This window comes from Bacteroides sp. LFL-34, from assembly GCF_027257075.1.
Lineage (GTDB): Bacteria > Bacteroidota > Bacteroidia > Bacteroidales > Bacteroidaceae > Bacteroides > Bacteroides ovatus.
This window is the reverse complement of sequence record NZ_JAPQKZ010000014.1, coordinates 1-53,081: the sequence shown is the minus strand read 5'-3', so window position 1 is coordinate 53,081 and position 53,081 is coordinate 1. Positions and strand designations below refer to the sequence as shown.

General features: G+C 51.2%; 83 protein-coding genes (1 of these 83 running past the window's edge). 70 read left to right on the top strand and 13 right to left on the bottom strand.

Features of this window, described 5'->3' with window-relative positions; genetic code table 11:
- The 8 genes from N5O98_RS10615 to N5O98_RS10580 all read right to left on the bottom strand — a co-directional run.
- Positions 1–273, bottom strand: partial view of a DUF2586 family protein gene (locus N5O98_RS10615; protein ID WP_117719654.1) — the 5' portion only. 1,080 nt of this gene lie to the left of the window's left edge; only the first 273 of its 1,353 coding nucleotides appear in the window; it begins with the start codon at positions 271–273; the stop codon falls past the left edge of the window.
- Positions 273–620, bottom strand: coding sequence for a hypothetical protein (locus N5O98_RS10610; RefSeq protein WP_004293605.1), 348 nt, complete (start codon positions 618–620; stop codon positions 273–275). The genes N5O98_RS10615 and N5O98_RS10610 overlap by 1 nt, the downstream gene beginning before the upstream one ends.
- Positions 621–695: 75 nt before the next feature.
- Positions 696–1,745: a hypothetical protein gene (locus N5O98_RS10605; protein WP_004293606.1), complete on the bottom strand. Its 1,050-nt coding sequence runs from the start codon at positions 1,743–1,745 to the stop codon at positions 696–698.
- Between the two features lie 126 nt (positions 1,746–1,871).
- The gene (locus tag N5O98_RS10600; protein ID WP_004293607.1) at positions 1,872–3,110 is read right to left on the bottom strand and encodes a Clp protease ClpP; all 1,239 of its coding nucleotides are present in this window, start codon (positions 3,108–3,110) and stop codon (positions 1,872–1,874) included.
- 283 nt (positions 3,111–3,393) lie between these two features.
- Positions 3,394–4,098 carry a hypothetical protein gene (locus tag N5O98_RS10595; RefSeq protein ID WP_004293608.1) on the bottom strand — a complete coding sequence of 235 codons (705 nt, stop codon included), beginning with the start codon at positions 4,096–4,098 and terminating at the stop codon, positions 3,394–3,396.
- Positions 4,095–4,673, bottom strand: a complete 579-nt coding sequence (locus N5O98_RS10590) for a hypothetical protein (RefSeq protein WP_008860784.1) — start codon at positions 4,671–4,673, stop codon at positions 4,095–4,097. The genes N5O98_RS10595 and N5O98_RS10590 overlap by 4 nt, the downstream gene beginning before the upstream one ends.
- The gene (locus N5O98_RS10585) at positions 4,654–5,289 is read right to left on the bottom strand and encodes a phage minor head protein (RefSeq protein WP_008142943.1); all 636 of its coding nucleotides are present in this window, start codon (positions 5,287–5,289) and stop codon (positions 4,654–4,656) included. The genes N5O98_RS10590 and N5O98_RS10585 overlap by 20 nt, the downstream gene beginning before the upstream one ends.
- A gap of 224 nt (positions 5,290–5,513) precedes the next feature.
- Entirely contained in the window at positions 5,514–6,836 is a 1,323-nt protein-coding gene (locus N5O98_RS10580) for a phage portal protein family protein (RefSeq protein ID WP_008142945.1), read from the bottom strand.
- 243 nt (positions 6,837–7,079) lie between these two features.
- Here N5O98_RS10580 and N5O98_RS10575 point away from each other — a divergent pair, with 243 nt between their 5' ends.
- From N5O98_RS10575 to N5O98_RS10550, 6 genes are all read left to right on the top strand, one after another.
- A complete protein-coding gene (locus N5O98_RS10575; protein ID WP_004303968.1) occupies positions 7,080–7,577 on the top strand; it encodes a hypothetical protein in 498 nt (165 codons plus the stop codon).
- Between the two features lie 10 nt (positions 7,578–7,587).
- Positions 7,588–7,926, top strand: coding sequence for a hypothetical protein (locus N5O98_RS10570; RefSeq protein WP_004303967.1), 339 nt, complete (start codon positions 7,588–7,590; stop codon positions 7,924–7,926).
- Positions 7,913–9,046 carry a phage antirepressor KilAC domain-containing protein gene (locus N5O98_RS10565; RefSeq protein ID WP_004303966.1) on the top strand — a complete coding sequence of 378 codons (1,134 nt, stop codon included), beginning with the start codon at positions 7,913–7,915 and terminating at the stop codon, positions 9,044–9,046. The genes N5O98_RS10570 and N5O98_RS10565 overlap by 14 nt, the downstream gene beginning before the upstream one ends.
- Before the next feature lie 2 nt (positions 9,047–9,048).
- Positions 9,049–9,486 carry a hypothetical protein gene (locus N5O98_RS27585; protein WP_004293615.1) on the top strand — a complete coding sequence of 146 codons (438 nt, stop codon included), beginning with the start codon at positions 9,049–9,051 and terminating at the stop codon, positions 9,484–9,486.
- Between the two features lie 156 nt (positions 9,487–9,642).
- Complete coding sequence (locus N5O98_RS10555; protein ID WP_004293616.1) at positions 9,643–9,882, top strand: hypothetical protein; 240 nt, start codon at positions 9,643–9,645, stop codon at positions 9,880–9,882.
- Positions 9,869–10,312: a hypothetical protein gene (locus N5O98_RS10550; RefSeq protein ID WP_004293617.1), complete on the top strand. Its 444-nt coding sequence runs from the start codon at positions 9,869–9,871 to the stop codon at positions 10,310–10,312. The genes N5O98_RS10555 and N5O98_RS10550 overlap by 14 nt, the downstream gene beginning before the upstream one ends.
- A 151-nt stretch (positions 10,313–10,463) precedes the next feature.
- Here the strand turns inward: N5O98_RS10550 and N5O98_RS10545 are convergent, their stop codons facing one another.
- The 3 genes from N5O98_RS10545 to N5O98_RS10535 form a co-directional block, all read right to left on the bottom strand.
- Positions 10,464–11,096, bottom strand: coding sequence for an RloB family protein (locus N5O98_RS10545; protein WP_004293618.1), 633 nt, complete (start codon positions 11,094–11,096; stop codon positions 10,464–10,466).
- The gene (locus N5O98_RS10540) at positions 11,071–12,318 is read right to left on the bottom strand and encodes an AAA family ATPase (protein ID WP_004293619.1); all 1,248 of its coding nucleotides are present in this window, start codon (positions 12,316–12,318) and stop codon (positions 11,071–11,073) included. Before N5O98_RS10540 ends, N5O98_RS10545 begins: the two co-directional genes overlap by 26 nt.
- A 534-nt stretch (positions 12,319–12,852) precedes the next feature.
- Complete coding sequence (locus tag N5O98_RS10535) at positions 12,853–13,644, bottom strand: hypothetical protein (RefSeq protein ID WP_004293621.1); 792 nt, start codon at positions 13,642–13,644, stop codon at positions 12,853–12,855.
- A gap of 1,923 nt (positions 13,645–15,567) precedes the next feature.
- On the opposite strand from N5O98_RS10535, the gene N5O98_RS10530 reads away from it, so the two are divergent.
- The 18 genes from N5O98_RS10530 to N5O98_RS10445 all read left to right on the top strand — a co-directional run bounded on the left by N5O98_RS10530 (position 15,568) and on the right by N5O98_RS10445 (position 25,309).
- On the top strand, positions 15,568–16,140 hold the full coding sequence (locus tag N5O98_RS10530) for a hypothetical protein (RefSeq protein ID WP_004293623.1): 573 nt from the start codon (positions 15,568–15,570) through the stop codon (positions 16,138–16,140).
- A gap of 167 nt (positions 16,141–16,307) precedes the next feature.
- A complete protein-coding gene (locus N5O98_RS10525; protein ID WP_008143004.1) occupies positions 16,308–16,577 on the top strand; it encodes a hypothetical protein in 270 nt (89 codons plus the stop codon).
- Between the two features lie 153 nt (positions 16,578–16,730).
- The gene (locus N5O98_RS10520; protein WP_230324554.1) at positions 16,731–17,240 is read left to right on the top strand and encodes a hypothetical protein; all 510 of its coding nucleotides are present in this window, start codon (positions 16,731–16,733) and stop codon (positions 17,238–17,240) included.
- A gap of 16 nt (positions 17,241–17,256) precedes the next feature.
- Complete coding sequence (locus N5O98_RS10515; protein WP_004303959.1) at positions 17,257–17,514, top strand: hypothetical protein; 258 nt, start codon at positions 17,257–17,259, stop codon at positions 17,512–17,514.
- Between the two features lie 149 nt (positions 17,515–17,663).
- Complete coding sequence (locus N5O98_RS10510; protein ID WP_004293628.1) at positions 17,664–17,876, top strand: hypothetical protein; 213 nt, start codon at positions 17,664–17,666, stop codon at positions 17,874–17,876.
- Between the two features lie 4 nt (positions 17,877–17,880).
- Complete coding sequence (locus tag N5O98_RS10505; RefSeq protein ID WP_004293629.1) at positions 17,881–18,120, top strand: hypothetical protein; 240 nt, start codon at positions 17,881–17,883, stop codon at positions 18,118–18,120.
- Positions 18,121–18,125: 5 nt separating this feature from the next.
- On the top strand, positions 18,126–18,653 hold the full coding sequence (locus tag N5O98_RS10500; RefSeq protein ID WP_004293630.1) for a hypothetical protein: 528 nt from the start codon (positions 18,126–18,128) through the stop codon (positions 18,651–18,653).
- 40 nt (positions 18,654–18,693) lie between these two features.
- Positions 18,694–19,791 carry a hypothetical protein gene (locus N5O98_RS10495; RefSeq protein WP_004293631.1) on the top strand — a complete coding sequence of 366 codons (1,098 nt, stop codon included), beginning with the start codon at positions 18,694–18,696 and terminating at the stop codon, positions 19,789–19,791.
- 10 nt (positions 19,792–19,801) lie between these two features.
- Positions 19,802–20,692: a hypothetical protein gene (locus N5O98_RS10490; RefSeq protein ID WP_008860787.1), complete on the top strand. Its 891-nt coding sequence runs from the start codon at positions 19,802–19,804 to the stop codon at positions 20,690–20,692.
- Entirely contained in the window at positions 20,689–21,147 is a 459-nt protein-coding gene (locus tag N5O98_RS10485) for a hypothetical protein (RefSeq protein ID WP_008143016.1), read from the top strand. Before N5O98_RS10490 ends, N5O98_RS10485 begins: the two co-directional genes overlap by 4 nt.
- Positions 21,148–21,162: 15 nt before the next feature.
- A complete protein-coding gene (locus tag N5O98_RS10480) occupies positions 21,163–21,438 on the top strand; it encodes a DUF3846 domain-containing protein (RefSeq protein ID WP_008143017.1) in 276 nt (91 codons plus the stop codon).
- Between the two features lie 4 nt (positions 21,439–21,442).
- A complete protein-coding gene (locus tag N5O98_RS10475) occupies positions 21,443–21,922 on the top strand; it encodes a hypothetical protein (RefSeq protein ID WP_004293635.1) in 480 nt (159 codons plus the stop codon).
- Between the two features lie 5 nt (positions 21,923–21,927).
- Complete coding sequence (locus N5O98_RS10470) at positions 21,928–22,248, top strand: hypothetical protein (RefSeq protein ID WP_004303957.1); 321 nt, start codon at positions 21,928–21,930, stop codon at positions 22,246–22,248.
- Between the two features lie 10 nt (positions 22,249–22,258).
- Positions 22,259–22,438: a hypothetical protein gene (locus tag N5O98_RS10465; protein ID WP_008143020.1), complete on the top strand. Its 180-nt coding sequence runs from the start codon at positions 22,259–22,261 to the stop codon at positions 22,436–22,438.
- 12 nt (positions 22,439–22,450) lie between these two features.
- Positions 22,451–22,696, top strand: coding sequence for a hypothetical protein (locus N5O98_RS10460; protein ID WP_004293638.1), 246 nt, complete (start codon positions 22,451–22,453; stop codon positions 22,694–22,696).
- Between the two features lie 28 nt (positions 22,697–22,724).
- On the top strand, positions 22,725–23,372 hold the full coding sequence (locus N5O98_RS10455) for a hypothetical protein (RefSeq protein ID WP_004293639.1): 648 nt from the start codon (positions 22,725–22,727) through the stop codon (positions 23,370–23,372).
- 13 nt (positions 23,373–23,385) lie between these two features.
- The gene (locus N5O98_RS10450) at positions 23,386–24,054 is read left to right on the top strand and encodes a hypothetical protein (RefSeq protein ID WP_008143024.1); all 669 of its coding nucleotides are present in this window, start codon (positions 23,386–23,388) and stop codon (positions 24,052–24,054) included.
- Positions 24,047–25,309 (top strand): RNA-directed DNA polymerase, encoded by a 1,263-nt coding sequence (locus tag N5O98_RS10445; protein WP_008143026.1) that lies wholly within the window; start codon positions 24,047–24,049, stop codon positions 25,307–25,309. Before N5O98_RS10450 ends, N5O98_RS10445 begins: the two co-directional genes overlap by 8 nt.
- A 345-nt stretch (positions 25,310–25,654) precedes the next feature.
- Here the strand turns inward: N5O98_RS10445 and N5O98_RS10440 are convergent, their stop codons facing one another.
- On the bottom strand, positions 25,655–25,933 hold the full coding sequence (locus N5O98_RS10440) for a hypothetical protein (protein ID WP_171059016.1): 279 nt from the start codon (positions 25,931–25,933) through the stop codon (positions 25,655–25,657).
- Positions 25,934–26,178: 245 nt separating this feature from the next.
- On the opposite strand from N5O98_RS10440, the gene N5O98_RS10435 reads away from it, so the two are divergent.
- The 23 genes from N5O98_RS10435 to N5O98_RS10325 all read left to right on the top strand — a co-directional run bounded on the left by N5O98_RS10435 (position 26,179) and on the right by N5O98_RS10325 (position 41,183).
- Positions 26,179–26,658: a hypothetical protein gene (locus N5O98_RS10435; RefSeq protein ID WP_004293642.1), complete on the top strand. Its 480-nt coding sequence runs from the start codon at positions 26,179–26,181 to the stop codon at positions 26,656–26,658.
- On the top strand, positions 26,655–27,743 hold the full coding sequence (locus N5O98_RS10430) for a hypothetical protein (protein ID WP_008143029.1): 1,089 nt from the start codon (positions 26,655–26,657) through the stop codon (positions 27,741–27,743). The genes N5O98_RS10435 and N5O98_RS10430 overlap by 4 nt, the downstream gene beginning before the upstream one ends.
- Positions 27,744–28,105: 362 nt before the next feature.
- Positions 28,106–28,285, top strand: coding sequence for a hypothetical protein (locus tag N5O98_RS10425; RefSeq protein ID WP_004322731.1), 180 nt, complete (start codon positions 28,106–28,108; stop codon positions 28,283–28,285).
- A 12-nt stretch (positions 28,286–28,297) separates the two neighbouring features.
- Entirely contained in the window at positions 28,298–28,585 is a 288-nt protein-coding gene (locus N5O98_RS10420) for a hypothetical protein (protein ID WP_004322729.1), read from the top strand.
- A gap of 41 nt (positions 28,586–28,626) precedes the next feature.
- Positions 28,627–28,857, top strand: coding sequence for a hypothetical protein (locus N5O98_RS10415; RefSeq protein ID WP_224241439.1), 231 nt, complete (start codon positions 28,627–28,629; stop codon positions 28,855–28,857).
- Between the two features lie 41 nt (positions 28,858–28,898).
- Positions 28,899–29,324 carry a hypothetical protein gene (locus N5O98_RS10410; protein ID WP_224241441.1) on the top strand — a complete coding sequence of 142 codons (426 nt, stop codon included), beginning with the start codon at positions 28,899–28,901 and terminating at the stop codon, positions 29,322–29,324.
- A gap of 11 nt (positions 29,325–29,335) precedes the next feature.
- Entirely contained in the window at positions 29,336–29,920 is a 585-nt protein-coding gene (locus N5O98_RS10405) for a hypothetical protein (RefSeq protein ID WP_008143037.1), read from the top strand.
- Between the two features lie 33 nt (positions 29,921–29,953).
- Positions 29,954–30,190 carry a hypothetical protein gene (locus N5O98_RS10400; RefSeq protein ID WP_004322721.1) on the top strand — a complete coding sequence of 79 codons (237 nt, stop codon included), beginning with the start codon at positions 29,954–29,956 and terminating at the stop codon, positions 30,188–30,190.
- Entirely contained in the window at positions 30,171–31,103 is a 933-nt protein-coding gene (locus N5O98_RS10395) for a hypothetical protein (protein ID WP_008143040.1), read from the top strand. Before N5O98_RS10400 ends, N5O98_RS10395 begins: the two co-directional genes overlap by 20 nt.
- The gene (locus tag N5O98_RS10390) at positions 31,103–31,450 is read left to right on the top strand and encodes a hypothetical protein (RefSeq protein WP_008143041.1); all 348 of its coding nucleotides are present in this window, start codon (positions 31,103–31,105) and stop codon (positions 31,448–31,450) included. Before N5O98_RS10395 ends, N5O98_RS10390 begins: the two co-directional genes overlap by 1 nt.
- A 51-nt stretch (positions 31,451–31,501) precedes the next feature.
- On the top strand, positions 31,502–31,720 hold the full coding sequence (locus N5O98_RS10385; RefSeq protein WP_004293651.1) for a hypothetical protein: 219 nt from the start codon (positions 31,502–31,504) through the stop codon (positions 31,718–31,720).
- Between the two features lies 1 nt (position 31,721).
- The gene (locus N5O98_RS10380) at positions 31,722–31,931 is read left to right on the top strand and encodes a hypothetical protein (protein WP_004293652.1); all 210 of its coding nucleotides are present in this window, start codon (positions 31,722–31,724) and stop codon (positions 31,929–31,931) included.
- Positions 31,932–31,990: 59 nt separating this feature from the next.
- Positions 31,991–33,013 (top strand): hypothetical protein, encoded by a 1,023-nt coding sequence (locus N5O98_RS10375; RefSeq protein WP_004293653.1) that lies wholly within the window; start codon positions 31,991–31,993, stop codon positions 33,011–33,013.
- Between the two features lie 2 nt (positions 33,014–33,015).
- The gene (locus N5O98_RS10370) at positions 33,016–33,552 is read left to right on the top strand and encodes a hypothetical protein (RefSeq protein ID WP_004293654.1); all 537 of its coding nucleotides are present in this window, start codon (positions 33,016–33,018) and stop codon (positions 33,550–33,552) included.
- 15 nt (positions 33,553–33,567) lie between these two features.
- A complete protein-coding gene (locus tag N5O98_RS10365) occupies positions 33,568–33,783 on the top strand; it encodes a hypothetical protein (RefSeq protein WP_004303944.1) in 216 nt (71 codons plus the stop codon).
- Between the two features lie 21 nt (positions 33,784–33,804).
- A complete protein-coding gene (locus N5O98_RS10360; RefSeq protein ID WP_004293656.1) occupies positions 33,805–34,617 on the top strand; it encodes a hypothetical protein in 813 nt (270 codons plus the stop codon).
- Positions 34,596–35,381: a hypothetical protein gene (locus N5O98_RS10355; protein ID WP_004293657.1), complete on the top strand. Its 786-nt coding sequence runs from the start codon at positions 34,596–34,598 to the stop codon at positions 35,379–35,381. Before N5O98_RS10360 ends, N5O98_RS10355 begins: the two co-directional genes overlap by 22 nt.
- Before the next feature lie 69 nt (positions 35,382–35,450).
- Positions 35,451–36,350 carry a DUF932 domain-containing protein gene (locus N5O98_RS10350; RefSeq protein WP_004293658.1) on the top strand — a complete coding sequence of 300 codons (900 nt, stop codon included), beginning with the start codon at positions 35,451–35,453 and terminating at the stop codon, positions 36,348–36,350.
- 11 nt (positions 36,351–36,361) lie between these two features.
- On the top strand, positions 36,362–36,952 hold the full coding sequence (locus N5O98_RS10345) for a tyrosine-type recombinase/integrase (RefSeq protein WP_004293659.1): 591 nt from the start codon (positions 36,362–36,364) through the stop codon (positions 36,950–36,952).
- 81 nt (positions 36,953–37,033) lie between these two features.
- Positions 37,034–37,702: a hypothetical protein gene (locus N5O98_RS10340; RefSeq protein WP_004293660.1), complete on the top strand. Its 669-nt coding sequence runs from the start codon at positions 37,034–37,036 to the stop codon at positions 37,700–37,702.
- Positions 37,703–37,832: 130 nt separating this feature from the next.
- Entirely contained in the window at positions 37,833–38,423 is a 591-nt protein-coding gene (locus N5O98_RS10335) for a hypothetical protein (protein ID WP_004293661.1), read from the top strand.
- A complete protein-coding gene (locus N5O98_RS10330; protein ID WP_008143046.1) occupies positions 38,410–40,314 on the top strand; it encodes a hypothetical protein in 1,905 nt (634 codons plus the stop codon). Before N5O98_RS10335 ends, N5O98_RS10330 begins: the two co-directional genes overlap by 14 nt.
- Positions 40,311–41,183 carry a DpnD/PcfM family protein gene (locus tag N5O98_RS10325; RefSeq protein WP_004293663.1) on the top strand — a complete coding sequence of 291 codons (873 nt, stop codon included), beginning with the start codon at positions 40,311–40,313 and terminating at the stop codon, positions 41,181–41,183. Before N5O98_RS10330 ends, N5O98_RS10325 begins: the two co-directional genes overlap by 4 nt.
- Positions 41,184–41,284: 101 nt before the next feature.
- On the opposite strand, the gene N5O98_RS10320 is transcribed toward N5O98_RS10325, so the two are convergent.
- Positions 41,285–41,605: a hypothetical protein gene (locus tag N5O98_RS10320; protein WP_229092425.1), complete on the bottom strand. Its 321-nt coding sequence runs from the start codon at positions 41,603–41,605 to the stop codon at positions 41,285–41,287.
- A 45-nt stretch (positions 41,606–41,650) separates the two neighbouring features.
- Here N5O98_RS10320 and N5O98_RS10315 point away from each other — a divergent pair, with 45 nt between their 5' ends.
- The 23 genes from N5O98_RS10315 (at position 41,651) to N5O98_RS10205 (ending at position 52,603) form a co-directional block, all read left to right on the top strand.
- Complete coding sequence (locus tag N5O98_RS10315; protein ID WP_229092426.1) at positions 41,651–41,995, top strand: hypothetical protein; 345 nt, start codon at positions 41,651–41,653, stop codon at positions 41,993–41,995.
- Positions 41,992–42,342 carry a hypothetical protein gene (locus tag N5O98_RS10310; protein WP_004293665.1) on the top strand — a complete coding sequence of 117 codons (351 nt, stop codon included), beginning with the start codon at positions 41,992–41,994 and terminating at the stop codon, positions 42,340–42,342. Before N5O98_RS10315 ends, N5O98_RS10310 begins: the two co-directional genes overlap by 4 nt.
- On the top strand, positions 42,343–42,663 hold the full coding sequence (locus tag N5O98_RS10305; RefSeq protein WP_004293666.1) for a hypothetical protein: 321 nt from the start codon (positions 42,343–42,345) through the stop codon (positions 42,661–42,663).
- A gap of 19 nt (positions 42,664–42,682) precedes the next feature.
- Positions 42,683–43,102 carry a hypothetical protein gene (locus N5O98_RS10300; protein ID WP_004303935.1) on the top strand — a complete coding sequence of 140 codons (420 nt, stop codon included), beginning with the start codon at positions 42,683–42,685 and terminating at the stop codon, positions 43,100–43,102.
- A gap of 32 nt (positions 43,103–43,134) precedes the next feature.
- On the top strand, positions 43,135–43,653 hold the full coding sequence (locus N5O98_RS10295) for a hypothetical protein (RefSeq protein WP_004293668.1): 519 nt from the start codon (positions 43,135–43,137) through the stop codon (positions 43,651–43,653).
- Positions 43,654–43,687: 34 nt separating this feature from the next.
- Positions 43,688–43,867 carry a hypothetical protein gene (locus tag N5O98_RS10290; protein WP_004293669.1) on the top strand — a complete coding sequence of 60 codons (180 nt, stop codon included), beginning with the start codon at positions 43,688–43,690 and terminating at the stop codon, positions 43,865–43,867.
- Positions 43,848–44,111 carry a hypothetical protein gene (locus N5O98_RS10285; RefSeq protein WP_004293670.1) on the top strand — a complete coding sequence of 88 codons (264 nt, stop codon included), beginning with the start codon at positions 43,848–43,850 and terminating at the stop codon, positions 44,109–44,111. The genes N5O98_RS10290 and N5O98_RS10285 overlap by 20 nt, the downstream gene beginning before the upstream one ends.
- Positions 44,112–44,122: 11 nt before the next feature.
- Complete coding sequence (locus N5O98_RS10280; RefSeq protein WP_004293671.1) at positions 44,123–44,626, top strand: hypothetical protein; 504 nt, start codon at positions 44,123–44,125, stop codon at positions 44,624–44,626.
- Between the two features lie 17 nt (positions 44,627–44,643).
- Positions 44,644–45,348 carry a radical SAM protein gene (locus tag N5O98_RS10275; protein WP_008672671.1) on the top strand — a complete coding sequence of 235 codons (705 nt, stop codon included), beginning with the start codon at positions 44,644–44,646 and terminating at the stop codon, positions 45,346–45,348.
- A 20-nt stretch (positions 45,349–45,368) separates the two neighbouring features.
- Positions 45,369–46,271 (top strand): hypothetical protein, encoded by a 903-nt coding sequence (locus N5O98_RS10270; protein WP_004293673.1) that lies wholly within the window; start codon positions 45,369–45,371, stop codon positions 46,269–46,271.
- Positions 46,272–46,372: 101 nt separating this feature from the next.
- On the top strand, positions 46,373–46,849 hold the full coding sequence (locus N5O98_RS10265; RefSeq protein ID WP_008143055.1) for a hypothetical protein: 477 nt from the start codon (positions 46,373–46,375) through the stop codon (positions 46,847–46,849).
- 38 nt (positions 46,850–46,887) lie between these two features.
- Positions 46,888–47,334, top strand: a complete 447-nt coding sequence (locus N5O98_RS10260; protein WP_004293675.1) for a hypothetical protein — start codon at positions 46,888–46,890, stop codon at positions 47,332–47,334.
- Positions 47,335–47,458: 124 nt separating this feature from the next.
- Positions 47,459–47,863, top strand: coding sequence for a hypothetical protein (locus tag N5O98_RS10255; RefSeq protein ID WP_229120435.1), 405 nt, complete (start codon positions 47,459–47,461; stop codon positions 47,861–47,863).
- 12 nt (positions 47,864–47,875) lie between these two features.
- On the top strand, positions 47,876–48,469 hold the full coding sequence (locus N5O98_RS10250) for a hypothetical protein (protein ID WP_008143060.1): 594 nt from the start codon (positions 47,876–47,878) through the stop codon (positions 48,467–48,469).
- On the top strand, positions 48,445–48,780 hold the full coding sequence (locus N5O98_RS10245; protein ID WP_004293678.1) for a hypothetical protein: 336 nt from the start codon (positions 48,445–48,447) through the stop codon (positions 48,778–48,780). The genes N5O98_RS10250 and N5O98_RS10245 overlap by 25 nt, the downstream gene beginning before the upstream one ends.
- Positions 48,781–48,783: 3 nt before the next feature.
- Entirely contained in the window at positions 48,784–49,440 is a 657-nt protein-coding gene (locus N5O98_RS10240; RefSeq protein WP_117677922.1) for a hypothetical protein, read from the top strand.
- A gap of 22 nt (positions 49,441–49,462) precedes the next feature.
- Positions 49,463–49,771 (top strand): LPD28 domain-containing protein, encoded by a 309-nt coding sequence (locus tag N5O98_RS10235; protein WP_008143065.1) that lies wholly within the window; start codon positions 49,463–49,465, stop codon positions 49,769–49,771.
- The gene (locus N5O98_RS10230) at positions 49,755–50,195 is read left to right on the top strand and encodes a hypothetical protein (RefSeq protein WP_229118740.1); all 441 of its coding nucleotides are present in this window, start codon (positions 49,755–49,757) and stop codon (positions 50,193–50,195) included. The genes N5O98_RS10235 and N5O98_RS10230 overlap by 17 nt, the downstream gene beginning before the upstream one ends.
- A gap of 154 nt (positions 50,196–50,349) precedes the next feature.
- Positions 50,350–50,673 (top strand): hypothetical protein, encoded by a 324-nt coding sequence (locus N5O98_RS10225; protein WP_004293682.1) that lies wholly within the window; start codon positions 50,350–50,352, stop codon positions 50,671–50,673.
- Positions 50,645–51,301 (top strand): hypothetical protein, encoded by a 657-nt coding sequence (locus tag N5O98_RS10220; RefSeq protein ID WP_008143069.1) that lies wholly within the window; start codon positions 50,645–50,647, stop codon positions 51,299–51,301. The genes N5O98_RS10225 and N5O98_RS10220 overlap by 29 nt, the downstream gene beginning before the upstream one ends.
- A 162-nt stretch (positions 51,302–51,463) precedes the next feature.
- A complete protein-coding gene (locus N5O98_RS10215) occupies positions 51,464–51,994 on the top strand; it encodes a hypothetical protein (protein ID WP_004293684.1) in 531 nt (176 codons plus the stop codon).
- Complete coding sequence (locus N5O98_RS10210) at positions 51,991–52,389, top strand: hypothetical protein (protein WP_008143073.1); 399 nt, start codon at positions 51,991–51,993, stop codon at positions 52,387–52,389. The genes N5O98_RS10215 and N5O98_RS10210 overlap by 4 nt, the downstream gene beginning before the upstream one ends.
- A 10-nt stretch (positions 52,390–52,399) precedes the next feature.
- A complete protein-coding gene (locus tag N5O98_RS10205; RefSeq protein WP_004303920.1) occupies positions 52,400–52,603 on the top strand; it encodes a hypothetical protein in 204 nt (67 codons plus the stop codon).
- Positions 52,604–53,081: the final 478 nt, after the last annotated feature.

Sequence of the window (53,081 nt, the reverse complement as noted above, 5' to 3'; positions counted from 1 at the left end):
GCCGTGCAGGAAATTGACATTCATCTCCTCCTCGTCGGTTGCCTCCACACGTTCGATGATACCGAAGTCGTTCACGGCGGACTTGAACGAGGTGATGTAGCAGACATCGCCAGGCTTGAGCCTGGTCTCATTGGTTTTACCATACCCCTCCGTGAAAAGCGTCGGCTGGAGGGACACGTCGAACAGCAGTCCCGTCACCTTCTCGCCCGACGAGCCGGTATCGTAAGGAATATTGCCGTCCACATCCTTGATAAATACATTACCGAGTGCCATTATGATTTCTTTTTAAGTTCGTTGTAGAAAGGATTCCTGTAGAGTACGGCCTTGCCCCTGATGGCGGCCGCCGTGTCCGGCGCATAGGTTCCTCCGTGCGTGTCGATGTACAGCGACGGATATGCCGGGAACTTTTTCAACAGGGACAGGATGTGAGGCTCTGTCGTCTCCTCCGACCCTGCATTCCCTTTCCCCGCGGTCTTGGCCGGCAGCCTGTCTTCAGTCTCGCCGCCTGTCCCGAGGTTTTCCGATGCCGTTTCCGGAACGGGCACCGCCTGAGCCTCCGGTGCAGGAATATTATTGTTGTCTGTCTGCGGAGTTTCCTCCGTGTTGATTTTCTTTGCCATAACAGTAGAATGAAAATGGGGAACGGGGCCTTGCCTCCGCTCCCCGGGTGGATATTGAGAATGAAGAAAGGTGTGTTATTCGCTCTTCTTGTAGGCGGTATGGACCACGATCTCCGCCGGGCGGACGATGTTCACGTCCATTTTCATGCGCATCTGGAAAAAGAACAGCTCGGAGTTGGCCTGCAGACGGTCGATTTTCAGGATGTCCGTGTCGTTCGCGTAATCCACCCCCATCCACAGGTTGGAGTCCATGCCGGTGGAGAACTCGCCGAGCACCATCGTGTGTTCGGGGATTCCCACGACCGGGACGATGCGCTTGCCCTTGAAGCGATAGCGGTTGACCTCGGTATTCTCGGAATACTTGACCTGCTTGTCCGAGATATATTGGTCATACGCGTCCCAGGCGTCCCATCCGACCACAAAGGTCAGAGATGTCTTCTTTCGGATCTGCTTCGGACATTTCCTCCACATCGCATAGAGCGCCGCCTCCACCGCGGCCCCGTCCGTCAGCTCGGTCGTTCCCGAAATGATGCACTGCCCTCCGGCAACCACCTCGGCATCGGAGGAGTTCACATTGTCGAGGATCCGTTTGATGACCCCGTCAAAATATTTCTCCTTGTTGGCTCCGATTTTCGTGCAGCCTTCCGGTGCGGTAATCTTGGCCACCGTCTCTCCTCCGCGGGCGGAAGTCCAGATGGCGTTTCCGATATACTCGTTTTTCTTGTCCATAAGGAGACGGAGCATCGTCGCCTGGATTTTCGGGTCGAGCTCGCGGAACACGAGATTGCCTTCCGGCTGCGCGAAACGCCAGTACTTCTCGTAGTCCCTCGGGTTAAACTCGAGATAGACCATAAAATCGGACGGCTCAAGATGGCGTTCGGTGAACTGGTACTCGTTCGTGCCGTCATCGCCCTTGGCTCCGTGGATGGGTTGTGGGGTCGGCACGTTGTCCTGGATAATGTTGCCCAGCTTGATGGCAGGAAGCGTATAGCGGTGCTGGATGCCCGTCTTGATATGAATCAGTCCCTCGCGGACTGTATCATTGCCCTGCACGGTATAGGTCAGCAAGTCCTCAAGTACTTCGCCGCTATACCCGTTTTGAAGAAAGTTTACTGTATCAGCCATTGTCGTTTTAAGTTTTCCGTTGAAGAATGAAACTCGGCCGACTGGCGGATACCTGCTGTTTCCGCGCGAGACACTGCGGTCTCCGGCATGTCAGTTAAAATCGGGCGGACGCCCGCGGATAGTCTGTCAGAGCTTTCGGAACTTGAAATCCGCACCGACCACTTCCGCCACCTTCTCGGCCATCAGCTGTTCGGCGGTCTTTGTCGCTTCCGCCGTGGCCTGGATGTTGGCAGGGTCATCGGCGATTTCCTTCGAGATTTTCTCCCGCGCGGGAATGGAAGCCAGCGTGCTTTCCGCCAACTCGAAGTTGGAACCGGCCATCTCCACCCACTGCGTTTTCGCCTCACGGTCAATCTTGCCTTCTGCAATGGCATTCTCCACCAATGTCTCGATACGGGAAGCCTGCTCGTCCTTCTCTTTCTGCTCGTAGGCGGAAAGGCGTGCCGTCGCTGCGGCCAGGTCTGTCTGCAAGTTCCGGATGGAGGCGTCTTTTCCGGCGATGACGGTCTGCGCGTCGCTCAGTGATTTCTGTATTTCTCTGTATTTGGGTTCCATCGCGGCCAGTTCAGAGATACGTGCCATCACGTCCTTGACCTCACCGTCCTTCATGCCCAGCGAGGCTGCAATCGCCCCGTACTCAAAGCCTTGTGTCTTGTTTTCGTTTGCCATATCGTTTTCCGTTTCTGTAAGAGTAGGTTCAATGCCTTTGAAAGGTTTATTTCCCGCGCTGACACGGCTCATCAGTTCCTGGATGGCGGCCGTATCGGTCAATCCTTCTATCTCGTCATGCACTTTACGGCAAAGCTGCTTCGAGGTATGGATGACATGCTCCGCAGGTATGATGCCGGCCTTGACGGCAGCCTGTGCGTCGAAATAGGTCCCGTCCTTTCCTGCCTGTCCGTCCATGATGGCCCGCACATGCTCCGCTTTCAGGCCGAACCGTTTCCGGTAAATCGTCTCGATCTGTTTGGTAAAAGCCGTTACCATGTCCGACGGTTCCCCTCCGTCATCGTCCGGCAACATCGGGTTATGAATCATCAGTATGGCATAATCACGCATGAGAGAACGCTTGCCCGCCGCCCAGATGATGGAGGCCATCGATGCCGCGACCCCTTCGATGATACATTCCGTATCCACCGTGGCATTGGCGATGGTGGAATAGGTGGACATGCCGTAAAGGACACTGCCGCCCTCCGAGTTGATCAACACGCGGATACAGGAGGGACGGATGATATTTTCCAAAAAGTCGAACTCGTCATTGAAACGTGAGGTCGTCTCTTCCGTCACGCGACCGAAGAAACGGATAACAGCCGGCTGGCCTGCCTTCGCCTCTCCGACGACATATTGAAGTGTGTTCATATCCATATGCAAGGGTTATTTGAACAAGAGTAGGCGGTGGAAAAAGAAAAGGTTTTGCACTGCTATTTATGGAAGTGGAAATATGAGAATCCATCCATTTATGGAAATGCGATTATCTTTACAGTATAATAGATTGTTCAAATTACAGACCGGTTGCAACTATTTGTATCAAGACCGGCATGCTGAACATTCTAAATTCAGCAAGTACAGAAAATGTATCATGAGTCTTGTATTATCTGCTGATTCATGTCTGTTTATACGCAGTGCGGATAAATCTCCTGCATGGATTTCAATTTTCCGATCCAGTATCCGAAAAACCAGATACTTCGTCATGTTCCGGACGCGGATGGAAGCCGTGTCCGCCGCTGTCATGTTGCGGCGCATCGCTGTGTTGGGTGAACGGGGGCATGACCACATACCTTTTTACCCAGTCCCTGTATTTCCACGCGGAAGATTCCCTGAACCATACCTCGTAGTCTATCCAGTACGCCTGCAACATATTGGTTGAAAGCGGCATGTCGAAATAGGTCAGGTTGCACCGCTCGCTCAGCGCCGGCTCATGGTTCTTGGCATCCTGTATGGCTACATTGAGCCGCTGGAAGACCAGAAACGCCTCGCATTCCTTGTCTTCGTCCGCATTGTTGAGCGTATTCAGGATAAACCGCACGCGCATGGTGGCGCGTCCCTCACCGATACGCTGTTGCTGTACCAGGTACCTCACGTTGATAAAGTGGATGAACACGGCAGGGAACACAGTCTCATACTCCGTGTTATCGTCACGGACAATGCGGGCGAACTGGCCGTTGTCGATAGCGACGGTTTTGAACAGGGGCGGCGACAACGGGTCGTCCGGATTCTCCCGCAGGGTCAGGACAGCCCGCTTAACGGCCCGGTATATCTCCACGAAAGGGTTCGCGGAAACTTCTTCAGGCAGGCTCTCCGCCGGTGCCGACGGTTGTGCGGGCTGTGGTGCTGGGTGTTTGTCTTTTATCATAACGGCTGGTGTGGAAATCCTTTAAAAATCATATCTATGAAATGGGCGGCGATATAGTCGTCCGTCTTCGGTGAGAATCCGATGAACTGCCGGTGTACGGGACGGCGCGTGGAATACTGGTTTACCGTGTACAGCCCGAACTTCGGATCGGTATTGTGTATGGCGGCATAATGCCCGTAACGCTCCTTGCTGCGTCCCCGCTTGCCCTTGACTGGAAAGCTCTTTTCCGTAGTCCACATGCAATACCTGGCGCCTTTCCGGAAGATGCGCGTACGGTCCGAACGCCGTCCCACTATGTCTGTCCGGCCGGCTTCCGACTGTATGCTCCGGGCCAGAGTCCCCGTATCGTTCATGAGAGGATGGGTGAACCTCTTTCCCCATTTGGAGGTACGAGGCGCCCATTTGCTACCGTTGAATCCCCCCGAAGCGAATGAGGACACGAACTGCTGCCTGGTATAGTCACCGGCAGCAGTTGCGAAGTCGAATACGTTGAACTCCAGCCGGCTGGCCATGACGCGCGTACTGGTCCTGCTTACCCAGTGGCTGCAAAACTCATCAAGCGTTATCTTGGGCATAGGCGAACTTTCCTTTAATGCGTTTCACAATATCATTCATGTAACCCGGAAGCGGGACGGAGAAATAGCGGTGCGCATCGGAAAAGATACGCCCGCCGGTTGCCAGGCTCTCCCGGAAGACCGGATCCACCTTTTCCAGATAGTCTCCCTTATCCGGCAAAGCCGCCCGGACAGCGGCGAACCCCTCCGCGACCAGAAAGCAGCGGCATCCCCATTCGATCGGCGGTATCAGCTCCGGAGGAAACTCGGATTTGCGGAAGGAAATCCCTTCCAATGAAAGATGCCAGGCACGTACCCGTTCATCGCCTTGTGTCATGTAGGTAAGCACGGTATCCATATCCACCGCCATCCACCATGCGGCCATCGAGGCCGCGAAGAATACCTGGTTGTTCTCTTCCTCCGCATGGACGAGGTTATACCTGCGGCATATCTTTTCGTATGCTTCCATGTCCTGTTCATCCGCTGTCTCGGGCAGTTCCCCGAGCATGGCATACTCCTCTGCCGCGGCAAAATCCACCAGGTTGTCTATAGCTGCAATCAGGATGTCACGCTGCTGCCGTTCCCTCTCTGTTGTAAAGGAGTTGTGATTTTTCAGTATCTCCAATGCCCGGTCCATATCGATTCGCAGACCTGTCAGCGCACGGTCTATGAGGAAAGAGGCACGCAGGGTGATGATGTCCTCTATAATGTCGAGACGTTCCGCGCTGTTCTCCCAATAGAGGATCAGCCTGCGGAATGCATCGAAAATGACACGATACTCCTTTTCCGTATCGGATTCCGTGGTTGCAGATGCCCTGACAGCCCTGAACGGAGCGTTGTCCGGGAGCGGAAGACGGGCTTCTATTCCGCTCCCCGCAGAAAATTTCCGACCTTCGCCCCCCGGGGGCGTCCGTAACGCCGGAAATACTCCTCGTCCGACATGATGCCCCGGTCGTTGTGGCTGAGACCGGATGAGCCGCCTTCGGCTCCGAAACCTAATCCCGGGATAACATTGAGCTGCCGGCCCACATTGATACCGAACTCTTTCTCGATCTCATCGGCCGCCACTTCATATTTGTCCGTGATCAGCGAATAGAGCTTGATGCGGTCCTCGTTGCTCATCTCTATCCGGTTCGAATACCGGAACTCCAATCCTCCGGGGATATACCCGATAGCCACCAGGCGGGGGATTATCTCCTCGTTCATGACGTTTTCGATATACCGACGGTAGACTTCGATACGGTCGCGGAAAATGTCCTGGTGTGCTTTCGTGGAACCCACGTACGACTGCATCCCTCCGGCCATCGACTCGGAGCCGAGCACGAGGTTGGCAACTTCCTTGTTCACAAACTCGATAAGCCCGGTATATATCTTTTCCGAGTTGGACATGGTGAATGTCTTGATATCGACCTCGTCCTCAATGCCGGTAACCACCACCTTGTTCTGTGCCGCGTTGGCTATCTCGTTAGCCAGCCTCTTGCGGTCGGCGTTGCTCTCGCTGACCGTCTTTCCGTGGATAATCGGCTGTCCGTAAGTATGGGAAAAGTTCACATAGTTGGCCACCGTGAATTTCTTGGCCAGTATCAAAGGGGTCGTGGCGGAAAAAAGTCCCAAGTCGCCGGAGTTTACCAGTACATAACAACGGTAATATGCCGGGTCATGTAAATCCCAATGCGGCTCCCACAGTCCCTGCCGCTTCAGTACCGTTTTCTGGTCCGGCAACACATTACGCCGTTCGATGATGTTGACTTCCGCCAGCCTGCCCGTTCTGGGGTCAGTATGCGGCATGATTTCAAGCAGGGTGTACCCGTAGAGCTTGGATTCCACTATGCCCTTGATTATCTTGTCGAACTGCGAACCCTGTATCTTCAGGGAGTTCGCCACGTCCTTGATGTATTTTCCCTTTTCGTTTACACGGGCAAGCATATAGCGGTCGCCGAGAATCTGGCTTTCCAGTGTCTCGACAACGGAACGTATATGAGCGTCCTGTTGCAGGCAGGCTTCATACAGGTCAATGAGCCGGGCGCGGTCATCGAGAATATATCCCGAGCCGGTATCCTGACGGCATGAACGGTAGCGGTTGTTGCGCTCGATTTCGCGGACATACTCCTGAATTGTCTTTTTGGAGGTCTTAAAAATACTCTCCAAGAGTTCCCCGTTAAATGATTTGTCCGATGTAGCCATAATTTTTTTGTTTCTTGTTCAAAGAGTAGAGACAATCCTCAAGAGAGGTTTTTACGGCTAAAAGAATATATGGAGAACGGGACTCTTAATGCTTGATTTACAAACCGAAATATACAACTTAAATATATAGATATTTCGGTTTTATTTATGTTGTAAATATCTTATTATCAGTGATTAACAATTTATTAAAAGTGTAATTTATGTATATATTTATAGTGTATTTCATATTAAAAAGATATATCTTTGCACCACGTTAGATACAAATCCAAGAACAATGAAAAAGAGAACATGAAAGAAGAAAAGATTCCCTGCCGGATAATCCGGTACAGGGAGTTCCCCGATCTGCTTTTCGGAACGTTACGGGAAGACGGACCGGTCTATTTCGACGCGACACGCTTCATCCAGGCCAAAGGAGATGCACGCCGGCATAATGTCCGTGATTTCCGTGTCGCTTTCCATCACTGGGCAACGGCGTTGGCAGACGCCTACGGAATAGACAGGGAAAAGATGATCATCCGTGACGAGGCGTCGGGACACCTGTTAATTGATGAATGTCTGGCTCTATTATTTGTCGTTTACATCGATCCCGCGTTCGGTGTCTACCTTCTGGAGCGCGTGGACGAACTGCTGTCCGGTGGATTTACGGTTTCAGACACTTGGCTGGTACAGGCTGCCGGTCTTAGATTTACAAAGGAGGAATTAACGCAAATTTTAGAACAACATGAGACGCAGCACATTTAAACGACCCAAGATGGTGCTCATCTTCAACGGGGCACAGGTTCTTGTAGCGGTCACGCGCTCGCTGCACAGCGCGGCGGAATTGACAAAAGGCAACTTGCAGGCTATCTCATTCTGTTGCACGGGCAAGTATGTATGCAGCGGCGGACTCTATTTCAGGCATCTGCATCCGGATGTGGAAATCGAGCTGGCCGACCTCGGCACACTGATGCTGAAAGATTATGACGCCCTTTGCGGCGAGAAACGCACGTACTATCCGGTGCGCAAGATGGCACATAAGAGAGCCTTGCTTGAAAACAAACGTAAGTCTGATAACCAAAAGAAAGGAGGAAATACCTATGAGGGAAAATAGGAATGTTCCGTTCCGGGACTGGAACATAAGGGTTTCCCGGAACCATAACGGCCAGCTCCATATCTGCGCCGTGGATATATGCGATATACTCAAGCGGGACGAACTGCTTGAAAACGGCGCCATCGCCCGTGTTTGCCCGACGGCATTGAAAATCAGTTTCCGGAAAAACGGCAGGGAACAGTGGGGTTTCCGTCCCATCGATATGCGCCGGCTTTTACAACTGGTACGCAAGGAGACTATTATACCCCGTGACCTGCTTGATGAATTGGAAGTGTGGGGCAACAAGCTTCTGGAACTGGAAGCCGGGGAGCTGCACGCCGTCCCGCAGGACGACATCGTCATGCACTTCGAGGAAGGGTTCCCCGTCACGTTCCGGCGTGTCGGCGACAAGCTGATGGTCAACGCCACGCAGATCACGATGCACTTCGGGAAAATCCCGTCTGAATGGCTACGCATCGCTTCCACGGATATGCTCCGCAGGGAAATGGCCGGCAACGGACATACCGGGAAATACGAGTCGCAAGTCTTCACCACACGGGGGCGGGGGCACGGTGCGACCTGGTTGGAATCACCGCTTGTCATACCGTTGGCCAGATGGATCGCCCCTGACCTGTCTTTGGCGGAATGGTTGGGCGAGGCTATCGGCAAACTCTCCGTGAAACGAGGGAAGACAATCGTACGCGAACGCCCCAGGGTGGCGGCACCCGGTCTGCCCTGTATGGATTGTCCCATGCCGCAGGATATGGAATCGGCGACGAGACTGATTCTGGAACTGCGGAAGGTGGTGAGTGAATCCCTGCCGAAAATCGTATTCTACGAGGAGTTTATCGAGAACAGGGACTGGTTCAAGAGCACGCGCATCGCTGACGAACTCGGCATATCGCCGCGACAGTTGCACCAGTTCCTTGCCGAAGAGGGCATCTGCAAGTACGAGAAGCGGCAATGGGTGGTCTTTCCTTCCTGCCGGGCCTGGCAATGCGATGTGCCTTACACGTGGGAGAACAGCCGGGGCAAGGTATATACTTTCGGATCCACCAAACGATGGACACAGGCCGGACGGGAGTGTATCATAGAACTGTGGCGCAAGAGGAACCCTGAATACTGCCCACCGGGTGCATAGCGATGGAAACGGCATTACAGCGGATCATCCGCAAGACAGGAAGACGGCCGGTAGAGTGCCGTTGCCGTCTGTGCAGGCAGCAATGCCGGATACCGTGCCTCGGTACGCCGGAAGACATCCTCCGGTTGCTGAAAGCCGGATACAGGGAGCGTCTTGCACCCACTCGGTGGGCGGTAGGCCTGCTGTTAGGAAAAATCCCGTATATCGTGCCGATGGTACAGGCGAAACAGGAAGCAGGCGGGTGCACATTCTTTCAGGACGGACTGTGTGAACTGCATGCGGCAGGGCTCAAGCCCACTGAAGGCAGGTTGTCGCACCATACCATCACCATGGAGAACCTGAAGTTCGGAATGTCGCTCTCGTGGAACGTGGCCAAAGAATGGCTGGACGAGCGGAACTTCGACACGATACGGGAGATTGTCCGGATAATGGGAAAATAGATGAGGGACGGTTTCATGAATGAAGTATCAGTATAACCGGTTGATTCCTCCTTTGCCGATTTCATGGAACCGCCTCTTATTAATTCATACCATTTGCAAACAGTTCGTATTAGTCGCGGCTATCCTTTATCAGGAAAACATTTAAACGCGAATGATATGAAACTGAAAAGCAGAATGACCGTCGGGGAGATGTCGGAACACCTGACGGAACATACCGGCAAGTTCGCCAACCGCGTATCCGTGGGGCGTTACGCCAAAAAACTGGGATACGCCGTGTATAAACCGATGATAAACGGCAGGATATGCCAGTTCTATGTCAATCCGTCGATTAAGGATGACGGGGAAGCGGAAACATTACGGACGAACGAACGCGAAAACGGACATGAAAGGGAATGACGACAAAAGGCAACACGTGATACCGTTTATGAAATGCTTCACCGGGCTGGTCGGCGCGTTCACCCCGGAAGAGGTCATCTTCATGCTGTACATGGCAGACCGTACACGCCTGCGTGAAAAAGGTTACGACACCTTGCGCAGCAAGCGGTACTACATGGAGAACATGGAGATGGGTTCGCGGATTTTCGACAAGTGCGTGGAAAAGACAACGCGTATGGGATTGCTTGAACGGGTGCCGGTCAGCGGGATGTACGATTACCTGTGGCACATGGATTCCTACAACCGGCTTGTAGGGATATTGGCGGAACTTGGAAATCCTTTTTCTACCAGGGCATTCTGTCATCGGATGTTCGATGTGGAAAAAAGGACCGTGGCATCCGTCTCTGACGAAGAGGTCAGCCAATGGAAAGAGAGACACCGAAAAGTTTGAGCGTATCTGTCCACGGAACGTAAATGAATAAAAACAGACGGCATCGTTGTGATTTGCCGTCTGTTTTTGTGTTTTTGCGACATAAAATCCGATAAAACCGGAAGGAGGTGGTAGCCGGGTACAATATTATCCGGGCAAACGACAGAATATGCTAAATATACTTATTCAGTTCTTCCACAAGAAGATGCACCGTTGTCGAAGATTCCGCCTGTGCCGGCGGTATTCCCTCCATTCGGCGCAATACGGCTTTTGCGTTCGTGATGGCCTGAGCCTGTTTACCGCCCAGCTCCCTGAAAACACGACCGCCTGTACCGGCTTCCTTGTTGTAGGAGAAGCCCAACAAGCCGGATAGCTTTGTTTCATATTGATTTCTGTGCATCGGGCCTTGTACCAGGTTATAGTGCAGCAAGAACCAATACTCGAAAGCCTGGTTGCTGTATGCCACCCTCATGCCACCGGCTTCCGCCATACCGATAGCCCGGTTGAAATCCCGATCGGGAAAGTCATCCTTGTCAAATACCACCCAGCACTGGTCATACTCGCGTCCTTTCTTCCGCTCTTCTTCTTTCATCCGTAAAGCCTTTTGGACAAGACCTACCGTATTGAGTCCCTGGCCTACCGCTTTAATATTGGCGGAAGTCAGGCGAAATGCATTGAAATAATCCGGTTCCGTATTTACCCCCTCGCAGATGATCAGGAAGGATTGTTTGACCTCACGGACAAAACTGATACGCCTGAGTGTCCGTGCCGCGCGTGGATCACGCTTGTTCGTCCGTGCTGCCATATTCTTCCTCCCTCAGGTCAAATAACCGTTCAAACTGGCCGATGACAGGGATACCGCCATATTTCCCCATCAGGTACTCCTTTTCGAAAGGTGCACTGTTGCGAACCTTGTATTCCGCCAACGAATAGAGTTCCGAGGCTCCAAACGAATCTTTCTGTGTAAACCAGATCTGATCCCTGCGGAACAGGCTTGCATTAAGCAGGTTGGTGTCATGTGTCGTGAAAATCAACTGTGCATTCCTGGGATTTGTCACTCTGGAATTGAACAGCCCGATGATGCGACTTGTCAACAGAGGGTGCATTTTCGAGTCGAACTCGTCGACAACCAGCCTTTTGCCATGATCCAACGCGTCGATTATAGGATAAGCCAGCGAGAAGTATTTGATCGTACCCTCCGATTCGTTTACGCGGAACGGGAAAGTGACCGTCTTCGTGGCGTTGCCCTCCTCGTCATATTGCTGGTGTGAACTGATGACTGTATTGTCAACCTTGCGTATGTCGTCGATTCCGAAGTCTGCAAACCGGGCAAACTCCACAATACGCCTTTTCATGGACGGATCATCGATCTGGGCTATCGCCATTTCCCAAATCCGCTCGTCGCTGCTGCCAAGAACAATCGTGGTGTTGGCCAACCATCCCATGATTTCCACCGAGACGCTTTCGTTGAACTGTGCTGCCACGGAAAGAAGTAGCGCATTGTCGCGCACCATTTTTTTGGCGACAACCTCTTTGCCGACCGAAAATTTGGGATGCAGTTCATACTCATCGCCGTCACGCAGGAACAGTTCCACCTCCTTTGCCTTGCGCTTGTTGCCCTTTTGATAAAGCCACTCCCGGTGTACACGTTTTTCATCGACTTCGAACCCATAGCGGTATTGGACCGTTTCGTCGGCAAAGACCGCCTCAAAATAACTGGGCTCCTGTTCCGTCCTCCGGTTGAGACGGAAACTTTCCACCCGTATGCTTTCGCCGGACTGCACGCCTTTGGAGGAATTGATGACAAACCATTTGAAGAAATCGAGTGCTTTGACCAGATTCGATTTCCCGCTGGCATTGGCCCCGTAGATGACCGCACTCTTCAGCAAAGAGAGGTTCGTACCTTCAAGCTCAAAAACAATCTCATCGGACCGGGTCTGTTTTTCTTTCAGCGCGGAAGCAGCCAAAGACAAGGTCGCCGGCTCCTTGAACGAAAGGAAATTTTCGACTGTGAACTGAATAATCATATTATATCGCAGTTATATGTAAATTTTATGCAAATATAGGGGATATTTTTCATATATAGATGTTTTATCGGATCTCTTTTTGCGGTTATTTTCCTGCACGTGAAAATCAGACCGTTTTCGTTCTTGCAATGCTGCCCTGCAAAAGGCGACTGCAATTTTCCGAAGCGGCAACATCGGCTTGCGATTCATGCTCCCGATAGTGGAATTTGGGTGGAAAGACGCGAAATTCGCCACATCTTTCCCCTCAATGTGGTACAAATGTACCGTGTATCTGACAGGAGGGGTGTTACAAATGTAGCAACAATACTATAAGTAGTATTATACAAGAAGAAAGAAGAAAGATGTACTTTTTTCTTTGACGCAAAGAAAAAAGATACCAAAAAAGAAACAAATCATGACAGACGGCACGCCGTCTGTTTTTTTGTTTTTTTGAATCGGAAAGTGTTGAAAACGGATAAGATGAGGATTAAAGGACCACTTCCTCCCCAGATACAAGAGAGAGAAACAGAACGAATACCTTATACCGTCACCCTCTTACCGTCTGGCATCCTTGTCGCGGTTCAGCCTTACGACAGAGCGCACGCAGTCACGTACCAGTTCGGCATCCCTCCGCTCCATGAAATAGTTCCCGCATTCCAACCGTTTCCTGTCCGCCGGCCTGTTGTTGTCCCTGCATTCACGGATTTCCAGTATGTCATTCAGGTAATAGTACTTGTCACCGCGTCTGACACGTGTTGCCAGCCGTTCGAGTTCCTTCAGCCGTCCGTTCCATGCAAGCCCTTTCTGGCGTAGAGCATCGGAAAGCCTGCTACGGCCACTGGTTCCGATAGGCAGTATCTGGAGATTCACCGCGTACCCGACTGTTTCATGCAGGGAATAGCGCAGGCTCCCGTCTTCGTCCAGCAGGCAATACAGCACAACACGTCCTTTTGCGTCGATTTCCTTGAAAGCCCCCAGTATTACATGCTCATCCAGGATACTGAGTTTTACCAACTGTCCGTCTTTGGGAGCATAGAGAGATTCCGAACATACACCCCGGCGCTTGTCCCATGCAAGATGGCCTTCGTTCAGCAGGCGTTGGAGGGCAATCTTTTGCTCTGCGCTCGCTTCCCGGCAATCATTCAGAAACATGACCGCGTCATCGGTAACGAGTTCTCTGCCCGCAGTCATCCTTACCGGAACCGACACGCAATTACCCGTGACATCTCCCACAAGTCCGGTTTCCGATGTCCCACCGTTGAAGACGACCATTCCCTTGCGAATGGACGACCCACCCGTGCTGTCTTTCGGAATACTCCCGATTTTCTTCTTATGATATGATTCCATTCTTTCGATTCTTTATCCAGATATTTCCTGTAACAGCAAAATGCCATACTTCATACATAAGTGGATACAATACGGCAAATATACGTATAATTCACCAAAAAGGCAGGTGACTGAACCCCATTTCTTCTGCATTTCCACGGTTTCCTGTATAAAGTCACAAAAACCGTACAAATAAGTCGGAATCCATGTGGATAGCTTCGTTCTGTATATTCTATATGATTAAGGAACAAAACATTACAAGATTGTCCGATTGTGAAAAGCATATCCGAACATACTGAATGACAGGAATACACATCCTCCTTTTCCGTCGTCCAATCCGGTTAAGAACAGTCAATATACCGACGTGTCTCTATATATTTTTTGATGCGTTTTCAGCGTATCTAAAAAACAACTTCAAGCCGGAACCCGGAAATCGTGCAGAAAGTCTGTACACCCGTGAAAATTGAAAGGACAGGCATCCACAAATGAGAATATTTCAAAAATATGGGACATGGTGAACACCAGCACCTTAAGCAACCATGATAAATACAAGTACTTTACTGTATATTTTTTGATACCTGCTTACAGTTTCAATCCGAAAGCCGCATTTTGAGCCATTTTGGAAAACCGGACTTGAAAAAACGGCCCGAGGACAGAGACCGAATCCGCACCCGAGGGTACACCCTCCCTAATCTTTTTATTTTTATTACACCATTGAATATCAATAATTTATTAGGTTTACTTTTGTATAAAGTAAGCCTAAAAACGTCTTTTACATTATCTTTGCTTACAAATTGAAAGTAAAAAAATCTTTTCAGTCCTATTTTATCCATTTTAAGCAGCTAATAATCTGATAATCAATAGACAAAACTGATTTTGATTTTATACATACGTTGAAACGGGGCTTTTTTGATTTTTGCAAAGGAAAAATTTTTTTCAAAGAAAATCATTTTTTCTATTTTATTGATATTCAACTATTTACAAATTCACTTCGCGCGCGTGCGTTCCATATTCGCAAAAAGGCTGTTTTTGGAACGTTCCAAATTTTTTTTCTCAAAAAGTTTTGCAGTTCTGAAAAACGGTTTTATAATAGTCATGTACTCGAAAGCCAAACAAACGGCAAACAAGTACGGAGAAAAACGAATAAAAAAATAGATAGTAAAAAACAGAATTAAAAAACAGAAAAGCAAAGACCGCCGAGAGCGAGAAACAAAAACGGCGTTTACACGAAAGTGAGTTGTTGAGCCGTCAAAGGGTAACACCCGAAACAACACCGTGTGCGTTTAGGTACGCTTAAAGAGTGCGTTAAATAACCACGCTTCGCACGGGGCAATAATACCAGTATTGCCAACCTACGAAAGTAGGGAAATTTATGGAACGGGATAAATCGTATTTATTCCGAGTGCCGGAAATACGTCAAGACTTTTGCAAGTCGCTGGGAGTATTGAGAATACCGCCACTGAAAAGGACGTGCAAGAATAATGCCATAATTGCGCCCTTGTGCGCACGGAGATAAAATGCACGGTAGCGGAAAAACAGTCCGCACGGAGCTTGAGAAAAGAGCATTGCCAATGTTATGCCCATAATCACCAGCCGCCCACCGCCTTACTGTTAGCTGCCGGATTGGAAAAGATCCGGAACGTGCCAGAGAAGCGTCTTGCCGAAATTGGAGTAAAGCAGCGCAGAGCCACGACACGATGAGTAGAACTCGTGCAAAGATACGATATGCCGAAAATGCGCTCATTTGGATAGCTCTGCTATGGGGTACGTTTTAAGTGCGACAAAGTTACGAAAAATTTTGCCGTGCAGGGTGAAATGCACGGCAAATTTTTGGGCGCGTGGCAGGAAATGCCACACTTTGCGCTATGGTGCAAAGTTCGGGGTTCGACTCCCCGAGTGCCCGCAATGCGTGATTTTGCGCAGTGTTTCTAAAATTTTATCATTATGGCAACTTCTAAATTGAACAAGGAACAGTATGCAAACATCGGTTCGTTTGCAGGTATCATGTTGGTTTACAACTCTACCAACAAGGACGGTGAACTCGTGCAGACGGCACAGCACTTTTTCGGTGCGGACTTTGAGCCTGCCGACAAGTCGGACAACGAGATTTTCCGTGTGATTAAAAACATGGTCGCAACTATGTGGCACACCATTGCGGAGGAAAAGAAACTGCGTGCCGATGCCGACGGCATACGCTCGAAATTCCGTGCCACAACCCCTGCGGAAATCATCATCTGCGAGAAGTCGGGAAATCGTATCAAGAAGTACGACCTTACCGACAGCGTTTGGGCGCGTATCGGTCTTGTGCCGACCAAAGTAGACCTCGAGAAGTCAAACCGTGATTTCCAAAAGACAATCCATGCCGCTGCAAAGGCTATCCGCAACGCCATGGATTTCGCCCCGAACCTCGCCAGCCTCGAAAAGCCAACCGAGAAAACGACCAAGACCGGCAAGGCTGAAAAGGTGGCGGAACAGCCTGCCGGAACGGTTGCCGACGAAAGCAAAAAGGCGGCATAAGGGCAACGGAGTAACTGAAACCTGCCCGAAAAAGGCAAAAGGACGGCAGGCAGCCCGCTGAACGTGTGGGACTGCCTGCCCTTTTCGTATCTGCCGTCGTAAGCGCGTGTTCTTGTGACGTATGCCACGGATACGCGCTTTTCATTTCGGGCGAAAGCAACTGTAACGTGATAGGCGAAAAGAATTTCCCGGCAAAAAACGGTGCCGGGACTGTACCTCCGCCGCAGGACGGGGAGTACACCGTGGACGACCTGAAGACCGCTCTGGAAGAGTCCGAGCGGTCGCTGCATGATGCCGTCTTCATAGCCCGCCAAGTGTGGGAGAAGGACTGCGATGCCGTGAAGTTCGACATCGACGACCTTGTGCAGATAGAATCGGCATTGCAGGAGATATGCAACATCACCGCAGGAATTGACAGCGGGGACGATGGCGAGTGACATGACGCGCACACGTGCTGCGGAAACTGCGGGGCGTGCGCGCTTTTTCGGGCATTGATATACACTGTGTCAGGATTGCACCCTGAAATGCCCGCACTTTTCTAAAATTCCCTCCGATATGACTTCCTTGCGCCGTGAGGCGTTGTGCCTACCTTGTATATAACACGGTTAAGCACGGTCTGGCGTTCTGCGGAACCGCCTGCCGTGCTTCCGCTGTTATCCTGTGCGGGGAAGCGGAGAACGGATGTGCCAATAATAAAACGAATAAATATGATAGAAGTGTTTGACGCAAAGCGCACCCGCAGTTACGGGTGCTTTGCCAGTTTCAAGGCTGCCACCGATACGCTTGACAGCCTTGCCGCGACGGGACAGCTCGGAAGTGTGCCCGCTGTCAGCGTGGCGGCGTATTGCAGCGGCGTGTTACAACGGGAATATGAAGCGGTGTTTGTCGGTGGGAAATGGCGTGTGCCGAAATCTCCGAAAAGGCGGATGCCGGAAACGAGACCTGCCCGTGGGAGACGTCGGCGGAAATGGTGCAAGGAGTACGCTACGGCGGAGCTGATGTTCCGAGAAGGGTTTCCCGACCATTTGAACCGCAGTTATCCGCTCTCGGCGGACAGCCTGAGACGGTGCAACCGGAAATGCAGAATTTATATGCAATAATAAAAACGCAATGAGTATGAAAACATTAGCAGACGTGAAACGGAAAATGACGCTTGGCTCGAAGTGGCGGTGTGTCCGGCTGTTCGAGGGCGGAAAAGACCTCGGCGTGCGTGAGGTCGGGAAAGTGCAGGGTAATGCCGTGGCATTCCTCAAACCCGACGGGAAACTCTCGTGGCTATGGTGGCCAAAGGCAAAGGACGTGCAGGTGGAAGAAAACGCCTTCACCGTGCTCCAGAACGGAGTGCCCAAGCTCAAGTACATCTATGCCGGATAGGTGTTCCGGAAAAAATCATGCAAAATAATATGAATTAATAACAACTATGGGGGCGGAATGCCCCTATGCTTTTATAAACGGATAAAGAAAATGACAGAAATAACGAGAAAGCAGATATCTGGTCTGCGGGTAAAGATGTATTAACGGCTATGGGAGAGGAACATAGAATCAACGAGATAAAAGGTGTCATCATCAGCCGTGCCCTGCTCAAGGAATACGGGTATGATGGCGATATGCCCACCGACAAACAGATGCAGGTCATCGGCAACGGGTTACTTGAATACTGGGGCGTAAGCGACGGTTTCAAGGAAGCCCTCGCCAGTACAATGGAGAACATGTTCGGTGTAAAAGCAAAAGATTAGGTCTATGGAAACGAAAGAACTTACTACCCACCAGCGTGGTGTTATTCTACGCGGCATCTGCGGCGGGGCTGCATTGAAAGACAAGTCGCCGCAAATATCTGAAAACAATACCGTCATAACCTGCGCCGGAGGGTTGGAGATTTGGGACATCTGCTGCATCAGCAGTGATGCCGAAGCCTTCGGCCTGAAACCGTCCTTCGGTTATGACGGGCACACGAGAATCACTTTCACCCCCAAAGAATAAGCGGAATGAAATCATATTACTACTTGGACTACCTGCACCGTGAAATCTTCCTTGAAGAGGAGGATATTCAGACCGTTCCGGAATCAGGCAGGGCGGACGATGCCTGTTCCGCCATTGCCGAAAAGCCGTATGTCGTGGAGCAGTTCATGGCGGACTCTTTCCGGACACTCAAAGATGTGGCCAGCCGCCTGTGCGATTCCCCTGATATTAAAAGCCGCCACGATGCGCTGATGTATATCGTGTGGAGGGTGGCACTGGACATCAAGGAGTGGCGGACTCTGAGCCATAGCGAAGCCGCCGTCAAGGTAACCCGTGAGGACGGTTTCGTGTGGCTGCTTGTATCGGCGGAAAATGCCCGGAAGCTATGGGAGGCAGACGTATTCTCCCTGTACAGGCTTTATGCCGATGATTCGGAATCCCTGATCGAAAGCGAGGCGGAGCTGGAATCGACTATCAAGGGCGGATACCAGATAGGTATCGAGGTGGGGTTCGCCTCTGTAATGGACCATGCCGCCCGGATGAAGCAACAATAAAAATCGGAAACAATCAAATAACGAAATCAAGAAGAAAGGTATGGAAACAACATTATTGACAAAGGAAAATGCCCATCGTGTGACCATGGTGCGGCGTGTGGATGCCCCGGAAAGCGAACCGGTAGCGTTTCTTTTCAGGGGAAAGAGACACGGGTATTGCAGCTATTCCCATCTTGTAGGGAATCCGGGCAAGGAAGAAATCCTCGCCCCGGCGGACTTCAAGGACTGGGAAGTTGTGGAAGTGGCGCACCCGGGCTATCTGGAAGAATATTTCAAGCAGGCGTGCAGCTCCTACAACCTCACCTCCTTCTCACCCGACGAGCGGGGTGAGTCAGACATCGCCTCGCACGAAAAGGAACTGCACGAGGATTTGCAGTCGATGCCCGAGCAGCAGCGGGAACGTTACATGGAAAACTACAAACGCTATTTCTCTGCCATGATCGCCGCCAACAGCCGTTGTGCCAGCGCGATGATTACGGGACCTGCACGCTTCAACACGGGCCGCAACGAAAAGGCCTGCAACAGCCACGCCAAGAGCGTCACGGCGTTCCGGGAATGGCGAGAACGTGCACTCGAAGCGATTCGCAAGGCTACCGAAGCGGCCAAGCCCGAAGAACAGCGTCTCGAGGAGGAGTGGCAGAAGGTCAAAGCCTTTATCGACGATGCCGCCTCGACCATTCACGGTATCGATACGGGTACGGCACGAGGCTATAGCCGGGCTCTCTTCGTCAGCAACCTCGCCGGGCGACTCTCCACCTATGTCAACCATGGCAACGTGGAAATCATCGACCGTGCCGTCGCTCGTCTGCGAGAGTGGAACGACAAAGTCAAGAAACCTGTCGTCACGGCACGCCATTCAATCTTCAAGTATCCCGAACTCGTCCGCAAGGTGCGGGAAAAGCAGCAGGAACGGGCAAGCCGTGAAAATCGTGAGATTCCGTTCGATGGCGGCAAGGTGGTCTACAACTTCGAAGAAGACCGCCTGCAAATCCTCTTCGACAAAATACCCGATACCGATATGCGTACAACCTTGAAGCGTAACGCTTTCAAGTGGGCGCCACGCAACCAGGCATGGCAGCGCCAGCTCACCCGCAATGCCGAATATGCCGCCGGTCAGGTGTTGAAAATAACCATTTAATCCAGTGCCCATGAGATACATCATCGATTCACGTTATTTCGACGGGACATGCCTCACGTCGATGTCGGATGACATGCACAGCGACTACGGCGGCGAGACGCTGGAAGCACTGCGCGAAAGGGAGAAGAACCCGTACCTGGTCGCTGTATCACCGGTACGCATGACACTGCTTGTGAAGCGTTATACCCGGGCACTTTGCAAGCCCTTCCATGAAATTACGGAGGAACGTTATTACGAACTGCTGGAATGCCTGCCTCCGGCCCGCATGCAGAGCGACTGGTTCTTTGTCGGGGAACCGTATTACCGAAACCTGTACGCGCTCTGTTTCGAGTCGGACGGCAGGTATTTCCGGGCGGAACGTCCCATACGTCTTTCCAATGCGGAAATCTACCGCCAGATTCGGGAACACATGGAGAAAGTAAACCTGCATCCCGCCATCGTCAAGAAGGCTTCCTTTGTCAAATATGTCAATTGGTACAAAAAGACGGTCACCTACATACCGTACTATTTCGAGTATGGAGGTAAAATATATTTCCTGAAGAACCTCGCCACTCGGACGGGATCCGAATTTGGCGACCGCCGGGAACGGAACGAGATGGCGGCATTGCTGAGGAACCTGCGCGGAAACCGCTACGAATACTGCACTTTCTACTCCCAAAAGAAGGACATCTTCGAGTTTTTTGACTGGCTACGGAAGAACAAATACACGCTGGAAATCCAGGGCGACTTGTTCGACTTTGCGGATGACCGCTCCCACGTGGACTTTCACGGCAATGTATGCGAGTATTCGGCTGTGTTCCATTACCGCATCTATTCACGCGAGCTTTTTGGCCATATCATTAACCAGCTACGCACCGTGAAACGGTATCACGCGTGGCATAAAAGGAGGGAAATACGATGAAAATCTCAAATGAACCTACCCCATACCTCCTGCTCAAGGCAGGAACTGACAGTGCATGGGATTGCTGCGACTTTGCAATCGTGTACCTGTCAAAAGAGTGGAGACAGACACAGTCCGGCAGGCTGGAAGCCGTCAAGCCATTCAAGGATGACATCAGTTTCCAGTCTTTGAACTTTTATGACATATCGGTTGGTTTTTACCAGCCGGACGAGGACGGGATACTGGGCAGCGAGGACTTGCCGGAAGACAATAACTGGTGCTTCGTGGAACTGACCGAAACGGAACTGGAAAGGTTGGTTCCGCCGGACAATGTGCTGGTCAGTCATATCTTGGCGGTATTTGCAAACGGGGAAGCCAGATACCGGGCGTACGGCAAACATACCGACGAGCGATTCTATACTGAAAAATTCCCTTTGCAACAGATTTTGGATATACTGGCGAGTCATGAATCTTAAAATTTCAAAGCAACTATGACAGAAATCATCAAAACGGACGGAACACGCCAACCCGTGCAGCCAGCCAATGGCTCAGACTTCACGCTGGAGGAGATGCAGGCGATTGTCGGCGGCTACATCGAACTGGTGGAACTGGACGGGAGCACGACAATGGTCGTCAACGAGGAAGGCAAACTTATCCCTCTGTCCCTCAATCTTGAAGCGAGCAGGATATTCCGTGCTCATCACCCGGCGTCGAAAGACTTCATCGTTGGGGACGTACTTGTGTGCAATAACAATCAAATCAGATAAAATTATGGATAAAGAGAAAGCAAAAGCGCTCAGCAAGACCCTCGCATGCTACAAAGAATTACAAGAGAATAACAGTGTAAACCTGATCGAGTTCCATACCGCTGACGGGCAGAAACACGGTATCGGCAACCCGGAAGCCATCAAGCTGTTGCTTTCGGTGGCCGTCATCGAACTGGAACGCCAGCTCCGGACCGCACAGTTCGGTGATATTCCGGAAAGCCTGGAGAACAGCCGCGAGTACAAGGCGGCCAAACAGCTGGAATACGCCATGAACGATTTGGGATTCAAGTCCGAACGTTTCGCCCAGGCTCTTCCTTATTTCCACAAGACACTGGAACAGACATTCTTCAGAACGGTAAAGGCTTCCATTACCGCTATGGCAGGGCGTGATTCACGCTGCATTGACGACCGCAACCGTGCTTCATACGAGATGTGTCAAATGCTGGCCTCCATGCTGGAAGATACCCGTCTGCCCTTTATCTAAATGCCATGTTCATAGACGAGAGGACACAAAACCGCCTCCATGCCGTGCCGGGAGAGAGTATCTCCCACGGCACGATGCGCACGCAGGACCTGATTCCGGCGTTCTTGGACGTTATCCGTGACACACCGGAGTACGTGCAGGTGATGAATGCCATCCCCGCCCATGCCATGGAGGACAAAGAAGCAGACTGGTGGAACAGCGATGACGCGGCGGGATTGCTGGAATCGCTGTTCGACACGCTCGATAGTTACTCACCGGAGGGGTACTATTTCGGTGCTCATCTCGGTGACGGGTCCGATTACGGATTTTGGAAAATGGACAAGTGAATGTCGGAACATGGTACGGATTACAAAAGACAAGCGGCATGACATTCTCAAAGACGGGATTTGTATCGGGCAAATCTATCTTGCCCGTGCCGAAAGCAGGAAATTAAGATACTGGGCAATCTCTTGCATGAGTGGAATCGGCTTCAACACTTTCAATGAAGCCCGCAGTTATGCCAAGGATTTCCTTTAATAAAAGAATCGCATGAAAAATTGGATACAACAGATGCTTTTGTGGCGTAAAAAGACGGACAAGGGCAGAATGACACTCGGAAAGGTGCAGAAAGAGTATCGCGAGAATGACGTATGCATGGGAGAACTCCTTGATGCCCTTCCCGCCGACGGCCTTTCCATAGAGGAAGCTTTCGAGCTGGCTATCACCGCCAAGAAGTGGGCGGACGGAGACCGTTTCTACCGGAGTATCAACGATGGAGAACCGGAAGAATTGTAAGGTAAATAACAATAAACAATAATGACAAATGAGCAGATATGATTTTATAAGATTCGGCGGCTTTGTCAACTGGGCGGACGAGGACACGGACACGTTCCGGAAAATGAAAGTCTGCCTGCCGGTAAAGGAGCCTGTCGAAGATGACACGAAAATAGGACTGATTTCCACGGACGAGGACAATCCGGAAGAAATCGCGGTTTCCTATTCCGTCAGGGCAGCCGAACTCATCCCTTGGACGGACTCATTCCAGGAAGGATACTGGAAAGCCCTGATAGTGGCAGAGGCAAACGGAGCAGGCACGGACGTATTGCTGCCCATGCTCAAAGATGCCGGACTATGCCTGATGGAATGTGTCTTCCTGATGCTCCGGAGCGATGCCTGCAAACTGTTTCCGGTCCTGTGCCGGCTGTTCCCGGAAGTGGAGGAAATGTTTGAGATTATCACATGGAATGACAGGGAATATTTTGTCAGGGAACTGACGCTGTTCCGTGGAACGGGCGGGGAATACAAAACCCTAGTCTCTGTAACGGGTCTGCAAGACGTGCTGGTCGGCAAAGACGGCGCACCCATATCGGACGAGGCGGAGGCCGTGGACCGGAAAATCTGCTATTACTTCACGGACGAGGAGTTCCTGCTGCCGGAAGAGCGGCTTGTAGCCCTTGCGGAGGATGCGTGAGAAATCATAATGTATGTACAAAGACCAGAAAATGAATAAAAGAATGAACAAACAGCAAACCACTCCCGTTACCGACACTTTTAAGGGGATGCTACTTATGTCAATGGGTGTCCCTGTAGGAAACATCCGTCCCTACCGTTTGAAGTCGGCACCTTCCTGCCTCGGCGGTTTCGAGCGCATGAGCGTAGCGGCAGCACGAGCCTCGGGAATGGATATCCCGGAGACGGAGAAAGAGAACGATGAAGTTTACATATGCCGCTTGGGACCCGCCGTCTTCCATAAATGGATGCCTGTCTGGATGTTCGAAACCGCTTTCGAACCGGTTCCCGAGCAGAGACGCGGTGACCGCATCCGAACACTTACGGAAGAGATGAACAACCATCACGTGGCGGAGAAAGCCCTGAATGAAAAATGTTACGCCCTGTCCGTGGAGCTGCTTTCCGAGTGTGGCGGCAGCCTTGATGACAACGGTGAACAATCCTCGACCTATCTCCATGTTGTGGACCGTGACCCCGTGGAACTGGTCATCACGAACGCGTCGCTCCGGAAAGACGGGAAAATCTTCATCATGGGTTACAGTTACTACACGGGCGAGGAGTACGAGCAGGAATGTGACGTAGAATCCGGCATGGACATACTGAATTTTATCCTTTCCCAAAAAAGTTTTGAGTGCTATGAATGAAGACAAGATATTGCAAATGTTCTTCGACATAGGCCAGTGGACGAAGGCCATTGAGAAAGGCGTGCTGAAAGACATTAGGAAAGACCAACTTATTCGGCTGACCGACGAGCATACCCGTATGGCGATGGCCTATGCCATGCGCCGGGGAAAGTACGAGATTTCCCCTCCCCACACGGCGCAGATACCCAAGGACAACGGTGAGTTCCGCACAGTGTACGTAAACGAGCCGATGGACCGCGTAGTACTGGGTATCGCCAACGACCTGCTCTTCGAGTTGATGCCGGAGATGCTGCACTCTTCGTGCAAGTCCTACCAGACCGGTATAGGGTGCGGCAAGGTAGTTACGGAAGTCAGCCACCGGATGACAGAAACCGGCAATAGCGGCTGTCTGGGCTGGAAGTCCGACCTTTCCAAATACTTCGACAGTGTTCCGATACGGTTCATCGACGAGGCGTTCGACAAGGTGGAGGCCAAACACGGCCAGTCTGCCCTGATAGACGTACTTAGGAAATATTACCACTCGGACCTCTATTTCGATGAAGATAACCGGTTGCAAAGCAAGTATCAATCCTTGAAACAGGGTTGTGCTGTGGCTAGCTGGCTGGCGGATGTACTGCTCTACGACCTAGACAGGGAACTGTCACAAATGAACGGCTACTACGTCCGGTATTCCGACGATATGCTTTTTATCGGCAAGGATTATGAAAAAGCGATGGACACACTCCAAAAACGCCTGGAAGATAAATCCATGAAGCTAAATCCCAAGAAAGTGGAATACCTGGCAGCCGATGTCTGGTTCAAGTTCTTAGGATTCAGTATCAAGGGCGGCATGGTCTCGCTCTCGTCATCACGCATCAAGACCTTCCAGCACGAGATCGAGCGGCGGACAATCCGCTGCCGGGACACGACACTGGCAAAAGCCGTGGACGCCGTGAACCGTTACCTGTACAAGGGCGAGTTCAGCTGGGCGATACAGGTATTGCCGGTCTGTAATGTGAAGAGTGACCTCAACGAGCTGAACAAGTTCGTGATGGACTGCTTTAGAGCCATTCAGACGGGCAGGTGCAAGATCGGCGGTCTGGGATATGTCCGAACCAAACCGGATGGCTGCATCGTCCGGGGACGGGGACGCAACGTGAAGGCCAACCGCGATAAAACAGACCGGGACATACCGGGTTACCTGACTGTCGGCTGCATGCGTAACGCCCTTCTGACCAGCCGGGCGGTGTACAACACGCTGGTGGCATCGCTATAAGTTACGCCGGGCACACGGCAGAACGGGTGGACGGGCAGGCTATTCAACGTTACAGGCTTATAACCAGAATCCATATCGAGATTAACCGGTCTAACACCCGGTTAATCCCATCTCGATTCTGGCTGCGCCTGTAATGTATCGGGAAATTAAAGTCATGTGCCGTCTGTCCCGCACCCGTTACCGGAGCACACCGGGAAAGTTCAAGGAATAGGTTTGGGCATCCCGCGTACCAACGTCTTCTTTCCGAGTCTGAAGGCGGCTGACCGTCGCCTTCGGACTCCGCAGAAGACCCATACGCGGGATACATCGGAAGCATAAAGCCATGTGCCGGTATTATGAGAACTTTCAGTCTTTTCCAGCACGGGAACGTGCGGTTCGGGGGAATGGATTCAGCCTGCTGTCCCCGATAAGCCCGTCTCGCGCCGTCGTATCCCTAACGTTATACGACGGCGCCATTCCGGCTTCCGCCACAGCAGACATCGGACCTGTAAAGGAACGTGCCGGCATTCCGGGAACCGCAAAAAGAACAGCACAGGGCAAAGGGGGCAAGGCCGGGATTTCAACAGAGCCGCAATTCACACGGCTGGAGCCTGTGTCATCTCCTGCTAACACGACAGATGACACAGGTTCCAGCTGTACTCGCGGCCCGTATCAGGTTTTTAAAGGGATGTGCCGTCCGGATGAGTCCCCTGAACAGAAGGTAGCGCGACCGCATATGCACGAGGGACCCAAATTCAAGATACAGTATTCAAGCTTGGTCCTGAGCCAGGCAACTACCTGGTTCAGGACCGAAGTCCTACTGTATTTATCAGGACTATAAAGATACGCGCTAGGGGTTTGAGTGCCATTAATTGTAAACAGGTGAGAAAATGGAAGATATTTACCGAGAAACCGTCACCGCCATAGAGAACGGCGCAAATTTCCGGATTGATTTCCAGTCCAGAAGTTTAAAAGTAAACGGGAGACACATGATACGGAACGGCAGGTATGATGGCGCTCCGTGGTTGCCGGAGTACGGCTGCGGGGATTTTTTCACGGATGTGGAGGAGCTGTACCGCCGCTATAAACATTCGATACCATCGGAGCGCAGCCAGAGCAAGTCCCGCCGGTATTTCATGGCATTGCCCGAAAGTGACCTCGAGGACGGGGACATGCTGTACGGGCAACACCGGGATACCGCGCAATTCGAGCTGGAATTCTATATCCTCTGCCGGATTATAGGCGGGTTCACATGGAATCCCGAAACGATGGGCAAATGGTTCTGGCAAAGCGAAAAAGACAAGGACCTGGTGATACTCAGAAAATGGGTGGAACCCGGAAGTAATCAACTATTAACAAATTCACAATGAGCAGAAAGAAACAAGAAACAAAAGTCCTGTGCCCCGGATGCGGCACGGAATTCGCCATCGCGGACAAGGAATTTGCCGCCACGGGCACCGTTATCGGCAAGAATTCGGATTTGGGCACCGTCTATCCGGTGGTGGCCGGCCATAATTCTCCCGCCGGACTTCCCAAAGGGGCGCGGGAGCGTATCGAGGCACTCCGCGGTGCCGGTGTGGACGTGAGCTGCCTGTTCGCCATGCAGGGAGCCGAGGGCGGCGAGTATATCGCCTCCAACAAAGACGGGAAACTTACCATCCTGGATGACAACGACCCGATATTCGGCAGCATCATGGCACAGGGTACCGTTCCCAACAACCGACTCTTCCGCCGGTGGGTCATGGCACAAATGTTCCATATGATGTCATACACGCATTACCGTGAAAAAGAGCCGGCAGGGGTGACCGAGATGATTCACCGGAAAGGCTATGATTACCAGTGGAAAATGCTCTTGAACGAGCTGCACGCCCAGATGAAGATGGAACACAAGGACATCACGGGTTTTGCCGAGAGAAACCGCTGGTTCAACCGTGATGTGGTTTTGGCCATCGCGAGCGACTATGTCAACGCGCTGAAAAAACACGTGGGCAACCTGGAAACAAGAAAATGCAAGGGAGTTCCCTACAAGCGTATACACGGCCGTAATATTTTCGTGGAGGACCTGCAATCCAAACTGTACTACCCGCTTTCCATCGCGATAACCCACATCAGGCACGCGTTGGACGCCACACAGCTTTACAACGCGGTCAGACAGTTCAATGACCGTCGTATCCGGCTGCCATGGGGCACTCCTCAAAGCAAGGCATGGATGGATGCCTATAAGGGAGCCGGGGCGTTCTTTACCATGCAGAACCTGATTCGTTTCCACGGTTGCACGGCTGTCAATGACCGGGGTCGGCGTCTGGACAAGTACCAGTCACTGGCGTTCCTGTCAGCCAAGGCGGAAGAGTATAAAAACGGAGAAGGCTGGCGGTTGCTGGCAGTCCTGAAAAAAATGCTGGCGGACAACAATATCAACATCAAAAAGAAGATGGCGGCATGGCGTAAGAAATAGGCCGTCATCTCCATCCGCCCGGTAGGCGGCACGGTGTGGCGGGTCAGAATAAATTAGTACTCCCTCCATTGAAATGATGCTCATCCCTGTTAACACAAGATGAGCATCTTTCAATGGAGGCATTACATCGAAAACGTAAAGAGATGCCCCTGTTTGACGACCACACCGCTATTCTAATCAAAACGACATAATCCTTTATACGATGAGCAAGAAACAACTACGACGCAGGGCCTACCTGCTGTACCGGTTACGAAAACAGGGTATCCGATGCCTGACACGTTGCCGGACCATCTTCTACCCTTACGGGGAGGATCCTAAATCAGTACCGCAGATCTGCAGCCTGATAAGCGAATTCCATTTCCATGTCCAGTTTGAAATACCCGCCTGACATGAAACCGGGAGACATTGCAACGCTGAAAGTGCCCTACAAGGGCTATCGCCGTATAGAGCTGTTGGAACGGCTCCAATACACCTGGCTGGTACGCATCTGCGAGAGCGGGAAGGAGATCGAGGTCTATGAAGACGAGTTCGAAACGGATTAAAGGCACGGAACAATGAAAGGAGAACAACAGGAAGAACGCATACCGAACTTTATCGGCAATGCCGTCATTATCCTCACAGCCGCCCATCTGGGCTGCGAGGTGGAGATGCTCGCCACCGCACAGGAGGTGTGGCGGACGAAACGCCTGCCCGAGGCGGTACTGCTGGGCATGTACGAAAAGGCCGCATGCGATGCCGTGTCGGCTGTCCGGAAGAGAGGTCTGGCGGAACAGGCTGACCGTCTCGGAGAGATATTTTACAGGACGGGGGAATTTCCCCCGCCGGAAGAAGACAATACATAAAAAGGAGTAACAAATGAAAACAAGGACTTTTCAGGAAATATATGATTTCTGCCGTACGGACGATACCTACCGGAGCTATTTCGAGGCATCGGACGAGTCCCGCATTACCGGAGCAAGGGCAAGAAAGTACTATTACGGCGACATCCGCCGAGGCCAGTGCCGCGTGGGGACATTCATCTACTGCCAGTCGATGCGGCAGCTTGAAAGGTTCCTCGAGGGCGCAAGGCAGGACCACTACATCCATGTTGACCCGCCGGCCTGCCGGGAAGTGAGCCTCAAGGACGATATGTTCCCCGGCCAGACCGCCTATATCGTGGTACATGTCAGGAGGCAGGGTGTGCAGATTGAAATCGAACACCCGTTGCATGGTGGATGGGTGCATTTCACGGCACGCTCCCACCGTCCCTTCACCAGGGAGGGAATCATAGCCGAGGCGAAGTCCTACATTGACAGCCACATCCTGCTGGCACCGGGAAGATACCGGGACTTGCAGCTGGAACATATGGTTTCCAAGGAACAGTTCCCCGCATGGTACAGGCAGTATAAAATGAGGCTGCACGACCGGGCGGAAGCCGAACATCGGGATATGGTGGACAGATACAGGCACAGGAACGACCTTACCTACGGAGAAGCCCGTGACATGCTCGCGGCTTCGGGTATATTCTTCGACCTGAACTGCGACGAGTTCGAGCGGGACGAGATTACGGAACAATTTGTAAGACTTTGTAACAAAACATAATACCCAGGCAAATGAATCTATATAATCAAATCAAATATAACGGGTATCGCATCAACATCTATTATGATGATGACGCCCGAAGCCCGCGTGAAGCGTATGACAATCTCGGTACGCTTTATACGGCACATCGTCGCTACCGCCCGGAGAAGGAGTTTGATGACCACTTCGATATCGACAAGGTTTTTGAAGGGCATATCGGAAATTTCCGGGAATCGTTCCTGAAGGAATATATCGCCCTGCCGGTCTACCTCTACGACCATGGCGGCATTACAATATCCACCTCGCCGTTCAGCTGCCCGTGGGATTCCGGATTTTTCGGAATCATCGCGGTACCGTTGGACAAGGTGCGCCGGGAATACGGGTGGAAGAACATCACCGCGAAACGCAGGAAGCGGATCGAGGGATACCTGCAAGACGAAATCAGTACCCTTGACAACTACTATACCGGGGAAGTTTTCGGGTATCGCATCATGCCGGAAAGTGACGATGACAATGAACTGGACAGTTGTTGGGGATTCTATGGTACGGAATGTATGAAAGAACTGGAAGCCGAATGCAGGCATATTATCGACGGGCAGAACAAAGCGGCAGCATAAAATAGAAAAATACGCATAATAACTGGAAATACAATGAAGACATCATACGGACTTGAATTTGACACGGTAACAGAAATCAATCCTGAATGGAGCGACTATGACAAGACGATAGCAGGATGTCACCTGGCCAATGCCAGGGTGGTCATCGTGGATACGGAATACGGGCAACCGATAGACAATGAGCATGACCTTGAAGAAATCTACCGGATTCTCGAAAAGAAAAAGACAGGCCATACTAAAAATGAACGACATGGAAGAAAAACGAGATAACAAGGAAATCAGGGTACGCCTGCACCATATCGACCGTGGAAACTGCACGGAAGTATGGGAGGTGCAGACAGAGAAGGGGAAGCCCAGACGCTATCTGGGACGTGACGACGGTTATGGACCGAAGGAGTGGTACACGCTCTGCGATGCTCCCTACGGCTATTGCGAACGCGACTGCCATGTGAGGGAGGACCTCACCCTCATTGTCTGCGACAAAGATTGGAACGAGGTGTTGCGAGACGGAACGGACAGGGAACGCTTTCCTGAAAGTTTCCCTTCACTGGATGAAGCCTGCAACGAGGCATGGAGCAAGGTCGTGAAAGTGCTTCCGCATGTCACGCACAAAGGTTTCGGGCAGTGGATCACCAAACAGTCATTCCTCCCGCTCAGCCAGACCGAAGAATTGAATTGGCGGGATAGCTACTATGAGGAAGAAGCGAGTGAGATACTCTCACGTTTTACATGGATCGGTGAAGAGTATGCCATATTCAAGGTTACCCAGAGGCACACCAAGTGCGACGCCCAATGGTACGAGTATTACGCGGGGAAGACAAACCGGCAGGAACACGAGTGGTATACCCGTTTCTTCGGTTACGAGTACCATGACCGGCATATCAGCGACGTACTCCGGACACTCGGAAGGCGGTGCGACGACATCATCCGTACTGCGGTGGAAACCCGCACGGACCACTATTACGGGCGTACGGTTTCCTGTTTCATGGACGAGTTCATCGGTTACGACCTGTCCCATGAACAGGTCCGTGACGCCAAGGAATGCAGATTGCGCAAGGCACGGGAAGACTACGACGAAGCGAACGCCTACTATTACAAACTGAAAGAGAATGAGGAAAGCATCCGTGGTATCGAATTGATGCTGCACTGCATAAGACAACAAATCCGAAAAATGAAAAGATAATGGCCAGAAAACTACATGTAGCCAGAGTTTGGCAAATCGAATACAAATATCCGGGTATGTATGGCGGGGACGGTCAGGATATCTTTTATGATATCCTGACAATGTTCGAAGTTGATAACTCCGCAGAAGACGCCTATACCGATGACTTCGAAATAGCCCGTTCGGGTCTGCAGCAGCTAAGAAAACATATCTCAGAACAGGATGAAACCTTCCGGCAGAATGCCGAAGAATTTTATTCCTGCCTGGCAAAGGTCGGGATGGACCGGGAAAAGTTTATCGAAGTACTCGATTGTCTAATCAACGGCAGTGACCAAAGCGATGCCTATGTGCATGTCTCATGGTTTTAATGATATGCCATGAAGGCGTTTCGAGCAAACCTGCCGTAACATCAAACCTGTATGAAACCTAAAGATAACGGGCTGGCCAACCTTCATGACCGGAAACGTGAGGAACGCGGTTTCTGCTGCATGCAACTGATCATATTCCTTACAGACAATGGAGTGAAGAGCTGGGATGAATGGCACCGGGCGCATACCGACGCGGCCCGGGGCGAATGCAGATACCGCAAGCGGTGCCCGGTTTATGGACGTAGCAAACATTTAATGAACAATAAATAATATGGTACTTAATATTGTAAAAAACGACCTGCCTGCCTCATGCATTGCAGAATATGTAAGATGCGTATTTGACAATGCCAAAGTAAACATCAAAGATGAAAATGCAGTATCCGTCGACATCGAAGTGACCGGAAAGAACGAGCTGCACTCTTTGGAAGGATTAAAAGAGTTGGAATACTATTTTAAAGATTATGACATAAGAATATGGTGACCGCCATGCAACGGGCGGCAAACCGGAAATTGTTCAACTACAGATAAAAAACAAGCAACATGGAACAGGAAAAACCTACAAAGCCGGAAACAGACAGAACCTTTCCGGAAGACGATGACACACTTTACCGTGAAATGACAGTGCACATGCCCCGCTGCTATTTTCCGACTTCGCTAGGCGAGAACAGTATCCTCAAATTTGCCGGAGAGGAATTCCGCCGCGTCAAGAATATTGTCTGCCGGCGCTACAACTTTAACGAGGACAAATATATCCGGGAGAACGCCGGCGTATCCCCTTTCGACTCTGTTCGAGGCAACTTCGAGCAGGAAGTGTACAGACGTCTCCGTAAGGATTATGCGCACCTCAGTATCATCTCCATCAGAAGATCACTTATGGAGAAAATCCGCGACGCCGTGAAGAAGGAGAACAACATCATCGGCACGTTCTACCGCAACTGCGGCGTACATTACCGGGAGGCGGAATCAGCGGAGTATGAAACCTCCCCGATAGTGGTGGTCCACAATTCCGCTTTTTACGGATACGGCGGTTATGAAAGTGCGACCGTTTATGAACTTTTCATCGACGGGAACGGCAAACTGCTCTGCACGCTCAACGGCGAAGCCGGCGAGGATTTCGATGAGCCCATCGGACAGGTACAGACCGAGGGATTGCTTGAGATTGCCCACTGGCTGGAAGAACACGGGTTCATCTCCGCTGATGTCAATGACGACGAGATTGTCGTATGCGAGGGGTGCGGTTCAGACAATATACAGACCCAGGCATGGGTGGATCCGAATGCCCGTACATTCATCGGTACCACGGGTATAGACCGCTATGATAACTGGTGCGACGAATGCGAGGACCATCAGCCATTCTGTACTTTAAAAGAGTTCAAAGAACGCATGGAGGAATGGTGGAACTCGTTGGACGCAAATCAAATGGAACAGATCACGGGTTGCCGTCAGGACAAGTGTCCGGCCGGAGACAACCATCAGGGGTTTGCCGAAACCTGCAATGAATGGTGGGAAAACAAGGGCTATGACGAGAAACGTAAAATCTGGAAAGAACATAATGACTGCTGATTATGATTTACAATCTTCTTAAACGCATACAGAACCTGTTGGCTTCCAAGCCGTCCGGGACAAAGGAGGAACAGGAAATCCTGAGTCTGGTCAGCCAGGCGCTTCCTGCAATGCTCAATGGGCATGATACGGAAACACTTGCCGCCAATGAGCTGCTGGTACGGATATGCCCCGACACCAAACGGCCGGTCCTCGTATGCCATAACGGCAACGGGCAGTGCCTGTGCCTGCACAATGGGACGACGGAAGAGGATGCCGTCGACGTGGACTTATGGCTGCGTTCCAACGGTAGAGAGTGTAACGGCTACAACAAGTTGCAGGAGGCTGTCGTGGACCTTGCCTACAATGCCGGGGCGGACAACCTGTGGGAGGACAGGGACTCCCGTGCCGTCAATGCCGAGATCGTCCAGTGGGCGGAAGAATTCGAGACTGAGCATGCGGGCACTGATTGGGATGCGGAGGACTACTTCCTTGCCATCGACAGGTTTTACAAGGAAAAGACAAAACAAATGAATCCGGTTACAATACCGGCGAACTGAAAAAATGGCAACCGAATGGACAAGGAAATTGCAGAAGAAATCATCCGGGAAAACCGTTATCCGTCCGGATATGACATACAAGACTATCTGTTTGACAATGAGGATACTGTGCTTTCTCTGGAGGACGGAACGGAGCTGCTTGATGACTTCGACCTCTGGAAAGAACGTTCCGACCTCGAACTTGAAAAAATCATGGACCGGAACTACTGGTCCTCGACTGGTGGATATTAGATTAAAAACAGGAATATAATTATGGTAAGAGAACTTTATCAACGGCTCAGGGAATATTTCAACAACTTACCCGAACCGACAGAAGAGGAAAGACAATTTATCCGGGAGCTGAACGCCGGGTATTTCCCTATCACGTCCGTCCACCGCGATGACCTGGAAGGACAAGGTTTCGATGTGGAAAAGATCAGCGATGACGACATGCAGAATCTGGCGGAAAAGATGGCCGACGATTACTGCGAACAGTTGTTCTGGCCCAGCATGGAAATCATTGCCGGAGAAATCCTGAGTTTCCCGAAAGTAAAAACAAAAGACATTATCTGTCCGAAATGCAATTCGGAAAATATCCGTTATGATATTCACGAAAGTCGGTTCCACTGCGGCGAGTGTTCCCTGGCATGGGATGACAAGTTATATGCACTCGTGGAATTTCCCGAGGAAAGTGCTCCTTTCGAGGAAGAAGGAACCGGTTATCCGGCATGGGGAAGCGGGGAGAACGGGGCGCTTTACGTGCCCGAGGAAGACTATATACGCCATACCGGCAAATCTCCCGAACGGGACAAGTGTTACCGTGCCGTGTGTTGGCCGGACTCCCAGAAATACATGGGAACGAAAGGTTGTGAACCCATACAGGATGAAAACGGGATACGGGATTTCGGCACATCGGCATACTGGGTGCCGCTGCTTCTGACGGAAGAAGCGGCAGAGCGACGAATGGACAAGAAAAAGGTACCGGTATGCCCCGAATGTGGGGGCACAGATATTGACATTCTGAGTGACGAGGGCGTGGCCGTATGCAATGACTGCTGCCTTGAATGGCCTTACGCGGAGGATTGAGAATGGAAACGGTAGATGTTTATACGGAACGAGGCGACCTGGTCACCTGTTCCGATTGCGGCAAGGTGATGCTCCTGCCGTATGGAGCGGATAAATGTCCCGCCTGCAAGAAAGAAGGTTGCCTGGTATGGACGGACGAAAGCTTGCGGGAAGCCGACATCGACTCCCTGCTCGAGAGGCACTGTAACCTGCACCAGAAGAGCGAACTGCAACCGGAGGAGTATCTTTCACTTTCCATACTGGTGACCGAGTATATTCCATATCTGGCCGATAAACCGCAGACAGCGCGTGAAACCCTGTTCCTACTCCTTGAAACCGGCTCTCTTTTCGAGAAATACTGGCGGGATACAAGATGCTTCCAATCCGAAAATATCTACACGCCCGCCATCAAGACACTGCTTGACAAACTGGACGTGAAACTGCGAGAGGGCGACACGATTCCGGTAGAATACCAGGATTGCCGCTCCCTGGAGGACTTCTTCAGGGTCGTTGCCGGCGAGCGTCCGGCAAAGGAAGAGGTATCGTTTTCTTCAGATAAGGAGGGAAACTATTATTTCAACGGACGCAAGGTCAAGGTGGAAAATTCTGACGAGTACGCCTACCGCCTGCTGAAAACCAAAATACAGACGAGCTACCGGCGTCCGGTAGATTTTTACTTCCGCTTCCTTGCCCGTTTCGGACCATACGGAACTTATGGCAACGTGTATTACCCGAGTATCACGGACCTGATATGCAGGCGTTACCTGCCTGAAACCGCAAAATGAATTCCGGAAAGGCGATGGACAACGGTTCACCGCCTTTCTTATTGTATAACTTTTTTAATATCAATCATTATGGCAACAGCATTAGCAACAACGGCCGCCCCCGTGCAGTTCGATTTCCAGAACAACAACGTCGAGGTGATGACGCTCGACACGCTCCGGCGCACACACAAGGAAAATGACATCTATGGCAACCCGCTCAAGGGAATCTACCATTACGAGGTGATAGAGCGCATGGCGGACATCTGCCAGAAACACAACCTGAATTACGAGGTGGAGGAAATCTTCGCCGCCCAGAACAAGAACAAGGCACAGCCCGGCGTGGTCGTCCTGCCCCAGGTGGAACAAAAGTACGGGGCGATGGCCGTCGAGGCGCATATCCTGCGCCGCGTTTATACGACCATCCGCATTAAGGAATGGGAAACGGACGAGCTGACCACGACGCTTGTCATCGCCTTCCATCAGGACGGCATCCAGGCGGCCATCGGCCCGTGCGTCAGGGTGTGCCACAACCAGTGCATCCTCTCCCCCGAACGCAGTGTGTCGAACTACGGGAAAGACAAAGTCACCACCGAAGAGCTTTTCGGTCGTGTAGACGAGTGGCTCTCGAACTTCGAGGTACAGATGAACGAGGACAGGGAACGCATCCGCCGCCTGAAAGCGAAAGTAATTACCCCGGTGGAGATGTACGCCTACATCGGATTGCTGACAGCATTGCGCGTATCGCATGACAGTTCCGACAAGCGTCTTTCGTCCAAGGTGGAGACCTATCCCCTGAACCAGTCCCAGATTTCCATCTTCACCGAGGACCTGCTCAAACTCACCGAAGAGAAGAAGACGCTCACGGCGTGGGATATCTATAACGTGGCAACCGAAATCTACAAGCCCGGACGTACGGACATTCCGGCCATGATTCCCCAGAACGGGGCGCTGGCCGAGCTGATGCTCTCGGAAGGGTTGCCGGAATCTTAAAAGGCTGCCACGTGACAAGAATCAAGGGACAACTGACGACAGCCGACTACCTGCCCATAGCGGAATATAACAGGCTGGTCCGCGGGCTTGAGAAGGACGGCGAGTACCTGTGGGAGACCTACTGCTGGCTGTCGTTCTGCACGGCATGCAGGGCCTCCGACGTGAGGACCCTGCGCTGGAAAGACATCTTAGGAAAAAGCACCATGACCCGCATCGAGCAGAAAACAAAGAAAAACCGCCTGATCAAGTTCAACAGGGACGTGCAGGAGAAGAACCGTTTCCTGTACGAGATGCTCGGACAACCCGCCCCCGAACAGTACATCTTTCTCAGCCCGCGTACCGGGAAACCTTACTCGCTGGAATACATCAACAGGCTGCTCAAGGTATTCAAGGTAAGGTACAGGCTGCCGATCAGGGCATTCTCCACACATACCTTCCGCAAGACTTTCGGGCGCTATGTCTACGAGCTGATGGGACGCTCGGCCGAGGGCCTGATCCTGCTCAACCAGATATTCCGCCATTCCAACCTGGAAACCACCCGGCGCTACATCGGGCTGGCGCAGGAGGACATCGACAAAGTGTTCGATTCCATACGTCTATGAGAATATTTTCAACGATGCCCGGAACCCGAGCGGGAGGTTCCGGGCTATGCTTTATATAACATATCAAAATCAGAACTGTAAATGGACACACCGATATATATCGACACATACTTCCGCGTCGAGTCCGGCTATGACGGCGGTCGCATGCCGGAAGAGAAAGCCGGACGCTTCTTCGACGAGGTAAAGCGCCTTTTCACGGAAACAGGGTTCAGCATCAAGGAAAACAAATACAAAGACGGTTGTCCCGAGGTGTATCTCGGAAAGACATGCCTGTACTGTCATCCCCAATCGTTATCGGGCCCTGTTCTTAAAGAGCACATGGAGCTTATCGAGAAGATTCTGGCACAAGGAACGACCTTCCGGTACCTACGTACTGACACTTACGGCGAGATTCTCGACCTGACGGAGGAGGAAGAACTCGCGTATTACCACAAGACTCATGACATGACTATCGGGGGTGTCTTTCTCGACGCCTTCCGCACCAAGCGCCGGAACCTGTACAAGAGCCGGGAGCAGGTGCTGGAAATACTCGTCGAAAAGCTGCGTGTCAAGACACTCCGTGGGAAGTCCGTTTATTCGAACACCTCCCCGGCATACCGTTATATCAGGGAAATGTACGGGAAAATGGTGTCTGAAGGACGGCTCGTCGAGGGATGCAAGCAAACCGCTTCCGGGAAACTGCCGCTCTGCCGCACGGCAACCGGCAGGGAACTGAAAATGAAAAGACGGGAAGACGACAGGACGGAATGACACGCGGTTCCGTACCGGACATGGCCGGATACCAGTCCGAAGACTTCTGTAAATCATAATTTTCAAGCCGGACTGTCAATCGAAAGAAGGACGACCCGGCTATACTTCAACAACAAGAGATAGCACTATTATGAGCATACAAATCGGAAAACTGTTGCCGGACGGCAGTGTCCGGCACATCAAGGCGCTCCATGAGACGCTTTCAAAAGACCTTGTGAGGAAACTCCGGGTGTTCTATCCCAATGACAGACGGGTAGATGCCCTGCTGTCGCTGGGCGACATACAAAAACTGGGACCGTCACCCTATGGAAAATGGACAGGAACCGGCGATACCGTCCACTGTTTTTCAAAGATCCGTGACGGACGGGAAACACCGCGGCAATCCGCATCACGCATCGCGGACAACGCAGACATTTTCGGCCGCATGGAGGACACGTGCCTCCTGTTCGATAACGGCAGATGGCATGTCATGGACAAGGGAGAATACTGTGAACAGCCGCTCTTCGTCGAAGATACGCCCTCCCATGACAGCATGAAACCGATCACGGTATATGTGAACAACCATGTCCGACTCGAAAAGATAAATACACCGCAGCACTGGCAGGGACTTGAGGAACTCGCCGAACGGGAATCCAGGATACTCTATGTCTACCGGGGGTGCCGCCTTGTGAGAATCGTCCGTTCGTCCAACCTTAAAAAGAAACTGTATGCGGCACAATAACATCGTATCGGCCATAGAATGGCTGCCGGAACACCTGTTCACGGAAGAGATCGTGGAAGCAGCCGTCGAAAGCAAGGAAATAGAGGTGCTGAGCCATATTCCGGGACGTTTCCTCACACCCGGACGTATAGAACGAATCATCGCGGGCAGCACGGAGAGCTGGCACAGCTTCGAGCTGCGCAATATTCCGGAGGCGTACCGTTCGGGAGCAGTCTGTGACTACGCCATGCGCAAAAAACCGAAGAATATCACGGCCGTTCCCGAAGCAATGGTTACCCGAGAAATGGCAGAAGCGGTCATCCGAAACGGACGCGGGGATTTCGACATTCTCGCCTTCATACCTGAACGCCTTTGGGATGCGCAACTGGCATACCTGGCCTTGCGCAGCTATATTTACGACCCGTATTACACGGACAGCAGGACAGACGCCGTCATGAAAACGGGGCTTATCCTCGGATATGTCCCCGTTGAGGTAAAGACTCAAGAGTTCTATTACGGGATGCTCGACGGGATGAAAATATTGAGCACGGTTACCGATGCCGTCGTGCCGTCCCGTTTCAAGACTGCGGCATACTACCGCAAGATGGCGGAACATGACCTCTCGCTTGTTCCCGCCCGGTTCTATTCCTATGAGATTCTCCATGCGGCTGTCTGTTCGACCGAAGGAAAAAACTTCATCACAGACCCCCAGTTTTTCAAGCCGTTGTCGGTATATCTGGACGACATGCTGGCGGACCGGCTGATGGAGAAACACCCTTACATGTTCGGGGAGTTGCCGAAGCGGTTCAAGACACCGGAAAGACTGGTCATTGCCATCGATAACAGCAAACGGGAGACGAACTGCTATATCGACGAGGAAACTGAACAATCCCTGCTCTCGGTGGAAGTGTGCAAGGCATTCATCCGAAGAAACGGCAACTGTCCCGAATTTCCTGAAAATGTATGGACGCGGGAATTTGTCGACTACTGCATGGAGCACGGGACGAGTTTCCGCTGGTTCCGCCAGATGCCCAAAAAGTTCCAGAGCTCCGCGAACACGCAGGCGGCGTATGATTACGGTCATTACCATATCTGTGACTTTGCCAAACGGTTCATCACTCCGCAAATGGCGAAGGAGTGCTACCAGGAGCGCAGTTATGCACATGCCATCCCCGGACATTTCCTCACGGAGTTCTGCCGACAGACCGGACTGCCCGAGAAGTTCTACGGCGGGGAAACCACGATGCTGTCGCTGAAAAACAGCCGTGACGACTATACTTACTGCAAAGTCGGCAATACCTGTCTGGCCTTTTACCTGAAAGAACAATACGAGCCGTCCTCGGCACATCTGATGATGACGCGGTCGGATTCAAAATACTGCACGCCGGAGAAGGTGTTCGACGTGCCTGTCGGAACCTTCCACCGCACGTGGCTGGAAAAGATCGTGGCGGAAAACGACCCCCGCTTTGTCAAACCCCGTGTGGACAAAGCGTTGAAAGCCGTACAGGCGGTCTGCTATTACGGTGTCGAGAAGTTGAAGGACCTGAACCGTACGGAAATCTTCCGCAACACCTTCATGGGTGAGACCATCGGTTACTGCGCCCGCCGCAGGGACCTGACCTACCACAGCGACAACTGCGGGACCCTTATCGAGGGCTTGAAGTTCAAGATCCGGGGAATGGCTGTCCCCGTAACCTTGGCGGAAGACATGACTCCTTATACGGCCGACATGCTGCACCGGAAGTTCGGCTTCTGCTATATCGGAATGACGGCATTCGCCACGGACTACGGCCTGGACATGGAGAAGGCATACACCTTTGCACAGATGCGCCAGATCGTAAGGGAGAAAGGGCACAAGCCGTCATTGAGAAACTACAAACGTGAACTGAAACAAATAAACATCATACAATGAAAAAATACCGGATAGCTATCGAAGAGACGCTCCGTAAGGTCGTGGAGATCGAGGCAGAAACGCCCGGTCTGGCCGTCTGCAGGGCGGAAGACGAATACAATGAAGAGAAACACGTGCTGTCAGCCGACAATTTCGCAGGAGCTGACATCGCGCTCTCGACTGATGACAGCACGGTCATGGAGACTCTGGAAGACGTGGATTTCATCGGATACGTGCAACGCCGTTTCGAGGAATGCCGGGAGTCCATATCCGTCGAAGACAAAGTCCGGCTGGCATTCGGAAGTTTCGACAACGCCCTGTATGAGTTCGGCGAATACCGTAAGGAGGCGGCCCGGAACCGCCCGCAGGTCTACCTGCTGTACCGGAGCGATGCCTGGCACAACCGTTCTTCCATGGAGCTCATAGCCCCGTTCTCCTCCCTCGAAAACATGATGGAGTACCTGCGGCGTAAGAAGAAGGAATTCCGCCTGACGGAAAGTGATCTGGAAGAGTTCAAGAACAACCGGCAGACGAAGGGGCGCGACGAAAACTACCTGTACGAGTCGGATTATTTGGATGTGCTGCCGGAACAGGAACCCGAACTGCCGCCGAAAGATGACGCTTTCTATGACAAGGTTTTCACCTGCGGGCAATCCGAGCTGTCACGCAGGGAGTTGGAATCTCTGCCGGAGCCGTTCGATACCTACCATGTTACGGACGAAGAAATGGAACAGATTGTGTACGAAACGGAAATGGAGACACGGGACCGGCTGCGGCTCGGTAAAAGAAAGCCCATAGATTTTGACAATGACCGCCATAGTGAAATCTGGTGGGAAGAAATGGAAAAAGCAGTGGTAAGGCACGGCGTACCGTACTACGAGGCCGAATAACGAAAATAGAACCTGTTCATCACATGCCATAATGATGACGGGCCGTCGCGGCTACGGCTGCGGCGGTCTTTTTTTTCAAAACGAGGTGAGTATTCCACCCCTTATACAAAACGATTACCTACTCTTAAAAAAACGGATTTATGAAACAGACAAGACAGGATTTCTTCACGGCGAACGGGGAAGGAATCAAAATCATGACATTTACGGAGTTCGCCCGGCATATCCTGCGTATGGAATGCGGGGAAAGTCTGGAACTGTATGCCGTTGTGAACCGGCAGACACGGGAATGCTCCCGGCCGCTCTCTGTCAGAAAGGAACAATGGAACGGTACGCCCTTTTACCTGCTCGGCGGGCACGGGCAGGAAGTCCGTACCATCAATTTTGCGGGTCGTCCGAAAGAGGAGTTTGAAACGACCTGCCATGATGTCTTGGACAGCTACGATGCCGTGGAAAGTATCGGGGCGGTCGTGTCAAGACTGCGTGAATTATCTCCTGAAGAACTGCATAAGCGGATTGCGGAAGAGATGAAGACCGGCTGTAAATACCTGTTGGTCTACCGCAGCGAGGAGGAGATGACGGCCGCACTCGACGGCAAGATATACGCCATCAGCGATACGGACGGCAAATTCCTTTGCGACCTGTATCAGCCGGATTATCTCCATCTGGAAAACGGGGGCGATATTGTGGACACCGCATCCATTCCGGACATGCATTTCCATTCCGATTGGGCAATCGCCAACCCCACGGTACGCGACAAGGTGCTCTCCTCCCGGATGGTGATTATATATACCCACGAAACGGTAACGCTATGATAGAGATTGGCAACAGGATAGAAACGCCGGAAGGTGTGTTCTATGAACTGGAATACGGAGGGGAAGGAAACATCTACAAGAACGAGGATGCCTTTCTCAACCGCCCCGATGAAGTGTGCTATGTACCTGAATACGCGGCAGAAGACCGTGAGGACTGGCGTGTGTCGGAGAGCAGTGACGGCTGTTTCACGCATAACTCACTGCTCGCCCTGTGCAAGGGTAATGAAGAGGTGTGCCAGGATCTGTTTTACAGCCTTGAATGGACGTACCCGACCACCTTGCTGGAAGAATGGGACTCGAACGGCTATTTCGATGAGATCGAGGGCTGGTATGACAGTAACGATTAAATGGAACGGCATATCATGGACAGGAAATACAAAATCACATACTCGGGAAAAATCACGGGCAAGACCCCGAACTACATATTGAGCCTGCGGGCGCATCTGAAAGGCATCTTCCCTGAAATGGAACGGTATGGTAAGGAAGAATTCGACCACGTGCTTCATTGCATCAGCTCGTTCATTGATGATTTTACCTTCAAGGTACGCAATTCCCGATACCGGGGAGACATCCTGAAAAGGACTATCAGTAACGACTGCCTGAAAGTGTTCAACCTGGGTGACGAGAAAGTGATACTGACCGTCTCCTTCACCCCGCTGGAAACATGAAACCAACAATATGACAGATATGGATAAAATACAGAAAGACAATGCGGAGCCGGGCAAAGCCCCGGACAAAATGAGCGCCGACAAGCTGCATCTGTTCGCCACCCAGTACGCCTTTATCGACGGACGGCTGCACGAGGCCGAGCAAGCCATGCTGAAATTCATGCTGGAGTTCCTGGCACAATATGGCCGCGTATCACTCGGCCTTACAGAAGAGGAGGAACTCGATGACAACAACTTCCCCGTCACGACAACCTTGTACGGGAAGCACGACACGCCCCGTATCAAGCTTACCGATGTCTACCTGACGGATGACGGGGAATATCTCCTTGCTGACGGAATAGATGCGGAGACCGGGGAAAAACGGGACGGATTCTATATCTACAGCGAACAATACGCCGATATCTTCCAGTTCGTCGGCCACGCTTCGGAGATGAACTGACGAATGAGGAACAACCATAAAACGAAATATCAATGGACTGTATCAAAGATTTACAAGACGCCATCCGCAACATTCTCGTGAACAACGGCCTTACGGAACTCTGTCTGGGAGAGCCTGACGAACTGGACGATCCCACCTATATCATCTGGTATGACAGGCACTGTGAGCCTCACGAAGACCCGGTATTGAAGGTTTACCTTGAAAATGAGGGCATTGCCGTTGAGGTCGAAGCCCGCAGTTTCGGGAACACGATAACCGTCTACGATTATGACATAGACCGTATTGAATGGTGGAAAGGCATTCATGCCAATATTCTGGAAGTGCTGGAGCGTGACGGCAAGCGCCGGTGTCCGGCCTGTGGCAGGACGGTCAAGGGGAAGCAGCGGTATTGCGGTGCCGGATGCCGTGATTTCATGACTCCCGGACCGACAGTGGAGCAGGTCGCGGAAAAAGCCAACCGGAATATCCGCAAACTGGCAAGCCTTGCCGCCGGAAAAGACAAGGCGTACCGGAAGCGGCTGATAGAGAAATATACCGTCGGTCCGTCATAAGCCGGCTTTGTTACACTAAAAAATGTATGATATTATGGCAACAAGAACCATTTACCTGACCGTACGGCTCGATATCGACAACCCGAAGGCTGATGAAATAACGGACGAAGAGGTTGACGAAATTATCAGCGAAGTGGACTATGAATTCAAAAATTACGGGGACTATGAAATCGACACGGAAATCTGCGGGAAAAATGACGAAGGTGGTCTTTAGACGCTATCCCGACGGACAGGTCATCGCCCTGTTCCCGGACATACCGTGGAGCGGACGGCGGGGTGAAATAACCTCCTACATGCATGTCGGCCAGCATGGCGCAGCCGACTATGCGGGCGTGATCGCCATGACACGGCCAGCCCATGAAAAGGAGTACCGCAACCCGCTTTCCGAACTGAGAGCCATCGGTTACGATGACCTACACATCATGCGGCGTGCAAGACCGAAATTCATAAACAGCTAAAAACAAATCTTATGTCTCATAAACCGAATGCCGTTCCTGTCTTGCAGGAGGGAACGGTCTATACAATTATACTTGACAACGGACGAAAGGTCCACGACGTAATCTATCATGCCTGTGTCGCCTCCGGCAAGTCGTATTTCGCCAAAGGCGATAAGACCTATCCCGCCGAAAAGGTGCGGAACCATTCAATCACCGGACATGCCGCATCGGACGGCTCTAGAAGGAACGGCACACCCAATCCCGACCGCTTCGCCATCACGGATGAAGTGTGCGAGGTCGTTGATGTAGTTACCACGCCGGAAACCAATCCGGAAATGTTCCGGTGTCGTGTCAAATGCCTGATGTATTCAGGCCTGTCACAAGCCGAGGCTGAGAAAGTCATCGCTTCAACGCCACTAAAGCTGGAACTCTTCTACGACGTAGGCCGTGGCAGTTTCGCTATTGACGCCGAGGCAGTTGGCAACACACCGCTGTATAATCCTTACACGGGAAAGGAAATCCCGGATGAAACCTAAGCCGAACTACATCGAATATGAGAGAACTATATATCAAGAATCTCTGCATCGAGATTACCCGACGTTGCAACATGCGCTGTACCCATTGCATGCGGGGAGATGCCGAATCCGTGGATATCCCTTTGAAACATATAAGCAACCTGCTGCGGCATGTCAGGCATATTCACCATTTCAACATCACGGGCGGCGAGCCGTCGCTTAACGTCCGGGCCATCCGCCATATCCTCGAACGGGTACGCGCCTACGGTATTACTGTCAATGACTTTTATATCGTAACCAACGGCTCTGCCACATCCCGTTCGGAGGAATTCATAGAAGCCTGCGCCGCACTGTACGAGTACCAGGAGGAAAAGGAACAGGACTCCGGCCACATGCTCGAAATGAGCGACGACCGCTTCCATGATCCGGCAGAGCATGCCGCCACGCTCGCGGCACTTTCCCCGTATCCCTTTTTCGGAGTCCGGGGACAGGCCGAGCGTATCTTCCTTTTCCGGGAAGGCCGCAGCACGGAGGGGTTTCCGAACCCTGTTCATGGGATTTATCTTACGGAGGAGAACTACGTTTACGGCGACCTCTGTCTCAATGCTGAAGGCATGGTTCTCTCCAACGGGGACCTGAGTTATGCCCGCCAACGGGAACATGCCCTGTGTCCCTGCGGGAAACTGATGCAATATCTCCGGATGACCTTGAAAAAGCGTCAAAAAGAAAGATTGTACGAATAAATACACAAATCAAAAAACTTATGTCAATCGTATGCAGTATCTGCGGCGGCACTGGAGTGAAATGTACCGCCGTCATCGACCCGAACACCAGACAGTTCCTCGAATTTACCCGCAACGCCTTGTCGGACGGCCGGTGCAGCCAGTGCGGCAACGTTGCCCTGACCGACCCTGACGAAGTAAAAGCCGGGCTGGACAAGCTTTGGACGGAATATACGGCGCGGCATCGTGCCGCCCCCAACTACACCTGCTGCGACATTGTCCGGCATGGTGATTACGACGGGTGTGAAAAGGCGTATATCCGCATCGGAGGCCCGTCAGACGTGGTCGAGAAGTATCCGGTCGTGGCCGTGTGCCGCGACCTCGAAGAGCTCAAATCACTTGCGCTCCCTGACCCGACGCGAGAATTTACCCTCATGGGAATTCAAGGGTTCGAGTTCCACGACGTGTTGGAAAACAAGACCTACGAGATCGGGGTGGACGACCTGAAAATTCCCGTCACGACGAAAGAGGTGCTGGACTTTTACCCGGCGGAACATCGGCTGAAAGAAACGGACATCGAACAATATGCCGCGGCTTACACGGCCCGTATCAAGGCGTACAGGGAGTATACCCGTCAGCTCGACGCCACACTCGTGCGGCGGCTTCTCGACAAAGAGCGGCTGATGAAAGTCGGCGAGAGCGACGGTTTCCGCTTGAAACTCCATTTCGACTGGTTTGTCATTTTAAAGCGGGAGAACGAAAGGATGTACGCGCCTTTCAAATACGCTGTAAATGCTTATTGTCTGGATAATATCCAAACTTTCGACCGTCGTTATGTCACGCTCGAAGATGCCTTGCTCCACTGCCTGAACGGTTTCAACGAGAACGCGAACATTCCTAACCGTTACAAGTCCATCGGGCATTACCTGTCGGGGAAATCCTGACGACGGGCAGTGTATCGACGGGTTACCGGAGGCCACGGGTGCTTTCCCCTTGACCGGAATACCGTCGGAACAAGTAACAATGTAACCAAAGAATAAAAAATATGATGAATGATTATAAAATCAAGAACATTCTCGAATCCCTGAAAGAGGAGGTCGAGAACGGGAAGGTATCCCTGCGGGAAGCTGCTGTCGAACTTCATAAAGCCGGCTGGACGAATTTCATCGACATCGACGCCACGAGGAACCTACTGAAGACCCGGAATGTAACGGGGAACGGAAATGTCCCGGGAGTTTCCGACATGATGGGAAAATACCGCGAGATGAAAGCGGCGCACCCGGATGCCCTGTACATTTTCCGAAACGGGGAATCTTGTGAATTGTATGAGGATGATGCCATCGCCGCTTCCGGCATTTTGGGCATTGCCACCGCCGAACGCGTCGACGGGCAAGGGAAAGGCGTCAAGGAACTGCGGTTTTCTTTTCGTGACCTGGACGTGTATCTCCCCAAACTGATACGCGCCGGAAACCGGGTGGCTGTCTGCGAACCGAATCAAACCGGTTCGGGCAAACGAGTTTGATAACCATTAAATAACAAATATTCAAAACCCAAAGACACATGATAAAGATAACAACGATTTTCGGCGAGGACGCCGTACGGGAATATGAAGAGAACAATGAACTGCCTTCTGAAGAATGGCTGGCGGATAACGGGGGCGTCGTGGACGAGAAAGAGTTCGAGACTGAGGCGGAGTACAATGCCTACATCGCCGGGGTAAACGATGCCGACGGATGGAGTGATTATCATATCATACGCCACCGGTCGGAAGAGGCGGACACCTCGAGAGAGGAAAATCTCTGGCTACGTCTCGGAATTAGCGTCCGGGGCAGCCGGGAGGACATCGAAAGGATTCTAAACGGGGACACCGAAACCCTTCGGAAACTGCTCGATGCCGGACGTTATGGGATTGGCGGAGAGACCTATGTCCCTGGTTCGACCGTCGAGGGGTACAACGAGGACCACGACACGGAGTTCGAGGAGGAAGACGTGGAGTTCCATTTATAATAAAACCACACCATCTGCAATAATGATAACAGTAAAAGTTCTACTCGGTAAGGATACTGTAAGCATATACAGGAAAACCGGGGATATCTCGTCGGTGGAGAGCACGGCCGAATCCGGGGGATATGTGATAACCAGACATTTCGAGACCGAAGCTGAATACAAAGCCTACGCAATGGCTGTGGAAGACCTGGACGGACATGAAGACTGGCAGATGCTGGCTCCTGCCGTTACGCCGGAAGCTCCGTTCCGCAAAGGGGAATTTGTCCGGCTGACAGACGATGCAATTAAGCGGATACGTGAAAGTTTCGGGGACGGACCGGCTGACTACAGAAAGGAAATGATTTTGGAGGTGATTGCCTGGTGCCGCTATGAAGGCACATGGATCATTGAAGTCCGAGATATCCGTGAAGACGATACTCAGGAGTTCGATGCCGTTTTTCTGCGCCCCTTGACGGCACGGGATCTCGTGGCTATTTCCGCACCCCGACACCCGCTATCCACTGCGATATATCCTATTCACATCCGATAACTTAAATGATGCATGATGGAAAATATATTCATACTGCCCGGAAACGAACAGGAACTGTTTAACCGGTATTTAGATAACAACGAATACGGCCCTCTGAAAGAACGGCTGGAACTGGTCAGGAAAGCCTTGAGCAACAAGCTTTCCCCGGATGAACGCAATAAGCACGGGCTGAACGTGGGTGTGCATGAACTGTCCATGGAACGTAAGGAACTGGAAAGAAAGATATTCCAAATGGCACTCAAATCCTTTGCAGAACGGGTTTGTGACGAGCAACGCGCTCTTTGCGAACAGGGGTTCTGGCAGGCACCGTGCGGCAAAGAGGCGGAATATATCTCCTCCGCTCCGGTTCCGGACCTTGTAACGGACGTGAAGCAGTACAAGACCATTTGCCGCTGGTGGGAGAAGCTGTCCGATACCAGGAGGCTGAAGGTAGCGGCGATGTTTGCAAACGAACTGGGACCGATATACGGGCACGACACCGAAACGCTGGAACGGATTTATAGCCGCTGGTTTCTACTCTCCTTAGATGGCAAACAACGCATCTACCATTCATGGACCACAAACGAAAAACAGACTTCACTATGCCATACAAAAGCTCGGGAATAATCATCAGCGGGACACAATATGACCGCAGGCAGAAGCTCACTCCTTTTCAGAAGGCTGAAATTTTCCACCGTTACATGACAGAAGCTGTCAGCCAGCGCCAGCTTGCCCGGGAATACGGTGTCAGCCGCAGGCTGATAACCTTCATTGTGAACCCAGAAAGCGAAGAGCGGAACAAGGAACTGCTGAGAGAGAACAAGGCAAAAGGCTTGTATAAATATGACCGGAAGAAACATACCGAAAATATACGCAACCACCGTCGTTACAAACAGAGATTATTTCAAGAAGGTAAAATCATACTAAAAGATGGATAGACAATGAGAATACAGGAGAAACAAAAAGCGTTGGAACAGGAAGTTATAGCCAACCTGTGTGCGATACCGAAAATGCCGGAAAATATGTTGCCCCATACGGTATATGTCGAGGAGGAAGGGGAAGACGGGTATGGGCACGGGATACCGGTATACACCATGTACCGGTTGGAGGAGATACGCACGGACGGAAGCTGCACGCTTTACAACGCGGAAAGCCGGGAGCGTTTCACCTGCCGCCACCTGCATGAGATTAACATGGACTGGCTGGTGACAGTCTGGGAACGTTATCTGGAACTCTGTGTCGAGCAGGATATCTGGAAAGGGAATGCCGTTGCATTCCTGAAAGACCGTACCGGCAAACCGGAAGAGGAAATCATTTCATTCGTGGAAACCTCGTGGGACAAATGCCAGGCTTATACAGACAACCTCAAGGCGTTTCTTGGGGAAGATAAAGACCTGGAAATATGGATATTCTCTTTCCCGCTGGACGAATTTGAACGTGACGTTCCGGCCGGGAAAATCATCGTTGATTACGAAAATAACCCCGCAACGCGGGTTGAGAAGATGATACCGCTGGAATTTACGGCCAACATCAATGATGAATGTTTTGATGACCGGAACAATTGGGTAAGAGCCATTGAACTTCCCAAGCAGGAATAATAAACTATTTGAATCAATAAATATGATTACAAAAGAAAACATTGGCAACGAGACCTTTGAGTCTATGACCATCAATGACACGCCTGCATTGTTTACGGATATGCGGATTGACCGGAATGCCGTTCCGGAGGGACTGTACGCATACGATATCCGGGAGTCGGATGACGGGGACCGTCTGGCGACCATCGAACCGACGGTGATGGTAAATCATGGCGGAACCATCCTGACCAGGAAAGAGTTTATCACGGAAAAGGACGGCTATGTACAGATTGACGAATACGGTTTCGAGGACTCCATGACACTGGAAGAGTGGCTTGAGGAAAACAATTAAATGTATAAAGGATATGGATATTAAGGAACTGACAGAAAGGTATCGGGATCGTTTCGATGCCCATTACCTGCAAGACGATAACGGAACCGGCAGAAAAGGTCGGAAACGGAAAAAGGAAGTTGAGACCCCGAATTTTCTCAAGGATGTCATCCGGCCGATCCTGGACACTTTGCCGGACTTGTTGCCGGAGTACGGGTTCACCAAAACTACGGATGATTACGCCATGTACGGCGAGTATTACCGTATCAAGGCGGGTATCGTCCTCGTGGGAGGTTTTTCCATCGATGAGGATTTTAACCTGTACTTCACGCCATTGTTCCATGGCAAAGCCTGCGGTAAGAGTCAAAAAATCGACAGCATCGGACAACTCGTTGAAATCATCCGCGAACAATTTGAAAGAAGGGAGGTGAAGATGAAAGGATAGTTTCATGCAATAGACATGGGTCGTTCCGTAATTTATTGTATATTTGTCAGATGAAGAAAGTCTGTATATGTATTTCGGACGAAAGCCCGGCAGTTGAACGGATTACAGGCACTTTCATGTTTGGCTGACATCAAACCTAATATATCTATTTGATATGAAAAAGGAAGAGATTATTCGCCGCTGTTACGGCGGCATGAAGGAAAGGCATGGCGTGGAAACCATCATCCTTTTCCATGTCGGAGATTCATTCGAGGCGTATTTTGATGATGCCGAAACGATTACCCGGATCACGGAAGTGCCCCGGTTCAAGATGACGGCGGCGGGTATACCTGCCATCAGGATTTCCGACGCCGCCTTGGAAGAATGTAGAAACCGGTTGCTGGATGCAGGATGCAAGGTATGCGTGTCCGAGGTCCGGGGGGTATCCGGCCGCCACATTCTCAAAATCAATGAAACAAATACGGAAACGGGCCGATGAATTGGTATTGATAGCGGCAGCAATAGGTCCTTGGACACTGTTGGTGGTAGCGGTATTAATCATCGGAACGCTGAAATGCTGTCTGACCACGGACTCGGACAGCATTGACGAAAGTATCAACAAATCACCGGGGATAGTCGCGCATGTCATGGTACTGGACAGTACGGATAATGGTTTTCGGGTGGTTTATGCGACGGCTGAGCCGGTAACGGATGAAAGGTTTGCCGAGATATGCGACAGGCCGGGTATTCTGGAGGGGTTCGAGAACCTGAAACGGAAAGCTCCCGAACACTTTGGCGGCAACCTGCTGGAAACCGACATCTGTGACTTCGCGTTGTACGCCTACCGGTTTCCTATCGATAAGGACGTACGGATACACAATATCTTTGTCGCCGGTAAAGAGAAAATGGACTTCTATGTCCGGAACAACCCGGACCTGCCCGGGTGCGCTACATGGATGCACCACGGTACGGAACAAGGGAACCAATATCTGAATGCTGACGATATAAATCACTGTATACCCAACGGAAGGCGGATTTACCGTTATTGGAAATGCCGTTATCTACTGCAAACTTCTGATACTGACGAGCGTTTCAGTCATTTTACAGAGGAGGAAAGGCTGTACTGAATGCAGCCTTTTCTCTATATATATTACACATAACCATCTGAAAATTAATAACTAAAACGTTTTGTTGGCGTGAAAAATTGGCATATATTTGTATGGAAAAGTGACCCATTGAAAACAGATTGTCAATTGAAAGCAATAGATTGAATATGAAAGAACAGTAATATGACATCGGAAAAATCGCAACTGAAGTTTGCGAGATCGGAAGAGACGGGCGAACTGATAGGGTTCGTTTCGCGCCATTCCAAGACACGTAAATTGATGGGAGTCCGTGAAGACTCAAGATTCGGCAAGCAGATTTGTGTCCTTTCGGAAGACCTGAAAGGAACTCTCGAGCCAAACATACTATACTCGGTAGAGTTGAAACCCATGCACAAAGCCAACGGGTATGTAGTCGTTGCCGCTACCCCCGTGTTATTTCAGGCGCATGTGGAAACAGTGATCGTCCCGAAGACATTGTATCAAGTAACTGTGACGTTCGGCAACAAAAAGATTTTCTTCGACCCGAAAGACGGCAAGAGCGTAATGAGCCGCACAATAGACGGTGTGCTGGAAATCCTCAAGGGACGCAAGGATATCAAGTACAAGGAAGGTGTCATCACCGACTATCTGAATCAGGCGCGTGCTCTGGTACGACGTATGGAATCCGACGGGTTCATCTATACGGGAGACAGACATCAGGGAGGAATTCAATGAAAGAAAAACCGGTCGTGGGTATTGCGACCGACGGTGCCCATTCTGCAAAAGAGAGGTTGACACGCTTCCGGGCTGTCGACCTCTCTTCAGGAAAAGAACTCTTTTCCAAAGCTATCGGTAACTGGACGAACAATATCGGGGAGTTTCTCGGCATTGTCGAGGCGGTCAGATATGTCATGGAACATCCGGAAAGTCCGCGAACAATCTACTCGGACAGCATTACAGCCATCACGTGGTATTGTAACAAACAGACAGCCTCTTCACGCAGATGCCCGGCATTGCAGAAAGCGGAGATATTCCTCAAAGTGATGGAGGCAAGAATCAAGGACATCGAAGTGCTGCACTGGGACAACCGCCTGTGGGGTGAGATTCCTGCCGACTTCGGAAACAAATAACAACATCAATATGGCAAAATTAAAATCACAGTCACAGAAATATGTTGAGCTGAAGGAGGAAGACTACCTGCTGCTCATCGAGAATACCATCAAGATGGAAGCCCTGAAGATTGCCGGTATCGAAAAGATGCCCATATACAAGGCTATGGAACATATCCTTGAACACGAGCACATCGACCTGCTCGTCAAACCCGTTTCAAGGAGATATTCTTGATTTTTTTAGGTGGACAATAATACACCCCACAAGCAAAATCAATGCTTATCAGTACCAAATGATAGTATATAATAACAATTAATGTAAATCAATGCAAATCAGATGATTAAGAAAGTGGCGCATGTACGGAATTATCTATACCATACATGCGCCACTTTGCTCTATACACTTTTTGATTTCCTTGATTGATAAAAGAAGGTTCTTTTCCAGTGTTTTACAATCCGACTTTTTTATATACTTTTGTCTTCAGTATCAGTTGGTTATTGAAACCCTCTATGTATGCTTATAAGTAGAGATTAGCTTTTTTAAGCGAAACTAACTACTGGTTATCAATCAATTATCAAACAAAAAAAGTTTGCCTTTATAGACTTATCCTCTTTCTTTTAATTTGTGGACGGGGAGGGAGTCGAACCCTCATGGCGAAGCTATTGATTTCGGCATCTGTTTTTACCACGCATTCTTTTTTGAGCATTAACCG

Bases quoted from the DNA above. Each gene is read 5' to 3' on its own strand.
- N5O98_RS10610 (WP_004293605.1), bottom strand. From the start codon at position 620: ATGGCAAAGAAAATCAACACGGAGGAAACTCCGCAGACAGACAACAAT.
- N5O98_RS10605 (WP_004293606.1), bottom strand. From the start codon at position 1,745: ATGGCTGATACAGTAAACTTTCTTCAAAACGGGTATAGCGGCGAAGTA.
- N5O98_RS10600 (WP_004293607.1), bottom strand. From the start codon at position 3,110: ATGGATATGAACACACTTCAATATGTCGTCGGAGAGGCGAAGGCAGGC.
- N5O98_RS10595 (WP_004293608.1), bottom strand. From the start codon at position 4,098: ATGATAAAAGACAAACACCCAGCACCACAGCCCGCACAACCGTCGGCA.
- N5O98_RS10590 (WP_008860784.1), bottom strand. From the start codon at position 4,673: ATGCCCAAGATAACGCTTGATGAGTTTTGCAGCCACTGGGTAAGCAGG.
- N5O98_RS10585 (WP_008142943.1), bottom strand. From the start codon at position 5,289: ATGGACCGGGCATTGGAGATACTGAAAAATCACAACTCCTTTACAACA.
- N5O98_RS10580 (WP_008142945.1), bottom strand. From the start codon at position 6,836: ATGGCTACATCGGACAAATCATTTAACGGGGAACTCTTGGAGAGTATT.
- N5O98_RS10570 (WP_004303967.1), top strand. From the start codon at position 7,588: ATGGTGCTCATCTTCAACGGGGCACAGGTTCTTGTAGCGGTCACGCGC.
- N5O98_RS10565 (WP_004303966.1), top strand. From the start codon at position 7,913: ATGAGGGAAAATAGGAATGTTCCGTTCCGGGACTGGAACATAAGGGTT.
- N5O98_RS27585 (WP_004293615.1), top strand. From the start codon at position 9,049: ATGGAAACGGCATTACAGCGGATCATCCGCAAGACAGGAAGACGGCCG.
- N5O98_RS10555 (WP_004293616.1), top strand. From the start codon at position 9,643: ATGAAACTGAAAAGCAGAATGACCGTCGGGGAGATGTCGGAACACCTG.
- N5O98_RS10550 (WP_004293617.1), top strand. From the start codon at position 9,869: ATGAAAGGGAATGACGACAAAAGGCAACACGTGATACCGTTTATGAAA.
- N5O98_RS10545 (WP_004293618.1), bottom strand. From the start codon at position 11,096: ATGGCAGCACGGACGAACAAGCGTGATCCACGCGCGGCACGGACACTC.
- N5O98_RS10540 (WP_004293619.1), bottom strand. From the start codon at position 12,318: ATGATTATTCAGTTCACAGTCGAAAATTTCCTTTCGTTCAAGGAGCCG.
- N5O98_RS10535 (WP_004293621.1), bottom strand. From the start codon at position 13,644: ATGGAATCATATCATAAGAAGAAAATCGGGAGTATTCCGAAAGACAGC.
- N5O98_RS10530 (WP_004293623.1), top strand. From the start codon at position 15,568: ATGGCAACTTCTAAATTGAACAAGGAACAGTATGCAAACATCGGTTCG.
- N5O98_RS10515 (WP_004303959.1), top strand. From the start codon at position 17,257: ATGAAAACATTAGCAGACGTGAAACGGAAAATGACGCTTGGCTCGAAG.
- N5O98_RS10510 (WP_004293628.1), top strand. From the start codon at position 17,664: ATGGGAGAGGAACATAGAATCAACGAGATAAAAGGTGTCATCATCAGC.
- N5O98_RS10505 (WP_004293629.1), top strand. From the start codon at position 17,881: ATGGAAACGAAAGAACTTACTACCCACCAGCGTGGTGTTATTCTACGC.
- N5O98_RS10500 (WP_004293630.1), top strand. From the start codon at position 18,126: ATGAAATCATATTACTACTTGGACTACCTGCACCGTGAAATCTTCCTT.
- N5O98_RS10495 (WP_004293631.1), top strand. From the start codon at position 18,694: ATGGAAACAACATTATTGACAAAGGAAAATGCCCATCGTGTGACCATG.
- N5O98_RS10490 (WP_008860787.1), top strand. From the start codon at position 19,802: ATGAGATACATCATCGATTCACGTTATTTCGACGGGACATGCCTCACG.
- N5O98_RS10485 (WP_008143016.1), top strand. From the start codon at position 20,689: ATGAAAATCTCAAATGAACCTACCCCATACCTCCTGCTCAAGGCAGGA.
- N5O98_RS10480 (WP_008143017.1), top strand. From the start codon at position 21,163: ATGACAGAAATCATCAAAACGGACGGAACACGCCAACCCGTGCAGCCA.
- N5O98_RS10475 (WP_004293635.1), top strand. From the start codon at position 21,443: ATGGATAAAGAGAAAGCAAAAGCGCTCAGCAAGACCCTCGCATGCTAC.
- N5O98_RS10470 (WP_004303957.1), top strand. From the start codon at position 21,928: ATGTTCATAGACGAGAGGACACAAAACCGCCTCCATGCCGTGCCGGGA.
- N5O98_RS10465 (WP_008143020.1), top strand. From the start codon at position 22,259: ATGGTACGGATTACAAAAGACAAGCGGCATGACATTCTCAAAGACGGG.
- N5O98_RS10460 (WP_004293638.1), top strand. From the start codon at position 22,451: ATGAAAAATTGGATACAACAGATGCTTTTGTGGCGTAAAAAGACGGAC.
- N5O98_RS10455 (WP_004293639.1), top strand. From the start codon at position 22,725: ATGAGCAGATATGATTTTATAAGATTCGGCGGCTTTGTCAACTGGGCG.
- N5O98_RS10450 (WP_008143024.1), top strand. From the start codon at position 23,386: ATGTACAAAGACCAGAAAATGAATAAAAGAATGAACAAACAGCAAACC.
- N5O98_RS10445 (WP_008143026.1), top strand. From the start codon at position 24,047: ATGAATGAAGACAAGATATTGCAAATGTTCTTCGACATAGGCCAGTGG.
- N5O98_RS10435 (WP_004293642.1), top strand. From the start codon at position 26,179: ATGGAAGATATTTACCGAGAAACCGTCACCGCCATAGAGAACGGCGCA.
- N5O98_RS10430 (WP_008143029.1), top strand. From the start codon at position 26,655: ATGAGCAGAAAGAAACAAGAAACAAAAGTCCTGTGCCCCGGATGCGGC.
- N5O98_RS10425 (WP_004322731.1), top strand. From the start codon at position 28,106: ATGTCCAGTTTGAAATACCCGCCTGACATGAAACCGGGAGACATTGCA.
- N5O98_RS10420 (WP_004322729.1), top strand. From the start codon at position 28,298: ATGAAAGGAGAACAACAGGAAGAACGCATACCGAACTTTATCGGCAAT.
- N5O98_RS10415 (WP_224241439.1), top strand. From the start codon at position 28,627: ATGATTTCTGCCGTACGGACGATACCTACCGGAGCTATTTCGAGGCAT.
- N5O98_RS10405 (WP_008143037.1), top strand. From the start codon at position 29,336: ATGAATCTATATAATCAAATCAAATATAACGGGTATCGCATCAACATC.
- N5O98_RS10400 (WP_004322721.1), top strand. From the start codon at position 29,954: ATGAAGACATCATACGGACTTGAATTTGACACGGTAACAGAAATCAAT.
- N5O98_RS10395 (WP_008143040.1), top strand. From the start codon at position 30,171: ATGGAAGAAAAACGAGATAACAAGGAAATCAGGGTACGCCTGCACCAT.
- N5O98_RS10390 (WP_008143041.1), top strand. From the start codon at position 31,103: ATGGCCAGAAAACTACATGTAGCCAGAGTTTGGCAAATCGAATACAAA.
- N5O98_RS10385 (WP_004293651.1), top strand. From the start codon at position 31,502: ATGAAACCTAAAGATAACGGGCTGGCCAACCTTCATGACCGGAAACGT.
- N5O98_RS10380 (WP_004293652.1), top strand. From the start codon at position 31,722: ATGGTACTTAATATTGTAAAAAACGACCTGCCTGCCTCATGCATTGCA.
- N5O98_RS10375 (WP_004293653.1), top strand. From the start codon at position 31,991: ATGGAACAGGAAAAACCTACAAAGCCGGAAACAGACAGAACCTTTCCG.
- N5O98_RS10370 (WP_004293654.1), top strand. From the start codon at position 33,016: ATGATTTACAATCTTCTTAAACGCATACAGAACCTGTTGGCTTCCAAG.
- N5O98_RS10365 (WP_004303944.1), top strand. From the start codon at position 33,568: ATGGACAAGGAAATTGCAGAAGAAATCATCCGGGAAAACCGTTATCCG.
- N5O98_RS10360 (WP_004293656.1), top strand. From the start codon at position 33,805: ATGGTAAGAGAACTTTATCAACGGCTCAGGGAATATTTCAACAACTTA.
- N5O98_RS10355 (WP_004293657.1), top strand. From the start codon at position 34,596: ATGGCCTTACGCGGAGGATTGAGAATGGAAACGGTAGATGTTTATACG.
- N5O98_RS10350 (WP_004293658.1), top strand. From the start codon at position 35,451: ATGGCAACAGCATTAGCAACAACGGCCGCCCCCGTGCAGTTCGATTTC.
- N5O98_RS10340 (WP_004293660.1), top strand. From the start codon at position 37,034: ATGGACACACCGATATATATCGACACATACTTCCGCGTCGAGTCCGGC.
- N5O98_RS10335 (WP_004293661.1), top strand. From the start codon at position 37,833: ATGAGCATACAAATCGGAAAACTGTTGCCGGACGGCAGTGTCCGGCAC.
- N5O98_RS10330 (WP_008143046.1), top strand. From the start codon at position 38,410: ATGCGGCACAATAACATCGTATCGGCCATAGAATGGCTGCCGGAACAC.
- N5O98_RS10325 (WP_004293663.1), top strand. From the start codon at position 40,311: ATGAAAAAATACCGGATAGCTATCGAAGAGACGCTCCGTAAGGTCGTG.
- N5O98_RS10320 (WP_229092425.1), bottom strand. From the start codon at position 41,605: ATGGCAGGTCGTTTCAAACTCCTCTTTCGGACGACCCGCAAAATTGAT.
- N5O98_RS10310 (WP_004293665.1), top strand. From the start codon at position 41,992: ATGATAGAGATTGGCAACAGGATAGAAACGCCGGAAGGTGTGTTCTAT.
- N5O98_RS10305 (WP_004293666.1), top strand. From the start codon at position 42,343: ATGGAACGGCATATCATGGACAGGAAATACAAAATCACATACTCGGGA.
- N5O98_RS10300 (WP_004303935.1), top strand. From the start codon at position 42,683: ATGGATAAAATACAGAAAGACAATGCGGAGCCGGGCAAAGCCCCGGAC.
- N5O98_RS10295 (WP_004293668.1), top strand. From the start codon at position 43,135: ATGGACTGTATCAAAGATTTACAAGACGCCATCCGCAACATTCTCGTG.
- N5O98_RS10290 (WP_004293669.1), top strand. From the start codon at position 43,688: ATGGCAACAAGAACCATTTACCTGACCGTACGGCTCGATATCGACAAC.
- N5O98_RS10285 (WP_004293670.1), top strand. From the start codon at position 43,848: ATGACGAAGGTGGTCTTTAGACGCTATCCCGACGGACAGGTCATCGCC.
- N5O98_RS10280 (WP_004293671.1), top strand. From the start codon at position 44,123: ATGTCTCATAAACCGAATGCCGTTCCTGTCTTGCAGGAGGGAACGGTC.
- N5O98_RS10275 (WP_008672671.1), top strand. From the start codon at position 44,644: ATGAGAGAACTATATATCAAGAATCTCTGCATCGAGATTACCCGACGT.
- N5O98_RS10270 (WP_004293673.1), top strand. From the start codon at position 45,369: ATGTCAATCGTATGCAGTATCTGCGGCGGCACTGGAGTGAAATGTACC.
- N5O98_RS10265 (WP_008143055.1), top strand. From the start codon at position 46,373: ATGATGAATGATTATAAAATCAAGAACATTCTCGAATCCCTGAAAGAG.
- N5O98_RS10260 (WP_004293675.1), top strand. From the start codon at position 46,888: ATGATAAAGATAACAACGATTTTCGGCGAGGACGCCGTACGGGAATAT.
- N5O98_RS10250 (WP_008143060.1), top strand. From the start codon at position 47,876: ATGATGGAAAATATATTCATACTGCCCGGAAACGAACAGGAACTGTTT.
- N5O98_RS10245 (WP_004293678.1), top strand. From the start codon at position 48,445: ATGCCATACAAAAGCTCGGGAATAATCATCAGCGGGACACAATATGAC.
- N5O98_RS10240 (WP_117677922.1), top strand. From the start codon at position 48,784: ATGAGAATACAGGAGAAACAAAAAGCGTTGGAACAGGAAGTTATAGCC.
- N5O98_RS10235 (WP_008143065.1), top strand. From the start codon at position 49,463: ATGATTACAAAAGAAAACATTGGCAACGAGACCTTTGAGTCTATGACC.
- N5O98_RS10225 (WP_004293682.1), top strand. From the start codon at position 50,350: ATGAAAAAGGAAGAGATTATTCGCCGCTGTTACGGCGGCATGAAGGAA.
- N5O98_RS10220 (WP_008143069.1), top strand. From the start codon at position 50,645: ATGAAACAAATACGGAAACGGGCCGATGAATTGGTATTGATAGCGGCA.
- N5O98_RS10215 (WP_004293684.1), top strand. From the start codon at position 51,464: ATGACATCGGAAAAATCGCAACTGAAGTTTGCGAGATCGGAAGAGACG.
- N5O98_RS10210 (WP_008143073.1), top strand. From the start codon at position 51,991: ATGAAAGAAAAACCGGTCGTGGGTATTGCGACCGACGGTGCCCATTCT.
- N5O98_RS10205 (WP_004303920.1), top strand. From the start codon at position 52,400: ATGGCAAAATTAAAATCACAGTCACAGAAATATGTTGAGCTGAAGGAG.